44 protein-coding genes (1 of these 44 running past the window's edge) are annotated in these 57,671 nt (G+C 66.4%); 10 read left to right on the plus strand and 34 right to left on the minus strand.

From position 1 onward, the window contains the following. The coding region (locus Q8X39_RS04320; protein WP_305748403.1) for a calcium-binding protein at positions 1-1,465 on the plus strand (1,465 nt) is incomplete at its 5' end. A gap of 54 nt (positions 1,466-1,519) precedes the next feature. Here the strand turns inward: Q8X39_RS04320 and Q8X39_RS04325 are convergent. The 16 genes from Q8X39_RS04325 to Q8X39_RS04400 all read right to left on the minus strand — a co-directional run bounded on the left by Q8X39_RS04325 (position 1,520) and on the right by Q8X39_RS04400 (position 22,767). Next, positions 1,520-2,857, minus strand: a complete 1,338-nt coding sequence (locus tag Q8X39_RS04325) for a hypothetical protein (RefSeq protein ID WP_305748404.1) — start codon at positions 2,855-2,857, stop codon at positions 1,520-1,522. Beyond that, positions 2,835-4,022 (minus strand): glycosyltransferase family 4 protein, encoded by a 1,188-nt coding sequence (locus Q8X39_RS04330; protein WP_305748405.1) that lies wholly within the window; start codon positions 4,020-4,022, stop codon positions 2,835-2,837. Before Q8X39_RS04330 ends, Q8X39_RS04325 begins: the two co-directional genes overlap by 23 nt. 23 nt (positions 4,023-4,045) lie before the next feature. Next, entirely contained in the window at positions 4,046-6,037 is a 1,992-nt protein-coding gene (asnB, locus tag Q8X39_RS04335; protein ID WP_305748406.1) for an asparagine synthase (glutamine-hydrolyzing), read from the minus strand. 19 nt (positions 6,038-6,056) lie between these two features. Beyond that, positions 6,057-7,217, minus strand: coding sequence for a glycosyltransferase family 4 protein (locus Q8X39_RS04340; RefSeq protein WP_305748407.1), 1,161 nt, complete (start codon positions 7,215-7,217; stop codon positions 6,057-6,059). Positions 7,218-7,249: 32 nt separating this feature from the next. Further along, positions 7,250-8,272: a glycosyltransferase family 4 protein gene (locus Q8X39_RS04345; RefSeq protein WP_305748408.1), complete on the minus strand. Its 1,023-nt coding sequence runs from the start codon at positions 8,270-8,272 to the stop codon at positions 7,250-7,252. Between the two features lie 26 nt (positions 8,273-8,298). Continuing rightward, positions 8,299-9,276 carry an EpsG family protein gene (locus tag Q8X39_RS04350; RefSeq protein WP_305748409.1) on the minus strand — a complete coding sequence of 326 codons (978 nt, stop codon included), beginning with the start codon at positions 9,274-9,276 and terminating at the stop codon, positions 8,299-8,301. Next, positions 9,273-10,019: a hypothetical protein gene (locus Q8X39_RS04355; RefSeq protein WP_305748410.1), complete on the minus strand. Its 747-nt coding sequence runs from the start codon at positions 10,017-10,019 to the stop codon at positions 9,273-9,275. Before Q8X39_RS04355 ends, Q8X39_RS04350 begins: the two co-directional genes overlap by 4 nt. Then, positions 10,016-11,914 (minus strand): asparagine synthase (glutamine-hydrolyzing), encoded by a 1,899-nt coding sequence (asnB, locus tag Q8X39_RS04360; protein WP_305748411.1) that lies wholly within the window; start codon positions 11,912-11,914, stop codon positions 10,016-10,018. Before asnB (Q8X39_RS04360) ends, Q8X39_RS04355 begins: the two co-directional genes overlap by 4 nt. 2 nt (positions 11,915-11,916) lie before the next feature. Continuing rightward, complete coding sequence (locus tag Q8X39_RS04365; protein ID WP_305748412.1) at positions 11,917-13,134, minus strand: glycosyltransferase family protein; 1,218 nt, start codon at positions 13,132-13,134, stop codon at positions 11,917-11,919. A gap of 37 nt (positions 13,135-13,171) precedes the next feature. Then, positions 13,172-14,680 (minus strand): lipopolysaccharide biosynthesis protein, encoded by a 1,509-nt coding sequence (locus Q8X39_RS04370; protein ID WP_305748413.1) that lies wholly within the window; start codon positions 14,678-14,680, stop codon positions 13,172-13,174. Positions 14,681-14,789: 109 nt separating this feature from the next. Continuing rightward, positions 14,790-15,359, minus strand: coding sequence for an acyltransferase (locus tag Q8X39_RS04375; protein WP_305748414.1), 570 nt, complete (start codon positions 15,357-15,359; stop codon positions 14,790-14,792). Between the two features lie 20 nt (positions 15,360-15,379). Continuing rightward, positions 15,380-16,504 (minus strand): dTDP-4-amino-4,6-dideoxy-D-glucose aminotransferase VioA, encoded by a 1,125-nt coding sequence (gene vioA, locus Q8X39_RS04380; RefSeq protein WP_305748415.1) that lies wholly within the window; start codon positions 16,502-16,504, stop codon positions 15,380-15,382. Positions 16,505-16,543: 39 nt separating this feature from the next. Further along, complete coding sequence (locus Q8X39_RS04385) at positions 16,544-17,743, minus strand: Wzz/FepE/Etk N-terminal domain-containing protein (protein WP_305748416.1); 1,200 nt, start codon at positions 17,741-17,743, stop codon at positions 16,544-16,546. Between the two features lie 27 nt (positions 17,744-17,770). Next, positions 17,771-20,152 (minus strand): polysaccharide biosynthesis/export family protein, encoded by a 2,382-nt coding sequence (locus Q8X39_RS04390; protein WP_305748417.1) that lies wholly within the window; start codon positions 20,150-20,152, stop codon positions 17,771-17,773. Positions 20,153-20,386: 234 nt separating this feature from the next. After that, entirely contained in the window at positions 20,387-21,454 is a 1,068-nt protein-coding gene (locus tag Q8X39_RS04395) for an NAD-dependent epimerase/dehydratase family protein (RefSeq protein ID WP_305748418.1), read from the minus strand. 11 nt (positions 21,455-21,465) lie between these two features. Beyond that, a complete protein-coding gene (locus tag Q8X39_RS04400) occupies positions 21,466-22,767 on the minus strand; it encodes a nucleotide sugar dehydrogenase (protein ID WP_305748419.1) in 1,302 nt (433 codons plus the stop codon). Between the two features lie 210 nt (positions 22,768-22,977). On the opposite strand from Q8X39_RS04400, the gene Q8X39_RS04405 reads away from it, so the two are divergent. From Q8X39_RS04405 to Q8X39_RS04415, 3 genes are all read left to right on the plus strand, one after another. Continuing rightward, entirely contained in the window at positions 22,978-24,090 is a 1,113-nt protein-coding gene (locus Q8X39_RS04405; protein WP_305748420.1) for an NYN domain-containing protein, read from the plus strand. Positions 24,091-25,201: 1,111 nt separating this feature from the next. Beyond that, on the plus strand, positions 25,202-28,099 hold the full coding sequence (locus tag Q8X39_RS04410; protein ID WP_305748421.1) for a multicopper oxidase domain-containing protein: 2,898 nt from the start codon (positions 25,202-25,204) through the stop codon (positions 28,097-28,099). Positions 28,100-28,295: 196 nt separating this feature from the next. After that, positions 28,296-29,369, plus strand: a complete 1,074-nt coding sequence (locus Q8X39_RS04415) for an SCO family protein (RefSeq protein WP_305748422.1) — start codon at positions 28,296-28,298, stop codon at positions 29,367-29,369. 40 nt (positions 29,370-29,409) lie between these two features. Here Q8X39_RS04415 and mutL read toward each other — a convergent pair whose 3' ends face one another. Continuing rightward, positions 29,410-31,407 (minus strand): DNA mismatch repair endonuclease MutL, encoded by a 1,998-nt coding sequence (mutL, locus tag Q8X39_RS04420; RefSeq protein WP_305748423.1) that lies wholly within the window; start codon positions 31,405-31,407, stop codon positions 29,410-29,412. A 45-nt stretch (positions 31,408-31,452) separates the two neighbouring features. Continuing rightward, on the minus strand, positions 31,453-32,577 hold the full coding sequence (locus tag Q8X39_RS04425) for an ABC transporter substrate-binding protein (RefSeq protein ID WP_305748424.1): 1,125 nt from the start codon (positions 32,575-32,577) through the stop codon (positions 31,453-31,455). A gap of 125 nt (positions 32,578-32,702) precedes the next feature. On the opposite strand from Q8X39_RS04425, the gene Q8X39_RS04430 reads away from it, so the two are divergent. Continuing rightward, complete coding sequence (locus Q8X39_RS04430; RefSeq protein ID WP_305748425.1) at positions 32,703-33,353, plus strand: DedA family protein; 651 nt, start codon at positions 32,703-32,705, stop codon at positions 33,351-33,353. A gap of 606 nt (positions 33,354-33,959) precedes the next feature. Then, the gene (locus tag Q8X39_RS04435) at positions 33,960-36,845 is read left to right on the plus strand and encodes a multicopper oxidase family protein (RefSeq protein WP_305748426.1); all 2,886 of its coding nucleotides are present in this window, start codon (positions 33,960-33,962) and stop codon (positions 36,843-36,845) included. Positions 36,846-36,977: 132 nt separating this feature from the next. Here Q8X39_RS04435 and Q8X39_RS04440 read toward each other — a convergent pair whose 3' ends face one another. Then, the gene (locus tag Q8X39_RS04440) at positions 36,978-38,453 is read right to left on the minus strand and encodes an N-acetylmuramoyl-L-alanine amidase (protein WP_305748427.1); all 1,476 of its coding nucleotides are present in this window, start codon (positions 38,451-38,453) and stop codon (positions 36,978-36,980) included. Beyond that, entirely contained in the window at positions 38,450-38,983 is a 534-nt protein-coding gene (tsaE, locus tag Q8X39_RS04445; RefSeq protein ID WP_305748428.1) for a tRNA (adenosine(37)-N6)-threonylcarbamoyltransferase complex ATPase subunit type 1 TsaE, read from the minus strand. The genes Q8X39_RS04440 and tsaE overlap by 4 nt, the downstream gene beginning before the upstream one ends. A 57-nt stretch (positions 38,984-39,040) precedes the next feature. On the opposite strand from tsaE, the gene queG reads away from it, so the two are divergent. Next, the gene (queG, locus tag Q8X39_RS04450) at positions 39,041-40,183 is read left to right on the plus strand and encodes a tRNA epoxyqueuosine(34) reductase QueG (protein WP_407067964.1); all 1,143 of its coding nucleotides are present in this window, start codon (positions 39,041-39,043) and stop codon (positions 40,181-40,183) included. Positions 40,184-40,224: 41 nt separating this feature from the next. Here the strand turns inward: queG and Q8X39_RS04455 are convergent, their stop codons facing one another. The 9 genes from Q8X39_RS04455 to Q8X39_RS04495 all read right to left on the minus strand — a co-directional run bounded on the left by Q8X39_RS04455 (position 40,225) and on the right by Q8X39_RS04495 (position 51,009). Continuing rightward, complete coding sequence (locus Q8X39_RS04455; protein WP_305748429.1) at positions 40,225-41,529, minus strand: glycerate kinase type-2 family protein; 1,305 nt, start codon at positions 41,527-41,529, stop codon at positions 40,225-40,227. 15 nt (positions 41,530-41,544) lie between these two features. Further along, on the minus strand, positions 41,545-42,459 hold the full coding sequence (locus Q8X39_RS04460) for a 2-hydroxy-3-oxopropionate reductase (protein ID WP_305748430.1): 915 nt from the start codon (positions 42,457-42,459) through the stop codon (positions 41,545-41,547). Positions 42,460-42,512: 53 nt separating this feature from the next. Further along, positions 42,513-43,292 carry a hydroxypyruvate isomerase gene (gene hyi / locus Q8X39_RS04465; protein ID WP_305748431.1) on the minus strand — a complete coding sequence of 260 codons (780 nt, stop codon included), beginning with the start codon at positions 43,290-43,292 and terminating at the stop codon, positions 42,513-42,515. Between the two features lie 69 nt (positions 43,293-43,361). Then, complete coding sequence (gcl, locus tag Q8X39_RS04470) at positions 43,362-45,158, minus strand: glyoxylate carboligase (protein ID WP_305748432.1); 1,797 nt, start codon at positions 45,156-45,158, stop codon at positions 43,362-43,364. Positions 45,159-45,396: 238 nt separating this feature from the next. Continuing rightward, positions 45,397-45,609, minus strand: coding sequence for a 4-oxalocrotonate tautomerase (locus Q8X39_RS04475; RefSeq protein ID WP_305748433.1), 213 nt, complete (start codon positions 45,607-45,609; stop codon positions 45,397-45,399). A 38-nt stretch (positions 45,610-45,647) separates the two neighbouring features. After that, positions 45,648-47,012, minus strand: a complete 1,365-nt coding sequence (locus tag Q8X39_RS04480) for an 8-oxoguanine deaminase (protein ID WP_305748434.1) — start codon at positions 47,010-47,012, stop codon at positions 45,648-45,650. Between the two features lie 16 nt (positions 47,013-47,028). Further along, on the minus strand, positions 47,029-48,510 hold the full coding sequence (locus Q8X39_RS04485; protein ID WP_305748435.1) for a nucleobase:cation symporter-2 family protein: 1,482 nt from the start codon (positions 48,508-48,510) through the stop codon (positions 47,029-47,031). Positions 48,511-48,597: 87 nt separating this feature from the next. Beyond that, positions 48,598-49,803, minus strand: a complete 1,206-nt coding sequence (locus Q8X39_RS04490) for a urate hydroxylase PuuD (protein WP_305748436.1) — start codon at positions 49,801-49,803, stop codon at positions 48,598-48,600. 294 nt (positions 49,804-50,097) lie between these two features. After that, positions 50,098-51,009: an AEC family transporter gene (locus Q8X39_RS04495; protein ID WP_305748437.1), complete on the minus strand. Its 912-nt coding sequence runs from the start codon at positions 51,007-51,009 to the stop codon at positions 50,098-50,100. 104 nt (positions 51,010-51,113) lie between these two features. On the opposite strand from Q8X39_RS04495, the gene Q8X39_RS04500 reads away from it, so the two are divergent. After that, on the plus strand, positions 51,114-52,097 hold the full coding sequence (locus Q8X39_RS04500; protein ID WP_305748438.1) for a tripartite tricarboxylate transporter substrate binding protein BugE: 984 nt from the start codon (positions 51,114-51,116) through the stop codon (positions 52,095-52,097). A gap of 4 nt (positions 52,098-52,101) precedes the next feature. Then, positions 52,102-53,046, plus strand: coding sequence for a site-specific tyrosine recombinase XerD (gene xerD, locus Q8X39_RS04505; RefSeq protein WP_305748439.1), 945 nt, complete (start codon positions 52,102-52,104; stop codon positions 53,044-53,046). Between the two features lie 133 nt (positions 53,047-53,179). Here xerD and Q8X39_RS04510 read toward each other — a convergent pair whose 3' ends face one another. The 4 genes from Q8X39_RS04510 to Q8X39_RS04525 all read right to left on the minus strand — a co-directional run bounded on the left by Q8X39_RS04510 (position 53,180) and on the right by Q8X39_RS04525 (position 56,675). Next, positions 53,180-53,932 carry an amino acid ABC transporter permease gene (locus Q8X39_RS04510; protein WP_305748440.1) on the minus strand — a complete coding sequence of 251 codons (753 nt, stop codon included), beginning with the start codon at positions 53,930-53,932 and terminating at the stop codon, positions 53,180-53,182. 222 nt (positions 53,933-54,154) lie between these two features. After that, positions 54,155-55,006 (minus strand): basic amino acid ABC transporter substrate-binding protein, encoded by an 852-nt coding sequence (locus Q8X39_RS04515; RefSeq protein WP_305748441.1) that lies wholly within the window; start codon positions 55,004-55,006, stop codon positions 54,155-54,157. Between the two features lie 105 nt (positions 55,007-55,111). Beyond that, positions 55,112-56,140, minus strand: coding sequence for an Hsp33 family molecular chaperone HslO (hslO, locus tag Q8X39_RS04520; RefSeq protein WP_305748442.1), 1,029 nt, complete (start codon positions 56,138-56,140; stop codon positions 55,112-55,114). 10 nt (positions 56,141-56,150) lie between these two features. Next, positions 56,151-56,675, minus strand: coding sequence for a gamma carbonic anhydrase family protein (locus Q8X39_RS04525; RefSeq protein ID WP_305748443.1), 525 nt, complete (start codon positions 56,673-56,675; stop codon positions 56,151-56,153). A gap of 65 nt (positions 56,676-56,740) precedes the next feature. On the opposite strand from Q8X39_RS04525, the gene Q8X39_RS04530 reads away from it, so the two are divergent. Then, positions 56,741-57,538: a ferritin-like domain-containing protein gene (locus Q8X39_RS04530; RefSeq protein ID WP_305748444.1), complete on the plus strand. Its 798-nt coding sequence runs from the start codon at positions 56,741-56,743 to the stop codon at positions 57,536-57,538. Positions 57,539-57,558: 20 nt separating this feature from the next. On the opposite strand, the gene Q8X39_RS04535 is transcribed toward Q8X39_RS04530, so the two are convergent. Then, positions 57,559-57,671: the 3' end of a MarC family protein gene (locus Q8X39_RS04535; protein ID WP_305748445.1), read on the minus strand. Its footprint extends 490 nt past the window's final position; only the last 113 of its 603 coding nucleotides appear in the window; its start codon lies off the right edge, out of view — the gene reads right to left on this strand; it ends in the stop codon at positions 57,559-57,561.

A 57,671-nucleotide genomic window follows, 5' to 3' on the forward strand; every position in this document is an offset into this window, starting at 1 on the left:
GGGCGCGCAGATCAACGGCACCGGGAATGATCTGGCCAACCTGATCGTGGGCAGCACCTCTGCCAACCGGATCGACGGCGGCGTGGGCAACGACACGCTGCAAGGTGGCGCAGGCAACGACACGCTGATCGGTGGTGTCGGCATTGACAGCCTGGTGGGCGGCACCGGCGACGACGTGTACGTCGTGGATGGTTCCGATTTTGTCGTCGAGGCAACTGGCAGCGGTCTTGACACCGTACAGAGCGTCGTTACGCACACGCTTGCGCTGAACGTCGAGAACTTGACCCTGACGGGCTTGGCCGCCATCAACGGTACGGGCAACACTTTGGCGAATGTGCTCACCGGCAATGCCGCCAACAACAACCTCGACGGCGGGGAGGGCAATGACACCTTCAGCGCAGGTGATGGCAACGACACCATCCTCGGCGGTGGTGGCAATGACTTCATGATTGGCGGCACCGGGGCAGATTCTCAGATTGGTGGCGCCGGCGATGACACCTACACGATCGACAGCGTTGGTGACTCGGTGAACGAACTGCTCAACGAGGGCACCGATACGGTGATCACTTCATTGAGCTACACGCTGGGCGCGAACGTCGAAAACCTGACGCTGTATGCGGGCGCGCAGATCAACGGCATCGGCAACGATCTGGCCAACTTGATCGTGGGCAGCACGGCCTCCAACCAGATCGACGGCGGCCTCGGCAACGACACGCTGCTAGGTGGTGCGGGTAATGACACCATCAATGGAGGTGATGGCAACGACTCCATCATCGGCGGCGACGGCAACGACTTCATGATCGGTGGTACCGGTGCAGACTCGCAGATCGGTGGCACCGGCGACGACACCTACACGATCGACAACGTCGGCGATTCGGTGAATGAACTGCTCAACGAGGGCAGTGACACGGTCATCACCTCGCTGAGCTACACGCTGGGCGCGAACGTCGAGAACCTGACGTTGTACGCGGGCGCGCAGATCAACGGCACCGGGAATGATCTGGCCAACCTGATCGTGGGCAGCACGGCGGCCAACGCGATCAATGGCGGCCTGGGCAATGACACGCTGCAGGGTGGCGCGGGCAACGACACGCTGCAGGGTGGGCTCGGCCGGGATCTGCTGGTGGGTGGCACAGGCGCCGACGTGTTCCTGTTTGACACCACCCCGAACGCCACGACCAACCTGGACGTGGTCTCGGGGCTGGAGGCGGCCGACCAGTTCGCACTGTCGACCGGCGTCTTCACCGGCATCGGTGGTGCGGGTGCCCTGGCCGCCGCGAACTTCTACAGCGGCGCCGGCCTGACCGGCAGCACCTCGGCGGCGCAGGGTGCCGGCATCTACTTCGACACCACGTCCGGCGGCATCTACTACGACGCCGACGGCCAGGGTGGTGCGGCGTCGGTGCAGGTGGCCACGGTGACCGGTGGCGCGGCGGTGACGTCCAGTCAGTTCCTGCTGGTCTGACGCGCCGACATCCGACCTGTCCGGCCCTGGAAGGGGCCGGTCACGGTCGGGTTGTCAGGTGAGCTGAGGCAAGTTCAGGATGCGGCGCAGCGCCGCATGCATACCCTTCACATGCCCGCGATCCTCCGGCGCATGCGCCGCGATGCCCGGCGAGAAATACGCATAGCCCTCGGACTGGTGCATGCCGTTCTTGACCGCGACGAAGGCCACGTGCGGCAGCAGCGGCACCGTGCGGCCGGCCACCGAGATGGCCGTCTCGGCGGTGATCTCCAGCGGATAGCTCAGCGTCACGAACAGGCTGCTGCCCCGGTTGTCGATCTCGCCGAAGAGCGGCTGGTCGCCGCCCGCCACGCGAATGGCGGACAAATGGTCCTGTCCACGCTGGGCATCGTCCACCGAATCGAACTCGATCAGGAAGTCGCGCGTCATGCGCGGCATCACGCGCGCGTGGCGCAGGCCGATCAGGTTCAGGAACGACGCGTGATCGCGCAGGCGGTAGTAGAACTTGACTCGGTCATAGGGCCGCTGCGACAGCCCGGTCGCAACGATGACCTGGGTGTCCTGCAGTGCGAGGTACTCGCCCAGGATGCGGTCGTAGACCTTCAGCATGTCCAGCACCGGATCGGCGGCCGGATCGACATACCAGTCCGGGTTGCGCAGGCTGCTGTCCTGCCGGATCGGACCGGCATTCAGGAAGTAGTGGTGCTGGATGTGCGCGCCCGAGTTCAGGAAGACGGTTGAGAACTTCACCGGCGTCGATGCCAGCAGCTTCATGTGCAGGTCATGCAGGAAGACGTCCAGCAGCAGGGCCTTGTTCCACGATCGCCGCCGGATGCCCTTGATCAGGTCGGCGTAGAGCGGCAGGTTGCGCGCCCGGCTGAAGGTCAGCAGGCCGGCCAGCAGGTAGAGCTTGCTGGCGGTCGTGACCTTGCCCGAAGCGTTGTCGTTGACCACCTGCGAGACCGCGCTGGACAGCCGCTCGCTCCACCAGGATCCATCGGTGGGGGTCTTGGTCCAGGGGTCGGGGATGAAGTACGCGGGGTGCTTCAGCCGGTTCTCGGCGTTCATCGCCGAGATGCAGCCCACCGCAATGCCGGCGTCTTCGGCTTCCTCGAAGATCTGGCGAGGCTTGCTGCCCACCACGTCGCCCAGCCGGAAGATGCCGTGCTCGGCGGCGCTCAGGCCGTTGTGTAGCGAGGGCCACTGGATCCAGGGCTCGAGGTCCTCGTAGCGCGTTTCGGCCGTCGTGCGAATCAGTTTGCCCTCCAGCATCCGGCGGAAGGCTGGCAGGTCATGGCTGGCCAGGTACCGTCGGACGACCTCGAAGTTCACCTCGTTCAAGGCGATCAGGATCAGGCGCTGGTCGCGCCTACCGTGCGTCTGTGGATTCATGTCGGCAAAGGTCTGAATAGGTTGCGAGTGTCGTGGCGATCACCGACTCGATGCTGAACCGGTCGATGGCCAGCTGGCGTCCGGCCACACCATATCGGTGGCGGCGCGCCGGGTCCCTGATGAGCTGCAACAGCGCGTCGGCCAGCGCGTCGGCGTCGCGGGCCGGCACCAGGTCGCCGGTCTCGCCGGGAATAATGGCCTCACGACAACCAGTGGTGTCGGTCGTGATGACGGCACACCCTGCAGCTGCCGCCTCCAAAAGACTCTTGGGCATGCCTTCCCGGTAGGAGGGCAGGCAGACGATGCTCGTCTGCGCCAGCAGGCCCGGCATGTCGGCGACGTGGCCGGCCCATTCGATGACGCCTTCATCGTGCCAGGCCTGGGCCTGATCACGCGAGATAGCGCTGGGATTCTGGTAGTCCGCCGAGCCGGCCAGCATGAAACGCCAGCCGGGGCAGGCCTCTCGCAGCCGGCGGCAGGCGGCGACGAACTCATGCACGCCCTTGTCGGCCAGCAGCCGCGCGGGCAGCACGACCAGGTCCTGCTTCCGCTCGATCGGCGCCTGGACGAACAGGTCGAGGTCGATGCCGGAGCCGGGAATGCGGATCACCTCATCTGCCCGGGCCCAGCCGACCTCGACGACATAGCGCTCGTCGTCCATGTTCTGTACCACCACTCGCTTGTTGCGGTGGCCGTAGGCCAGCCTGGACAGCACCTTGTAGAGCCCGCCGATCAACTGACGCTTCAGGCTGGTGCGGGCGCCGGGCGTGAACGCGTAGCCCATGCCTGACACTGAGATCACCAGCGCGTGCGGCGGCACGATCCGGCTGGCCAGCCCGCCGTACAGCACGCCCTTGGGGGAGGCGCAGTGGACCAGTTCCGGGCGCAGCTTCCAGAACCAGCGCGCTATCTGCAACACGCCGCGCAGTTCCTTCAGCGGGTTCATGCCGTCGGCCGTGAAGTCGACCCTCATGCGCTCGATGCCGGCCGCGTCGACCCGCCGCTCGCCCTCGGATTCCATCGCCTCGCTGCCGCCATGGCCAGTCAGCAGCCGGACATGATGTCCGCGCGCCTGCGCCGCCGTCGCGATCGGCAGGCGATGCGAGGCGAAGAAGGCCACGTTGTTGATGACGTAGCAGATCGAACGTGGACGGGGCGCGGACATCGGATCCAGGGTAGCTAGGTGCTTCAGTGTTCGACCTGTCGTGTCTGGGTGGCCAGCCAGGCCTGGAACATCAGCACGTCCCAGAGCTGTCCGGCCCAGCTGCGTCGGCCCGAAAGGTGTTCCAGCCAGCAGCGCCGCACGGCCACAGCGTCAAAGTGGCCGCCTTCGCGCAGGCGCTGCTCGGACAGCAGGTCTTCGGCCCAGTCCTTCAGCGGGCCGCGCAGCCAGGCCGCGATCGGCACCGCGAAGCCCTTCTTCGGGCGCTCGATCAGTTCACGCGGCACATGGCGGTAGAGCACTTGCCGCAGCGGCCACTTGGTCACGCCGGCATTGAGCTTGAGGTCCAGCGGCAGCCGCCAGGCGAACTCGACCAGCGCGTGATCGAGCATCGGCACCCGCGTCTCCAGCGACACGCCCATCGAAGCCCGGTCGACCTTCGTCAGCACATCGCCGGGCAGGTAGGTCAGCAGGTCCAGCAGCATCATGCGCTCGACGTCGCCGAGCTCGGTCAAGCCCGGCGGCAGGTCGTTCAGCAGCGTGGTCGGCTCCCGTGCCGACAGCACCACCTGGTCCGGCGTGGCCCAGTGGCTGACCATGCCGCGGTACAGCGCCGAGAGGTCGCGGCTGCCCAGCAGCGCGGCGCCCTTGTGGATCTTGTCGCCCATGTTGTTGGCGCGCCGATCTGCCGGCTTCCAGGTCCACAGCCAACGGAAGACCGTGTTCCATTGCTCAACCGACAGGCTGCGCAGGGCACTGGCTGTCCAGCGCCGCAGCGGCGTGGGCACGACGTGCAGCCAATGCCAGACCGCAGCGGTGATGCGGTAGCGGTCATAGCCGCAGAACAGCTCGTCGCCGCCATCACCGGACAGCGCCACAGTGACATGCTTGCGCGCCATCCGCGAGACCAGGAAGGTCGGAATCTGCGACGAATCCGAGAACGGCTCGCAGTACATCTCCGGCAGCTTCGGGATGACGTCGAGCGCATCCTGCGGCTGCACGTACAGCTCGGTGTGGTCCGTACCCAGGTGCTGCGCGACCGCCTTGGCGAAAGTCGCCTCGTTGTAGCCGGGCTCATGGAAGCCGATCGTGAAGGTGCGCACCGGCCGGCTCGACTGGGCCTGCATCAGCGCCACGACCACCGACGAGTCGATGCCGCCAGACAGGAAAGCGCCCAGCGGCACGTCCGACATCATCTGCCGGCCGACCGATGCCGAGAGCAGCAGCTCGACGTGATCCACCGCCTCGGTCGCGCTGCCCTCGAAGCGGTTGCGCGTGCCGGCCAGGCCCGCTTCCAGGCCGGACCAGTAGGTCCGGATCACCGGGTCCGGCGAGTGGCGCGAAACCTCCAGCCAGGTGCCGGGCTCGAGCTTACGGATGCCCTGGAAGATCGAGTGCGGCGCGCCGATGTAGTTGTGCCGCAGCAGCAGCGCGAGCGCATCACGGTCGATTTCGGCCGCGAAGGCCGGATGGCGCTGCAGCGCCTTGAGTTCGGAGCCGAACAGGAAGACACGCGGCTGACCGGCCTGCCCGCCTTGCCAGCCCCAGTACATCGGCTTCTCGCCCAGCCGGTCGCGGGCCAGCACGAGGCGGCGTTCCTGTCGGTCCCACAGCGCGATCGCGAACATGCCGGTCAGGCGCGTCAGCGTACCCTCGATGCCCCAGGCCTCGAATCCGGCCAGCAGGGTCTCGGTGTCCGAATGGCCGCGCCAGGCAGGCGCGAAGCGCATCGCCGTGAGGATCTCGCGCAGGTCGTCGTGGTTGTAGATCTCGCCATTGAAAGCGATCACGTACCGGCCCGACGCCGAGGTCATCGGCTGGTGACCGGCCTCCGACAGGTCAACGATGGCCAGCCGGCGGTGCGCCAGCGCGATGCCTGCTTCCGGGTCCTGCCACAGGCCCTCGCTGTCAGGGCCGCGCAGGTACAGCGCGTCGTTCATGTGACGCAGGCGTGCGTCCAGCTCCGGACGCGGTTTATCGCTCGGCGTGGCAGCGAGCCACCCTGTTAGTCCGCACATGTCATGCCCTCCCGTGGCATCAGTTTTTGTATGTGTCTGATCCATGGCTGCGCGCCACGGATGCCTGCAGTTCGCTGAATCGCTGGCAGGCTCGCGTCATGCTGTATTCGTCGACGATGCGCTGACGTGCCTTCTTGGCACGCTGGTCATGGAGGTCGGCCGATTCCGTGGCCGCCGCATGCAGGGCGGTGGACAGCGCGACTGGGTCCTCTTTGCGCACGACCCAGCCGGTGTCCCCGACCAGCATCGCCGCGTCGCCCACGTCGGTGACCACGCAGGGCACGCCGCTGGACATGGCCTCGCCGACCACGTTCGGGAAGCCCTCGGTGCGCGACGACAGGCAGAACAGGTCGAAGGCCTGCAGCAGGTCGGGCACGTCGTTGCGTTCGCCAAGCAGCAAGTAGCGGTCACGACAAGCAGTGGCTGCCAAGGCCTCGTCCAACACCGCGTTCTGCCCATCAACACCTCGGCCCACCATCGCGAAGCGCAGGGTGCCTGGACGGTCGGCGGACCAGCCAGCCTGCAACATGTCGGCAGCGCGGACGAAGTTCGGGTGGTCCTTGGCATCATTCCATCGCCCCACATTCCCGATCACGATGTCCGACTCGCCGAGGCCGAGGCTGGCGCGCATGCGCTGCCGCCGTTCGGGATCTGGCTTGAACTGGTCGACGTCAAAGCCATTGGGTATGACCACCATGTGTGAAGCGTCGTAGCCGATCGCGATGTGCGAGCGTCGCGAGGCCTCAGCGGCACAGGCGATCGCGGCAGGCACCCAGCCCGACAGGCGTGCGCAGAGCCAACGAATCTGGCGGGTCCCGCGCGACGTGCCGCCGAATTCGGTGGTGCGGACGCCCCAGATCACCGCCCGGATGCCGGCCATCCGGGCGGCCAGTCCGCCGATCAGGTCGGCGTGGACCATCCAAGTCTGGACGACATCCGGGCGGCGGTCGTCCAGCACCCGCTGCGTGGCGAATAAGACACGCGGCAGGTCCCAGATCCCGCGCAGTCCGAGTTCAATGACCTCGACCCCATCTGCCTGCAGCATGTGGCCGACCGGCCCGATGTCCTTTAGCGACACCACCGTGGTTGGCCGCTGTGCAACCGCCAGACGGCGAAGCATCAGTTCGGCGCCGCCAACGCCGAGGCTGATGATGATGTGGATGACATTCGGGTAATTCACAACGTCCGTTTTCTGTGGATCGGCTGAAGATATCAACTGACTACTATTTTTTTGAGAACTTCATTCCATCGCTGTGTAGCAACTTGGATTGAATACTTCTTCTCTACGAGCGCGCGCCCTGCCTTCCCCATCTGGTGCCTAGCCATGGGGTTGTCGATCAGGAAATCGAGAGCCGCACTCCAGTCATCAGCTGTGCCAGGCCCGAAGCCGATGTGCCCTTCCCGGAGTAAGTCTGCGTTCATTCCGATGTTCGAAACGACCACGGGTATGCCACATGCCATGTACAGCAGCATTTTGTAGCTGCACTTTCCTCGGCTCCACGGGTCGTCAAAGATTGGCATGAGGCCGATATCAAAGCCTGACGACAATTCGGCTTCGTTTTCGGGGCTCCACCTGATGAACTGCATTTTCTCCGAAGGAATTTCTGGGAAGTCTGGGGGTGCGTTTGAGACGATTTGAAACTTCCAGCCGGGATGGCTTGACAGTGCTTTGCCAATCGCGACCTGTAACTCTCTCGTAAAGAACTTATATCCACCGGCAGTTCCACACCATCCTATGATGCCCTTCGACTCTTCCCGCAGTTTGCAGGATGGCCTGAATCGATTGACATCAACCGCGGTTGGGATGATTGTGGTTGGAGTTCCGAATCCTGAAAAGTATTCTGCGATGTGTGCATTACCGGCGACTACATGGTCTGCAAACCGCACCGCATTTCTTGCGGCCAATCCACCCCGATGCAGCCAGATGGCGTCGTCAACATCCAGTATTAAGGGGCGTTTGGCGAGAAATTCAAACGATGGGACTGTTGAAATTAGTTCTCGCTGAAGAATTGATGCATCAAATGATTGCGATTTAATCGCCCTGCTCATGGAGTCTACAATGACACTTGCGGCCCATCGAACTCTGGATGAGAATTTTGCCGGAGGATAAGACTGAGGATCTGCGATCAGTTCAGTGACTTCTAGGTGATATTCATGCAAAGGATTGATTAATTGCCTGATTCGAAATCTTGCGGACGGCACGTGCAGTCCTTGAGTGAGCGCAGCAATTTTCATGCGATGACATCTGATGTGTTGATTCGCTAACTCGTCAATGAAGGATCAATTGCTGATTGCCATGTAAGCCTAGCGAGGTTCAGATAGACAAGAACCAACAAGAGCGTTACGAGTCCCGCATAACGTTTATTCTTGATGGCAATCGGGAGCATGATGCTCCAGGCTATCTCTAGAAACCGAGTTGATGCAGTCGGAATGATCAGAGTTATGCCGAACGAAAGAGAGACCATCAGCAAGCATATTTCCCTACAGGTTTCAGTTAATTTTCTATCGGGAACGTCTTTGTTTGATTGATTGCTCGCAATGTTGGTGTGAAAAATAAGAAAAAAGGGGACCAGGACCAGTATAGGGGTGGCTAGCGAAAATAAAGTGCCTTGGCTTTCTTCGTAGTAAGCCCACTTTGGGAATGCTGATAATATAGCCGGGGTTCCTGTGGCTATTGCTATCGTAATCGCTATATATGATGCTGGAAACCTCTTGAGGAATCTCTGTGCTGTCGGGTGTGTAATGAGAACGGCAGGGGCTAGCGAAGTGTGCGCAAGGATAGCGAGCATGCCGAATAAGGCTTTCTTGAACTTCTCCCCTTCGCTTGCAACTGTGATCATCAAGAAGCCAATAGCTAGGCCTGCTCGCATGGCAGCAAACTCTAGACCTGGAGCAATAAATATGATGTAAAGGATGGCGAAGATTGCGATTCGGCCCGAAAGAATTCTGTGAAATGCATAGTATTTTGAATACAGCGACAAAAGGCAAATGAAAACAAAGCTGAATTTGGGGTCTTGGCTAAAGAAGGCGCAGGCACTCACGATCAACAAGAAAAGGGGATCTTTGGCGAAGAACATTTTTTCGATCAGATCGCTGCCTTCGACGATTCCCCAATACGCCTGAATATAGTTATCGCGGTCTGCCCCCCACTCTCTCCAGCCTGCGGCAATCGAGGTCAGGAAAAGTAAAGTGAGCGCCACAACTTTCATGCTGCTGACGCTAGATTTTCTCTTCGTCATAGCTTGATGACGTTTCTGGCGAGCAGAAGTTCAATGATGGGACGCCAGACCCACCACGTAAAGTTCCTCTTGAATGCATCTCCCTTGTGGCCATCTCTGCACTGGAAGTATTTGTGCGTGAACCTGTGATCTGCGCGCCCTAGCGATGTGATGTTGGTTCCGGCCTTCCAAGCCGAAAAAATAAGCGCAAGTTGATCTCGCTTAATCCCGTTCAGATATTCTTGCCACCATTCGAGCATGAGCCTCTTGCATTCGATTGATGCGGCTTTTCGAATGATGACCCCGCCTTCAAACAGTCCGAGGTTCTTTGGTAGGCCTGCTGCTCTTATTCTTTCCAGGAATCTTCTGGTCTCCTTTAGGTTGCTTTTCATGCTAACAAAGCAGGCTTTCGCTTCGTCGTATACGCAGTCTCGTTGGGGGTGTTCGTAAAGAAAAGTGTGTCCGTCGTTTGAAATGACGTTGTTTACGAGGTCGCTCGTGTCCCCTGTGATGGAAATTGATCCATCGACATAAATCAAGATCTCAGCACTATTCAGACATTCATACTCAAAGTAGCAGATCTTCGCGTGACGATTGAGCAGGGCGCCGGAAAGATCCCCAGTGATGGGTATGTTTATCCAGGGGGGCGGGACGACGATGTTTCCGTCATTTATGCAAATGAATTCAATGCCTTCGAACTCTCCTTGTGGGGGGAGTAGTTCGTCATAACCTTTCGTGATGCACGTGTATATGATCGTCTTCATGTTGTGAACTCAATGAACATGAGAATGGCCCAGATTTTGTCTGCGTGGTTGGCATTTCGGGAACAATGTTCAGTCCAGAGGTTCCTGATTATCGAGTTGTCCAGTAATTCGCTGCCGCGCTTTTCGGAATGAAGTAGGTCTTCGCACCATGGACGTAAGCTTGTCCTTAGCCACTCATCAAGTGGTATCGAGAAACCCATTTTCGGGCGATCAATTAAATGCCTTGGGATGTGTCTTTCTAGTACAGACTTTAGTATAATTTTGCTTTCGCTTGACGTTGCCTTAAACTTGTCCGGCAATCCAAAGGAGAATTCAATAACTCTGTGATCAAGAAGCGGGGCACGTGTTTCTAGGCTGTTTGCCATGGATGCCCTGTCAACTTTCACTAGAATGTCATCAGGGAGGTAATGTGAGGCGTCCCAGAATGCAAAGGCGCCCGGTGTTGCTGATGGTGTGTATTCGCGGTTAGGTGTGATTCGACTATCTCTTTCGTCTATAAGTGGGGTGTGGCGATTCTTGTATTTGTCGGCCCAATATTCTGCGAGATCTGTTGGCGTGGCATTGCTCCAAGCGCCGCTTAGAATATCGATCTTGTTTTTGATCGATCGGAGTAGTTGGTTTTGGTTTCCTGTCTTGCTCTGCAATGGACCGAATCTTGTTGGGTTAATTCTGTTGAGTTCGCGCCAGCGCCATATTTTGTTTAGCTTGCCATAGTGCGAGTAACCCCAAAAAAACTCGTCGCCCCCATCTCCTGATAGTGCGACTTTGACTTTTTGGCGTGTTAGCTTGCTAACTAGAAATGTTGGAATTTGCGAGCTGTCAGCGAAAGGTTCATCCCATGTCTTTGCGATGGTCGGAATTAGATCTAGAGCATCTTGCTCGCTGATGTCGTACGAGTGGTGTCGCGTACCCAGGTGAGTTGCGACTTGCTTTGCATAATGCGATTCGTCGTATCTTGCGTCGGGCATTCCTATTGAGAATGTAAGAATCTCTGAGTTTCCAGATTTCCTCATCATCGCAGCCACGAGACTGGAATCGACTCCTCCTGACAGAAATGCGCCTACTGGAACGTCAGCATATGATTGGCCCGAGACTGCGCGCGACAGTAGATATTCTAGTTGGTCGACTGAGTCGTCATAAGTTCCGGTGAATGGGTTGTCTCGCCCATTCTTGGCTGCTGACGATAGAGACCAATAGGCGGTTTTGCTTGGCTCACATCGTTGTTCAAGAGAATCGTGGTCGAATGTTAAAATCTGTCCTGGTTGTACTTTCTGAAATTCGGTGTAGACGGTCTCTGGTGCGGGAATGTAGTTGAGTCGGAAGTATTTTGATATTGCAGACTTGTTGAGCGAGGGTGAGAATCCTCGAATTCTCTTGACTGCTTTTAGTTCGGATGTGAAAACGAAGCGGTTGTTCGCGAATCCGTAATACAGTGGCTTTTCGCCAATCCTGTCGCGCGCCAGGTGTAGTTTTTTCTCCTTTACATCCCAAAGGGCAATTCCAAACATGCCAACCGAGGCGTTTAGTGCTGCATTCAATCCGAATTCTTCAATGTATTGGAGCAGCGTCTCTGTATCGGAGTGGCCCCGCCATTTTGATTGATTTTGAGGGATGGTTCTTTCAAGATCCCGTCTGAGGTCTAGGTGGTTATATATCTCGCCATTGAAGGCAATGACGTACCTTCCACTGGAACTCATCATCGGCTGTGCCCCTGCGCTGCTCAAGTCGATGATTGACAGCCTTCGGTGACCGATGGCGATGGGATAATCGGTGTCGCACCATATGCCTTGGTCGTCTGGGCCTCTGTGCTCAATGCTTGAAAGCATGGCTTGCATATCTTCCATGCATTGAAGGCCAGGTTCTTTTGACCAAGAAATACCCAGAATTCCACACATGATTAGGTCGAGATGAAATTAAGAAAGGCTTGGTAGGCTATCTCGGCGCTCAAGAACTTCTTTGCGAAGTCATGGCTTTTTACCGACAGTCCTCTGCGGAAATCTGGGTCGTCGCAAGCGATAAGGTGGGAATATATTTGTTCGGCCGTTGTTGCTTGCATGATCGGGACGTCTGATCCCCACTCTTTAGCGAATACTTCGGGCCGCCAGTTCGCGATTAGTGGCGTCCCGCTATAGAGGGCGTAAGCTCCAATCGCACCCATCCAATGACTTCCTACTTGGTCAATGCAGATGTCGCTCGAATAATATTCTTCGAGTAGGTCTGGCAGGGGCATTGGTTTTAGCCAATTCACTCGACTTTCAATGCCTAGTTTTCTGCAGAGTTCCTGCGCGAAGCTCAAGTCTTTGGCTGGTCCTTTGCTTGTGAGGTGAAATGTCGCCTCTGGATTGTGCTTTGAGTACATCGCGAGGGCTTCAATAATTAGGTCGTTTCCTTTGTATTCGAAGCTGCTCCCGGGGCTTGGGTTTATGTTGAGTCGAACTGGGATAATTATTTTTCTGACTCTCTGGAATTTCTTTGCGGAGAATCTGATGCCGGTTGACTCGAAGTCAACGTCAAATCTAGGTATGAATTTAGTGTTCTTGTTCTTGTGCAGGAATTCGGCAACTATGTTGTCTCCGATACTATTTAGACCTTGTGGGAAATAACTTATGCATGTCGCTTGACTTAGTCCCCTACGTTGTTTGTGGGTTCTTATATGGTTAAGGGCGAGCGCCAGTGGTTGTAGCCATTTCCGTCGAATGTCAAAAGAATTAGGCCAAATGGCTGCCTTATTGCAGTGGACGTCTATGTCGCTGCCGCTTGAGAGGGCAATAAGTTTTGCGGATCTGGGTAACTTGTTTGACAGAGCAAGGCCGTAGTGATTGAGGAATATGACGTCCCTGTCTGCCATGTGACGGGCAGCTTCGGTGTATGAGGTTTCTGCAAAGGCATGTGTTGCGAGTCGATAGTCAACGGGCGATTCGATGATCCATGGTGGATATGGATAACTTATTTCCCGGGAGAATTGATGTTCGGGCCTGTTGAGGGTGTCGTTTTTCAGGGCGTCAACAACATATTTGACGTCAAAGCCATCTCGATGAAATCTCAATGCATAGGCCATAGGCATGGCATTGATGCTTCCGAGGAAGCCTATTCTGGTGTTTTTTATACTATTCATGTTTAAGATAAAATCTTGAATAGCCGCTTGATATCGCTTACCGCTTATTGCGAAGAAAGTTTTTCACGAAATCTCTCGCTGTGCTAGACATTAATCCGGACGCGAGGATCGTGGTCGTGCCTATGGCGCAAAGCTGGGCGAAGGTCGCAAGTCTCTCCGCAGGCCATGGAGATAAATCAATTAACAGCCAGCTTACAATTACTGCTGTAGAGCCAATCGGTGCGACGTCTTTCAGCATCCAGGTTCTGTGAAGTCCCGGAGAGAGCTTTCTGTGGACTATTGCAGTCCAAACAATGAGGTAAAACAGGTTTGATCCTGCCCAACTCCAAGCTGCACCGATTCCTCCGCTGTACCTTGATGCTAGTACGATTGTTGGTAGTAGTATCGCTGCGAAGAAGACGTTGCCAATCAGATGCAGTCTAATATTGCCTTTTGCATATTGAAGGTAATAGGGGAAGGCGCTTATGCTCAACAGGCCGTTGCCGATTGCGTATAATGTCGTGATGGGCGCTGCTGACTGCGCAATCGAATGATTACCTGTCCAGCTATATATTAAATGCTGCGATCCAAAGCCAATCGTTGCGGATACGGGCATGGCGATCAACACCATGCCTTGAGTGGCTTGCCGATACAACTTCAAGAGTCGACTTTCGTCTCCTTCGGCATGAATTCTCGAAAGACGAGGCAAAAGCGCCATGCTCAGCGGGTTGCTTAAGATCGTGACGCCACTGGCCACCAACACCGCCAGTGTGAAGTGTCCATACTCTGCCAAAGGCAGGAACTTGGAAAGCACCAGCTTGTCAATCTGGGTCACGCCGACCCACACGGCGCTGGTGAAGGCAATGCTCATTGAAAAGCGAACGACATCGCGCATTGCCACCCAGTGCCAGCCAACCGGCGGGCTATCGGGTGGCTGACGGGGCAACAGCATGTAGGTCTTGCGGCATAGCAGGGTGGTTTCCATCAAGGCGACCATCAATTGCCAGCCAAAGAAGTGGGCCGGGGTGGTGCCCAGCCACTCGAAGATGGCGAGCACGACAACGAAGCGTGCCGTGGCGGTCGAGGCGTTCAGGCGGCCAAGCCACACCTGTTGCTCGAATCCTCCGATTGCACCGCGGTATAGCCCTGCTACCCAGCGCAAGCCGACGATGCATGCCATCAGTTCGACTGATAGCGTTACTTGCTCCAGCGGAAGGGACTGCGCTTGCAGCCAGCGCGTGGCGATCCAGTCTGCTCCCAAGCCGATCGCCACGGTCCCTAGCAAGGCAACACCATAGAAAATCCCCTCGAGAACGCGAAGTAGGCGCCGCAGTTCTAGGGCAGTGATGGCGCCGCCGGACAGTCGCGCTGTCTGGCGTGACAGAGTGGGCGACAGCCCCATGTCCAGCAACTGGAACCATGCCTGCAACATCGCATAGAAACCGACGAGACCGTAGGCCTCGGTTCCCATGTAGCGGATGTAGAACGGCACGATGACGATGCCGACAATCGCGACGTAGATCTGACTGAGGTAGGAAGCAACGAGGTTGCGCTTGAAATCGGCCACGAATCGCTGCTAGGTGAACGGAGTGAATTGACGAGGGCTGCCCTTGCAGGGCTGGGCAAATGGCGGAGGAACTGGTTTACGGATGACGGGAACAACGGTGCTTCGCGCCTCAGGCTCCGTTCGATCCAATCAGTCGGTGCTCCAGTTCCAGCAGATCCCTGCGCCGATCGCTGATCCGGCGCGCCGGGTTGCCCGAATAGATCCCGAAGCTGGCGCAGTTGCGCAGGACCAGGCTCAGGGCGCCGATGGCGACGCCTTCCTCCAGGTGCACGTTCGGCAGCACGACGCTGCCCGCGCCGATGATCACGTGCTTGTCGAGGATGACCGGGCCGGTGGCGCCGCCGGTGTATTCCTTGGGCACGGTCGGGTTGGTCAGGAACTCGCCGCTGTAGTCGTCGCTGCTGCTGTAGATCGACACCCGTGAGGACAGGCCGCTGAAGTCGCGCAGCACGATCGGACCGGCGCCGATCAGGCTGCAGAACACGGCGATGTGCACGTGATTGCCGATCTCGATTCCACCTTCCCCGGCCGACAGCACGCAGAAGTCGTCGATGCGCACATGGTTGCCGATGCGGATTCGCGAGGCACCGTAGATCGAAGCCTTGTCGGAGATCTGGACGTCGTCCCCGACGGCCGCAAACCCCCGGGCTTTCAGTTCCGTGCTGTTCAGCATGGCCATGGCAGTCCGGCTCCTCTTGCTCAGTTGCGGCAGGCGCCGCGAATCGCCTCGATCACCCGCCCCTGCTCCTCATCCGTCAAGGCCGGATAGATCGGCAGGCACAGCACCTTGCGGGCGATCTCGCTGGCCACGGGCAGGCGGCTGGGGTCGGCCGAGGGCATGCCGCGGTACATCGGGAAATCGGAGATCAGCGGATAGAAGTAGCGGCGAGCAAAGATGTTGTGCTCCCTCAGGCGCGCATACAGGGCGTCCCGGCTGATCGGGTATTCCGCATCGACCAGGATCGGGAAATAGGAGTGGTTGGCCACCTTCTCGCCGCTGTCGCGCACGCAGCGGATGCCGGGCAGGTCGGCCAGTTCGGCGCGATACCGGGCGTCGATCTCGGCGCGTCGCTGGAGGGCCGCGTCGATGTGCTGCAACTGGATCAGGCCGAAGGCGGCGTTGAACTCGCTCATCTTGCCGTTGATGCCCGGCGCGACCACCGTGACCTCGTCGACAAAACCGAAGTTCTTCAAATGGTCGATGCGCTGCTTGGTCTTGGCATCCGGGCAGACGATGGCGCCGCCCTCGAAGGTGTTGAACACCTTGGTGGCGTGGAAACTGAGCACCGACAGGTCGCCGTGGTTCAGCACGCTGCCGCAGTGGCACTGCACGCCAAAGGCATGTGCGGCGTCGTAGATGACCTTGAGGTTGTAGTTGTCCGCGATCTTCTGGATCGCCTCGACATCACAGGGGTGGCCATAACAGTGCACCGGCATGATCGCGGTGGTCTGCGGGGTGATGGCCGCCTCGATCTTGCGCGGATCGAGGTTCAGCGTGTCGCGGTCGATGTCGACGAAGACCGGCTTGATGCCGTTCCACAGCAGCGAGTGCGCGGTCGCCACGAAGGAATAGGGCGTGGTGATCACCTCGCCGGTGACGCGCAGCGCCTGCAGCGCGGTGACCAGCGCGATCGTGCCGTTCGTGAACAGGGCGATGTGCTCGACGCCGAGGTGCTCGCACAGCGCCTTCTCGAGCTGCTGGTGGAAGGGCCCGCCATTGGTCAGGATCTGGTTGGCCCAGATCTTCTCCATGTAGGGCATGACTTCCTTCAGATCCGGCAGGAAGGGCTTGGTGACGTAGATCGGCGGGCGAGAGTCGGACATGTGGGCTTCCGGTCGGGGACGGGCGGATGGCGGCGGGTATCAGGCGCTGGCGGTGCGGCGACGCAGGCCGAGGGCGGCTCGCAGCGCGGCGAGCTTCTCGGCGCCTTCGGGCGTCTCGGCCATGCGCGACAGCGCGCGGCTCATCAGGATCCAGAGCACGCAGGCGATGAAGGCCAGCAGCGTGGCGGACATCGCGATCAGGCCGCGCTTGGGCTTGGACTTGTATTCGGGCACCTCGGCCGGGGCCACCACCTGAAGGATGGCGCCGTTGCTGGCCTCGTCCGAGCGGGCCATCTCGTACTGGCGCGCGAACAGCTCCATCAGGGTCTCGAAATACTTGAACTCGCGGTACTTGGCGATGTATTCGCTGTTCTTGCCGTCGGGGTCCTGCACGTCGTCGCGTTCCAGACCCTTGAGCTGTCCGCGCAGTGATTGCAGTTCGGCGAGGGCCTGGCGGTATTCGGGGTTGGCCTCGGTCATGGACCCGCGCATGACCGACAGGCGCACCTCCTGGGCGGCGATCGCCGCCTGGGCCTGCGCGACGCGCCCGACCGCTGCGGCCGGATTGATCTTCAGGACGTCCTTGCCGACGCCGCTGTCCTTCAGGGCGATCTCGGCCTTGACGAGCTTGTCCTTCGCATCGCCGAGCTGGCGCTCGAAGAACAGACGTCGCTGGGAAGCTTCGGTCACGGCCAGCGTCTTGGTCAGTTCCTGCAGACGGCTGATGTAGCTGTTGGCGATCTTCGCGGCGCGTTCGGGCACCTCGTCGTCGACCTCGATGGTGATGAGGCTGTCCTTCCCGGACTGGATGCGGGTGCTGCCGCCGAGTGCCAGGCGAGCCTGGAACTGGTACTCGCTGTCGTAGACCTCGCGCAGCTTGAACTCCGAGATGATCCCGTCGGCGATCGGCCGGCTCTTGAGCAGCGCGATCCACTGGTCGTTCGGGTTCTTCAGGCCCGCCACGCTGCCCAGCGCACCGGCCATGCCGCCGGCCGCACCCAGCAGGGCCGCGACGGCACCCCCTTGCTGCTGCTGTGGCGGCATCATCTGCGCGGTGGCCGTGAAGGTCGGCTTGATCAGGAAGCTGATGCCCAGCGCGACGACACCGACCGCGAGCGGCACCAGCGTCAGCAGTCGCTTGTGATCGAGCAGGACGAGCAGGATGTCGACCAGCGAGACCGACGATTCCTCGTCGCTCGAGTCGCTCGACGGTTGTTCTTGGGGCAGGGGATGGGTCATGGGCCGGTCGCGGGTCGTCGGGTGGGATCAGTTCCGCAGCGTCTTGATTGCCGCCGCACTCAGGCCGAACTGGTACAGGATCTGGCTCCAGTCCTTCAGGCCGCGCGTGAAGCTGGTCCAGAAGGTTTCGCGGTTGCCGCGCTCGGGCACCACCAGGGTGTCGCCGGGCATCAGCTCGACGCGCTCCAGGCCGTCGAACCACCAACCGCGGCGGCTGGCGTGCAGCACGGTGCCGTCGGCCCGGACGATGAAGCTGTTTTCCAGGTCGGCCTCGACGTCCACGCCGGCGGCGTCCAGGTAGTCCTTCATCTTCTTGCCGGAACGCCACAGCAGCGCGTTGTTGTTGGCCACCGCGCCCACCGCGAACACGAAGGCGGGCTTGGGCGGGATGCTGACGCGGTCGCCGTCCTCCAGGCTCAGTGCCGGCAGGTCGCGCAGGGTGCTGGCGGTCGTCGGCAGTTCCAGCGCGATGCGGCCGTTGGACTTGATGCTCTTCAAGCGCTGCAACTGGGCCCTGTTGGCTTCGGCCTGCGCCGCACGCAGGGCCGTTGCCGCCTGCACGTCGGTGGCCGACAGGTTGGCCGTGGCCGTCGCGGTGTCACTGGACAGCTTGCTTTCCAGGCGCAGGATGGCGTCGTCCAGTGCGACCTGCTGCTGGCGGCGGGTTTCCTCGCGGGCGAACTCGGTGCCATAGACATAGGCCTCCGGCGTCAGGCCGCCGGCGCGGTTGATCAGGTCGCCCAGGGTTTCGCCAGCGCCGATCTGGTAGACGCCAGGTGCGCGGACCTCGCCCTGCACGCGCACCAGCCGGTTCTGCCGGGCGACCGGGTTCTTGATGTCGGCTCGGCCGAAGATGGTCACCACGTCGCCGGATTGCAGGACCGGGTCGTTGGCCGGGTCCTTCTCGATCACGGCCTTGGCGAGGTTGAAGGGGATCAGCTCCATCGCGACGCGGTCGGCGTTCAGGCGTTCGATGGCGGCGTATTCCCAGTTCGGTTCGTCCAGCAGGTTGCGCACGTCGCGTTCGAGCTTGGCCTCGCTGACGTCGCGGCCGTCGATGAACTGCACCAGCTTGTTCTTGCGCTGGTAGTAGTCGGGCGTGATCAGCGCCTCGCGGTCGGGGATCAGGTCGCTCACGCGCATGCCGGGCGTGAACGGGAAGCGCAGCGGGTTGGCGACGTTGCCGCGCAGGGTGACGGCATTCGCGAACTTCGGCTGCACCTTGAAGAGCGTGAGGATGTCGCCGTCACGCAAGCTCATGTTGCTGACCGAGCCAGCCAGTTCGACCTTGTTGACGACCCGCGGCGAACGCGGCGTGCTGCGGTCCAGCCGTTCGAGCTGGGCGGTGCTCAGGTCGGTCGAGGCACCGGCACCGCCGCCATAGGCCAGCACATCCGCGAGCGTCTCGCCGCTCTTCTTCATCTCGTAGATCGCGGGGCTCTCGATCGCGCCGACCAGCGCCACCCGGGGCCCGGCTGCGTTGAACACGACGACGTCGCCGGGCAGCAGGCGCACGTCGGTGCCGCTGTTGCCGTTGAGGATGAAGTCGTACAGGTCGATCTCGCCGACCAGCTTGCCGGCGCGCTTGAGCTGCACGTTGCGCAGGCTGCCGTTGCCGTTGGGACCGCCGCTGGCGAAGACGACGTTGATCAGCGTCGACAGGCTGCTGACGGTGTAGCCGCCGGGCCGGCGGGCCTGGCCGACAACGAAGACCTGGATGCTGCGCAGCTGGCCCAGGGTGACGTTGAGGCTGAAGTTGCGGAACACGCGGCCGACCTGGGCGCGCAGGTGCGCGTCGATGTCGGCGGCCTTGATGCCGGCGACGCTGACCGTGCCCACGCGCGGGATGCTGATCTGCCCGTTGCGGTCGACCACCGCGCGGAAGTCGACATCGATGCTGCCCCAGGCGCGCAGCTGCAGCTCGTCGCCCGGGCCGATCACGTAGTCGGATGGCACCGGCACGTCGGCCAGCGGCGCGTAGCTGCTGCCACCGCTCTGGAAATAGCGCTCGCCGAAGATCGGCAGCTTCTGGCCGGTGCTTTGCTCGACAAAGCGCTGGAATTCGTTGCTCAACGGTTCGAGGGGCGGCTGGAATGCGGGTTCGCCGGCGCGTTGGGCGTCCGGACCACCCGCGAACGGCAGCCTTGAGGGGGCGCTGCCGCCACGGATGGTCGGCACCCCACCGACGCTCGGCGAGCCGACCGAGCCGCCTCCCTGTCCTGAGCCCAGGGTCGCACCACCCAGCCCGCTCGACGCGGCATCGCCACCCGCATCGCCTTGCGCACCGGATGAGCCGCCGAGCATCTTCTGGATCGTGGACAGGCTCTGTGCCCACGTGGCCGGTGCGATCGCCAGCCCGGCGATCAGGACCAGGCCGGCCATCTGGTTGAAAGACAGGGTTCGGGACATGCGTCGCATCGGGCGGGAAGGGGTGGGCATCGGTCGGCGTGCGCAGCCCGAAAAGGCTGGACAGTGGGTCAAGAGGGTTCGGCCAGTCTGCTCAAGTCTCTGATTGCAAAGGACTTTCCTGGCGTGAGCTGAAACTTGTCGAGGTCGGGTCCAAGTGTATGACCGAGGTCTCCGGCAGGGCCTCCGAAACCGGCAGATCCGTGAGGCCTCGCGGGCCTCCCGGCGGCGACGGACTCAGCCGGCCGAGGCGTCGACGCTGCGGCGGCCAACGTACCAGCCCATCGCCTGACGCAGGCCATCGGCGATGCGATGGGTCGGGGCGTAACCCAGCAGACCTTGGGCCTTGCCGATGTCGGCCAGCGAATGGCGCACGTCGCCGGCGCGGAAATCCCGATGCTGGGCAACCGTGGCGGCATCGACACCGTGCGGCACCAGCAGGTCGCGCAGGTGGTCGAACAGCTGGTTCAGGCTGGTGCGATCACCAACGGCCACGTTGTAGACCTGGTCGACCGCCTCGGGGTCGGTGGTGCAGGCGGCCAGCAGGTTGGCCTGGACCGCGTTCTCGACGAAGCAGAAGTCGCGGCTGGTCTCGCCGTCGCCGTTGATGTGGACGGTCTCGCCCTTGAGCAGCGAGTCGGTCCACTTCGGGATGACGGCCGCATAGGCGCCGTCCGGGTCCTGGCGCGGGCCGAACACGTTGAAGTAGCGCAGGCCGATGGTCTTGAAGCCGTAGCAGCGCGCGAACACGCTGGCGTACTGCTCGTTGACCAGCTTGGTGACGGCATACGGGCTGAGCGGGTTGCCGATCTTCGGTTCGACCTTGGGCAGGTCCGGGTGGTCGCCGTAGGTGCTGCTGCTGGCGGCATAGGTGTAGCTGCGGACCTTGGCGTCACGCGCGGCCACCAGCATGTTCAGGAAACCGGAAATGTTGACCTCGTTGGTCGTGATCGGGTCGTTCAGGCTGCGTGGCACGCTGCCCAGCGCGGCCTGATGCAGCACGTGGTCGACCGGCTCGCCGGTGGCAGGCCAGGTCATCGCGCGCTGACAGTCGGCCAGCACCCGGATGTCGCCCCGGATGAAGTGGAAGCGTGCCCACTGTTCCGGCTGGACCAGCGACTGCACCTCATCGAGGTTGCGCTGGTAGCCGGTGGCGAAGTTGTCCAGGCCGATGACCTGCTGGTCCAGCCGCAGCAGGTGTTCCAGCAGGTTGCTGCCGATGAAGCCGGCCACGCCGGAAATCAGCCACGTGCGTGGGCGCTGGACGAGTTCCTGCTTGAGCGTGTCGAAGGCGGATGCGGTCATGTCGTGTGGGCTCACAGTCGCCAGGCGTTGAGGCTCGCGCGGTCGATGTCCGCGAGGTCGTAGGCAGACTTGATGTCGATGAAGACGCCGCCCTTCTTGAGCGGGCGCACCAGCTCCGCAAAAGGCTGGGCGAGGTAGGCCTGGTGCGACACGGCCGCGACCATCGCGTCGGCCTCCTGGGGCAGGTCGGCCCATTCGGTCAGCGAGATGCCGTATTCGTGCTCGGCCTCGGCAGACGTCGCCAGCGGGTCATGGACGGACACCGCGCAGCCGAACTCTCGCAGTTCCCGGACCACGTCGGCGACCTTGCTGTTGCGCAGGTCCGGGCAGTTTTCCTTGAAGGTGAGGCCCAGCACGATGACCTTGGCGCCCTTGATGCTGGTGCCCGCGGCGATCATCTTCTTGATGGTCTGCTGGGCGACGTAGGCCGCCATGCCGTCGTTGATGCGTCGGCCGGCCAGGATCACCTGAGGGTGGTAGCCCAGCATCTCGGCCTTGTGCGTCAGGTAATAGGGATCGACGCCGATGCAGTGGCCGCCGACCAGGCCGGGCCGGAAGGGCAGGAAGTTCCACTTGGTGCCGGCGGCCTTGAGCACCTCGAGGGTGTCGATGCCGACGCGGCCGAAGATCATCGCCAGCTCGTTCATCAGCGCGATGTTCAGGTCGCGCTGGGTGTTCTCGATCACCTTGGCGGCCTCGGCCACCTTGATGCTGCTGGCCGGATAGACGCCCGCCGTGATCACGCTGCCGTAGACCTGCGCGACGATCGCGAGCGTCTCGGGCGTGTCGCCCGAGACCACCTTGGTGATCTTGGTGACGGTGCGCTCCTTGTCGCCCGGATTGATGCGTTCCGGGCTGTAGCCGACGAAGAAGTCCTTCTTCCACGTCAGGCCGGAGAGCTTCTCGATGATCGGGATGCAGACCTCCTCGGTCGCGCCGGGGTAGACGGTCGACTCGAACACCACGATGGTGCCGGGCTGGATGTGCCGACCGACCGTCTCGGAGCTCCGGACCAGCGGCGTGAAGTCGGGCTGGTGGGCCTCGTCCACGGGTGTCGGCACCGCGACGATGATGAACTGCGCCTGCGCCAGCACGGCGGGGTCGGCATGGCAGCTCAGCATGTGGGCGGCGCGCAGGTCCTCGGTCGCCACTTCACCCGTCGGATCGCGGAACTCCCGGTAAGCCTGGATCTTGGCTTCGGAAAGGTCGAAGCCCAGCGTCGGCATCTTCTTGCCGAACTCGACGGCCAGGGGCAGACCGACATAGCCGAGTCCGACGACAGCGACGGTCTGGGGAGGGAGAGCTTGCGTCATGGCGGGTGGGGCGATGGGTTCGAGGGAAGGATCGGGCGGCGCAGGCGGCGCCTCGGCCGCCAGAGCGCCAAGAAGTGTATGCCGCTCAACCTGGGGGGCATCCCCGCCCAAGCTGCACAAATCCAGCCCTGCCTGCGGCCCCCGTCACGCTCGACCGAGGTGGTGAGGGCCTCAGAATCCCGCCTGTCACCCGAGCCGAGAGCCCCCACCGTGTCCACCAACCCCGAATCCGTCGCCCTCTACTGGGACTTCGAGAACCTGCACGCCAGCCTGGTCGACCAGAGGTACGGGCAGGGCGCGTACTTCAGCAGCCGTTTCCGGCCGCAGGATGCGCTGATCGACATCGCGGCGATCGTGGAGTTCGCGCTGTCGCTCGGGCCGGTGGCGGTGAACCGGGCGTTTGCGAACTGGGCCTCGTTCAGCCGCTACCGCTACGCGCTGCTGGAACAGGCGGTCGAGCTGATCCAGCTGTTCCAGCCCGGCTCGAACGGCAAGAACGGCGCGGACATCCGGCTCTGTCTGGACGTGGTCGAGGACATGGGCCGCTTCCCGCACATCGGCACCATCGTCGTGGTCGGCGGCGACAGCGACTTCATGCCGCTGTCCTTCAAGGTCAAGGCGGCCGGCCGCACGCTGGTGGGCATCGGCGCGCTCAACAGCACCAACGCGAACTGGGCCCGCAGCTGCCACGAGTTCAAGTACTACGAGGCGCTGCTGCGTCCGCTCAACCTGCGTCTGCCGCATCCTGATGATGAGGCCGGCGCGATCGCCGCCGATCCGCGCGGGGCGGCGGCGGCCGGCGTGATGCTGGCCGAGCGGGCCGCCCGTCAGGCCGACGAGGGTCAGGCCGACGCGGCCTTGCAGCCGGGCCGCGGTGAGGTCGATGCAGCGGGCGTTCCAGGGGGCAATTCAGAGGGCGTTCCAGAAGGTGATGCCCACGTCGACGCCCAGGTCGCCACGCCGGTCGACAGCGTCGAACGGGCCGGGTTGGCCGGGGCATCGGACGCCGACGAGACGCCCGAACTGAGCCCCGTCGACCTGGAACTGCGGGCGCTGCTGGACCGCGCGGCCGAAGCCCAGGACCGTCACCGCGACGCCCGCGAGCTGGTGCGCCGGGCCATCGACCTGCTGTCCCAGCGTCGCGGCGACGCCTGGGTGCAGAAGGCCGGCGTGCGGCCGGTGATCCAGCGCATGGACCCGACCTTCCAGGAGTCCAGCTACGGCTGCAGCAGCTTCTCGGAGTTGCTGCACGCCATGCCGGACCTGGTCGAGATCCGCAAGGGCGAGTACGACCATGAAGTCCGCCTGAAGCCGGTGGGGTGATCGCGCGGACGACCGGGCGCCATGCGCCCGGCCAGATTTAAGCCTGAAGTTTTTCTTAAGCTTAAGAAGTCCCCCCTCCTGGGGTGCGCAACGACGGGATGTCGACGCGCGGACCACCTGGGTGAGGGCGGACCCGCCCGAGAGGCGGGCGCAGGTTGATCCCCGGCCGGGCGGGATCGGCTGTCCATGACAGCGGCCGATTCGGGTGAATGTGCTCAGTTGAAATGGGTGATATGGCCCTGTCGCGGTGATTTCACCCGAAAGCCTGCCGTCGGCCGCCTGTCGGGTGATCGATGGGCCATCAACGGGCCATCCACGGGCGGTGAGCGCGCGCGACCACGGCACCTCTGGTGCAGTCGGGCGACGGCGGCCTTGTCGCACTTGCACTTGCCTGGCATGCGTCAACCCCTGGGGTGCAGGGGGTGGGCCCGACAACATCGTGACGAAGGTCGCGCCGGTTGCCGCCGATCGGCCTCATTCCTTCGACAGGCCACGCGCTTTCGACCTTGCTGTCCTGGGTGCACGCATAAAAAAGGCCTGCTTCCCTCGGTGCGGCCGTCGAGAACTGACAAAAGTCAGTTCATTTGTCATTAGCACAATTCATTAATAGAGACTGAATGAAAGTGGCCGAGGTGCAACGAAGGGCATCGGATGTAGAACGACTTTTGTGACTTTTGCACGGCCGATTTCGCGTTTTGCCGATTTTGGCATCTCTGCGGATTCTGGATAGATGGGTTGATTTCCCATGAATGAACGGTTTCGACCGGGATCACGCGGTGGTGTTTCACGCCCCACCCAGGTGGGTGTCGATTCCGTCACGTTCCGGCAGGTCTGAAGGGTCCCGGTTGATGGGTGCTAAGCCCCAGCAGGTCGTTCCCGCTTGGGGCTGGGTCGGTGATTGAAGTCCAGGCGCCGCACTTGTATTGTTCAGCCCATCGAACTTAAGAAGATTTACTTAACGACGGGCCGCTGGTTGCACGCAGATGCAAGCCGTCGGTGGCGTCGGTAGGTCTCCTGAAGAGAGACGTGACCAGAACGAGGGCGGCCAGGGTTCAGGACCAGAGGAACCAGCCGGGAAGCGAGCACAAGTCATCCAATGAAGGGAACTGCCATGAACGAAACCAAGATGCCGGAGCCGTCCGTCACCGCGACCCCGCGGCGGCGGGGCGCGGCACTGCCGGCGTGGACGCGCCGCGGGGCCTATGTCCTCGGCGCGCTGGGCGCCGCTTCGCTGTCGGTCGCCGTGACCGCCCAGGTCGCGGTGGACTATTGGGGCGATCCGCCCGACACGGACACCTCGGCCTATGTCGAGCCGGCGATCGGCCCGGTGGCCAACGACGCGCTGAAGACGGCCGAGCACACCAACCATTCGTCCTTCGAGGGCACCGCCAACGACGCCAAGGCCGACGTGTTCGTCGAGACCTCGGTGCCGCTGACCGCTCAGACCGGCAATGCGATCCCGACCGGCGGCCGCCCCAGCCCGTTGTTCAGCGCGACGGACTGGAGCTTCCCGCTGCTGATGTTCGAGGAGTTCGCGCCGCAGAAGCTCGATGCGACCGTCGACACCAGCAACTACAAGGGCTTCCCCGCGCCGACCCTCGGCCCGGCCCCGGCCCAGCACCCGACGAAGATCACCCGCAGCGCCCCGTCGGCCTCGGCGATCGAGAGCTTCCTGGGCCAGCCGGGCATCAAGCCCTACCCGGCCAACCACGCGAACACCTTCGACCGCAACCCGTGGAATGCGGTGGCCTCGGAGTTCATCGGCCGCACCATCGACGGCCCGGCCGAAGGTCGCCCGCCCGGTGAAGGCTGGGCCCACCAGCGCTGGAACGAGTTCTTCCCGCAGACCTACTTCCAGACGGTCCAGGGCACCTCGCGCGTGAACCTCGGCGTGCGCGACAAGTGGCAGCGCCACGGCTACCAGGACGGCACCGAGTTCGGTCCGAACGGCCTGTACGCCAAGCCGGCCGGCCCGACCGGCAAGACCGGCACCACCAACGGCATCGACGTCCGTTTCCACCCGGGCCTGCCGGCACAGCATGCCGGATCGGTCTGGACCTTCGACGGCACCATGCCGCCGAAGCTGCTGCAGGTGCGGTATGGCGAGGGCGTGGTCATGCGCCACTACAACGGCCTGCCGGTCGATCCGGCCGCCAACAAGGGCTTCGGCCTGCACACGATCTCGACCCACCAGCACAACGGCCACAACCCGGCCGAGTCCGATGGCGTCGCGCAGGCCTTCTTCTTCCCCGGCCAGTTCTACGACTACCACTGGCCGATCCAGCTGGCCGGCTACGACACCATCAACACCGGTGCGACCGACCCGCGCGCGGGCTACCCCTGCGTGCCTGGCGAGACCCTGTACGTGAACGACGCGGCGGCCGGTGCCAAGACCTGCCCGGCCGACGGCGTGATCCGCATCCGCGGTGACTGGCGCGAGACCGCCAGCACGCTGTGGTTCCACGATCACATGCTCGATTTCACCGCGCAGAACGTCTACAAGGGCAACGCGGCGATGATGAACCTCTACAGCGCCATCGACCGTGGCAACGAGTCGTTCAACTGCCACTACAACGACCCGGTGGCCGCCGACCCGACCAAGGTCCCGAAGAACGTCAACCTGTGCCTGCCCTCGGGCAACAAGCTGTCCTGGGGCAACCGCGACTACGACATCAACCTCGTGATCTCGGACAAGGCCTGGGACCGCCAGGGCCAGCTGTGGTTCAACGTGTTCAACAAGAACGGTTTTCTCGGTGACCGCCTCCTGACGAACTTCGTCTACCACCCCTACCTGGACGTCCGCAACCGCCGCTACCGCTTCCGCATCCTCAACGGCGGCGTGTCGCGCTACCTGTCGGTGGCCCTGGTCAAGCAGATCCCCAAGGGCAGCAAGACGCCCGGCGAGTTTGCCGGCGTCAACGGCGTGACCTACACGGCCATCCCGTTCCACATGATCGGCAACGACGGCAACCTGATGGAACACGCCATCGCGTTCGACGGCAAGGCCGACCTGGACGGCAACGGCAACGCCAGCGAGCACAAGGGCACGCTGCCGCAGCAGGCCATCGCCGAGCGCTACGACATCGTGGTCGACTTCTCGAAGAACGGCGTCGTGCCGGGTGACAAGCTGTACTTCGTCAACCTGCAGGAACATGCCTCGCCCGAGAAGACCAGCCGTCGCGTGGCCCTGGCCGACGTGCTGTCCGGTCGCTACAAGCCGACCACCAAGGACGACAACGGCGACGGCGTGGCCGACCGCTGGGTCAACGGCGACCCGGCCGTGGGCCAGTTCATGGAGCTGCGCGTCAAGCCCATGGCCGCCGGCCAGGTCGACACCAGCATGGACCCGGCGAAGTACGTCGAGGGCAAGCTGAAGATGATTCCGCTCAAGCTCGACCGCACGTCCAAGATCGACTACGCGGAGAAGCTGAAGAACGCCAAGCACCGCACCTTCTCGTTCGGCCACAGCGGTGGCACCGATGACCAGCCCTGGACGGTGAAGACCGACGGCGGCGACGGCTACAACGCCGACATGCGCCGGATCTCGGCCGCGCCCAAGCTGTCGGTCAACCCGACCGCCGGTGGCTCGGTGCAGAGCGACTCGCCCTACGAGATCTGGTACCTGGAACTCGGCGGTGGCTGGGACCACCCGGTCCACATCCACTTCGAGGAAGGGATCATCCTGCGCCGCAACGGCAAGCTGCCGCCGGCCTGGGAGAAGTACGCCCGCAAGGACGTCTACCGCATCGGTGGTGACCTGCATGCCGGGTCGTCGGTCGAGATCGCGCTGCAATTCCGCGAGTTCGCCGGCACCTTCGTCGAGCACTGCCATGCGACCCAGCACGAGGACAACGCGATGCTGCTGCGCTGGGACATCGAGCGCGCCGGCCAGACCCTGGCGATGCCCACGCCGATGCCGACCTGGGACGGCGTTCACTACACCGGCTCGGCTGCGCTGACCACGTTCCGCTCGGGTCTGGGAACCGGCCCGACCTACACCCTGCCGTGATCGAAGTCCCGCAAGGGGCCTGATCGAAGCCTGTCCTGCTGGCCGTCCCGACGGTTTGCAGGGCAGGATGCTCGAGGCGGCGCCACGGCGTCGCCTCGTTTCCATTGGGGGCCCTCGCACGCCAGGCCCCCAACGGAAACGAGCGGCAGCATCGACTGCCCGGACCCTCTGACGCAGACACAGGCCGTACCGCAACATGAATCCCTGGATCCGACGCATCTCCCTCATCGGCGGCATCGCGGTGGTGGCCAGCATCGCCACGACGGTGGTGCTGGCGCAGCGCACGCCGCCGGCTTCTGCGTCACCGGCATCCGTGTCACCCGCTTCCGCGTCACCGGCATCCGCACGGGCCGTCGTCAAGCTCGACGACGACGGCGGCCAGGTCTGGGGCGCCAGCTACTTTCCCAACACCGTGCTGACCGACCAGTTCGGCCGCAAGCACCGCTTCTTCGAGGACCTGGTCAAGAACAAGGTCGTCGCGATCAACACCTTCTTCACCAGCTGCTCGGCCTCCTGCGGCCTGGAGACCGCGCGCATGCGCGAGGTCCAGTTGCTGCTGGGCGACCGGGTCGGCAAGGACGTCTTCTTTTACTCGATCACGATCGACCCGCTGACCGACACGCCCGAGGAAATGAAGAAGTACGCCGACCGCTACCAGGCCGGGCCGGGTTGGCTGTTCCTGACGGGCAACGTCAAGGAGATCGAGCAGATCCGCCGCAAGATCGGCCTGTTCGACGACGAGGACCTGAAGAACCCGAACCCGAACGACCACCGGCTGCACTCGGTCATCGGCAACCAGAAGACCGGCCGCTGGATGCGCGCCTCGCCGTTCGAGAACCCGACGATCACCGCGACGCAGATCGGCTCCTGGCTGCACAACTACAAGGCCGCGCCGTCGGCCGAGACCCGGTTCGAGCTGGCCCCGCAGATCCTGCGCAACCCGTCGGCCGGCGAGAAGCTGTTCCGCACCCGTTGTGCCTCCTGCCACTCGGTCAACGCGGCCGACCAGTCGATGGCCGCACAGCAGAAGATCGGCCCCAACCTCGACGGCATCGGCAAGCGCCGCCCGCGCGACTGGCTGGAGAAGTGGGTCAAGGCCCCGGACCGCATGATTGCCGACAAGGATCCGATCGCGCTGGCCGTCTACAACCAGTACAACAAGATCACCATGCCCAACATGCGGCTGGAGATGAAGGAAGTGCGGGAGGTGCTCGACTTCATCGACGAGGAGAGCGCCCTTCCTCAGAACGACCGCCGGATCAAGCAATGATCCGAGCCCGGACCTCGCGGAGACGCGAGGTCCGGGTGTCTCAGCGGCCCCTGAGGAAGAGCGCGTCCAGCTCCTTCATCGTCACCTGACGCCAGGTCGGGCGGCCGTGGTTGCAGAGGTCGGCGCGGTCGGTGGTTTCCATGTCGCGCAGCAGCGCGTTCATCTCGTCGAGCGTGAGCCTGCGGTTGGCGCGCACGGCGCCGTGGCAGGCCATGGTGGCGAGGATCTCGTCGTGGGCGCGCTGGACCAGGGTGCTGGCTTCGCCGGTGTCGGACTGGCCCAGCTCGGCCAGCACCGAACGGGCCAGCGCGACCGGATCGGCATCGCGCAGCGCGGCCGGGCGCGAGCGCAGGGCCAGCACGCCCGGCGACAGCGGGCTCAGGTCCAGGCCGAGCTGGGCCAGCGTCGCGGCATGGACCTCGGCGGTGGCGACCTCGGTGGGCGTGGCCGCGAAGGTCGCCGGGATCAGCAGCGGCTGGGCCTGGATGCCCGCTGGCGCGTCGCGTTCACCCGGTTCGACGGCACCGCGCCGCTCGGCGAAGTCGCGCTTGAGGCGCTCGTAGACGATGCGCTCGTGGGCCGCATGCATGTCGACGATGACCAGTCCGCGGCGGTTCTCGGCCAGGATGTAGGCCCCGCCCAGCTGCGCCAGCGCACGACCCAGCGGCCAGGCCTCGTCGGGATCGACCGGGGCCGATGCGATCCCGGTCGGCAGGCCGCCGGGTGCGTAGCCGGCAGCTGGCTCAGCGACTGAGCCACCGGGCGAAGGGCCCGTTCCGGTCGGGCCTGTCGGCGATCGACCTTCCGCAACCGGGTGGCCCCAGGCCCGCGGCGGCACCGGCTGGCCGTAGAGCGCACCGGCCTCCTGCAAGGCCAGCGCGCCCTGCACGCGCGGCATCGCCGTGGGCTGCCATGCCGGGTAGGACCGCGCGGCGGCCGGCATGCCCGCCGCTGGCACGCCCAGGCTGGCCGCGACGCCGGCATCGGCCGGCTGCGCAGACCCTTCGTCCGCGCTGCGCGAGACCGCGATCGCGGCCTCGACCGCGCGGCGCAGGGCCTGGTGGACCTCGCGCGAGTCGCGGAAGCGCACCTCGGCCTTGGTCGGGTGGACGTTGACGTCGACCCGCTCGGGCGGCATCTCCAGGAACAGCACGTAGCTGGGCTGGCGCTGGCCGTGCAGCACGTCCTCGTAGGCCGAGCGCACGCCGTGCGCGACCAGGCGATCGCGCACGTGGCGACCGTTGACGTAGGCGTACTGCAGGTCGGCGCGGGCCCGGGCGGCCTCGGGCAGGCCGACGCGGCCGACCAGACGCAGCGGCCCGGCCTGCGACCCGACCGGCCGGCTCGCGGCGATGAAGTCCGCACCGAGCACGTCGGCGATGCGCTGTTCGGACGTGGCCGCGCGCCACTGCTCGACCAGCCGGCCCTCGTGCCAGACCGCGAAGCCGACCTCGGGCCGCACCAGCGCATGGCGGCGCACGGCGTCCAGGCAATGCGCCAGCTCGGTGGCGTCGGTCTTGAGGAACTTGCGCCGTGCCGGGGTGGCGTAGAACAGCTCGCGGACCTCGACGGTGGTGCCGACCGCGCGCGCCGCCGGGCTCAGCTCGCCGGTCCGGGCGTCGATGCGCATGGCATGCGGCTGGCCGGCATGGCGGCTGGTGATGCTCAGTTCGGCGACCGAGGCGACCGCCGCCAGCGCCTCGCCGCGAAAGCCCATCGTGCCGACCTGTTCGAGGTCGAGCAGGCTGTGGATCTTGCTGGTGGCATGGCGGCGCAGCGCCAGCGGCAGCTCGTCGGCGGGGATGCCGGCGCCGTCGTCCTCGACGCTGATGCCGCGCACGCCGCCGGCGGCCAGGCGCAGCGTGATCTGGCACGCGCCGGCGTCCAGCGCGTTGTCCAGCAGCTCGCGCACGACCGAGCCGGGACGCTCGATCACCTCGCCGGCGGCGATCTGGCTGATCAGCTCGTCGGGCAGCTCGCGGATCGGTCGGCGGGCAGGGAGGGCGGCGCGGGCGGCCGGTCCGTCGGGCAGGTTCATCGACCGGATTCTAGGGAGCGGCCTCCGCCGGCCTGCCGCTTGGGGTCAGCGCAGGTAGCGTCCGCCCGGCCCGATCTGGACCAGCTCGACCAGGCGCGATCCGGCCGGTTCGCCGCGCTGGAAGTCGATGTCCATGCCGGCCAGCGAGAACTTCAGCCCGGCCAGCTGATCGCGCAGCGCGCGGCGCTGGACGCGCGGGCCGACCCGCCGCATCGCCTCGATCAGCACCTGGGCGGTCAGGTAGCCCTCCAGGCTGGCGTAGCCGACGCGCACCTGGGCCGGCTCGCAGGCGCGGCGGTAGTCGCTCAGCGCGGGCTGGGCGTCGCTCCAGGGGTAGGGCACCACCTGGGTCACGACCAGTCCTGCGGCGCGCTGGAGGCCGCCCTCGATCAGGGCCTCGCCGCCGCCCATCGACATCGCGTACAGGGCCGGGTGACGGCGCAGCGCGCGGACCTGGTCGATCAGGCCGAGCACCTGGTGCGCCGGCAGGGCCAGCAGCAGCGCCTGCGGGTCCAGCGCGATCAGCTTGCGGGCGGCTTCCTGCAGCGTCGCGGGGTCGTCGGTGACGCTGGCCTGCGCCAGCGGCCGCATGCCACGGTCGACCAGCGTGGCGGACAGCACGCCGGCCGCCGCATTGCCGTCCGGGCCGCTGCGGCTGACCAGCGCGACGCGGCTCAGGCGCAGCGTGCCCAGGTGGCGCACCAGCGCATCGGCCTCGCGGGCCTGGGTGGCGCGGACATGGAACTGCCAGCCCGGCAGCTGCTCGCGCTGGCGGTCCTGCAGCGACAGCGCGCCCACGCAGGGCGCCCGGCCGTCGGCGGGAATTTGGGCCAGCGCCGCCTGGCAGGCCGCGCCGACCGGTCCGAGCCAGGCCGCGAAGGCGGGCTCCGAGCCCAGCCGCTGGGTCTTCACCGCGAGCATCTCCGGCGCCAGGCCGCTGCTGTCGATGCGGGCCCAGCGCAGCTTGCGGCCGCCGATGCCGCCGCGCGCGTTGGCGCCGTCGATCGCGAGCTTCATCCCGGCGAGCTGCTCATGGCAGGCCGAATCGAGCAGCGCGCCCTGCGGGCCGATCTGCCCGATCACCAGCTCGCCGGCGTCGGCCGCCTGCCCTGGGCGGTGGGCCAGGGCGGGCAGGACGACGGCGGACCGGAGCAGCGAGCGGCGTTGCATGAGCGAAGGCGGGAGGACGGACCGCCAGTGTGCGTGCCCGATGTGGAAGGCCGATGGCCCGAATCGGCAAATTGTCGCAATCTGTGACGGGATGTACGGAAATGTCGCCCCGGATAATCCCGGCCATGGAAATCCTCGCCGTCCTCTTCGACTTCGTGCTGCACGTGGACCAGCACCTGGCCCAGTTCGTGGGTGACCACGGCGCGTGGATCTACGCCTTGCTGTTCTTGATCATCTTTGTCGAGACCGGCGTGGTCGTGATGCCTTTCCTGCCGGGCGACTCGCTGCTGTTCGTGGTCGGCGCGCTGTGCGGCGTCGGTCTGATGAGCCTGCCGCTGGCCATGGCGCTGCTGCTGCTGGCGGCGGTGCTGGGCGACCAGCTGAACTACACGATCGGCCGCTCGATCGGGCCGCGCGTGTTCCAGTGGGAGAAGTCGCGGTTCTTCAACCGCGATGCCTTCCTGCAGGCCCACGCCTTCTACGAGCGTTACGGCGGCATCACCATCGTGATCGCCCGCTTCATGCCCTTCGTGCGCACCTTCGCGCCCTTCGTGGCCGGGGTGGCCGACATGACGCGCAGCAAGTTCGTCGCCTACAACGTCGCCGGCGCGGCGCTCTGGGTGGTCGGCCTGACCGGTGCGGGCTACCTGTTCGGCAACGTGCCCTGGGTGCAGACCCACCTGAGCAAGATCATCTGGGGCTTCATCCTGATCCCCGGCCTGATCGCGCTGTTCGGCGCCTGGAAGGCCCGCCGCCAGGCGACCGCCCAGGCCTGAGCGGCGGCGCCGCGCCGCACGGCCCTGGAACCGACGCGGGAGCGTCGGCGGGGCGGGCTCCCCTGCTTGCGTTCAGACAGTTTTCATCAGCGCAGTTTCTTAATGCTGACTGAATCGTGGTGGATGTCTTGCAACGAAAAACGTCTGGTGTAGCCGTTCTTCTGTGATTTCCACACGTCCGGGGGTCGACTTTGCCGGTTCTGAAGAATTCTTCAGTTCCGGCATTCTGGGTTTATTTCCCACGAGTTGGACAGAAGTGGGACAAATGCGCGGTCAAGTTCCGCACGTGACCCGTTTGGTGTGACTTTCTTGGCGTCGGGAGACGCCTGGCTCCCCTCTGTTGCTGGGTTATTTGGCCCATGCAACGGCGCCCGGCTGGGCGCTTTTGGGCGATTGCTGAGGGGCGGCCGCACTTGTATGGTTCGGTCCACGGACCTTAAGACTTCTTTCATCGACGCCTCTTTCTGTTGCATCCAGATGCGGCATGCCGCGCGTACGAAGAAGCAACGCTGAAGTGAATTCCGACCCACTCCCAGGGTTGAAGTCGTTTCAGTTCAGAACGAGACGGTCGAAGACGACCTGAGCCATCCATCGGAGGGAACTGCCATGAAGAACTCGAACAAGACTGCACCCGTCGACGCTGCGACCTCGACGCGTGGCGACGCCGTGCCAACCTGGACCCGCCGCGGCGCCTATGTGCTGGGCGCCCTGGGCGCTGCCTCCCTGTCGGTCGCCGTGACCGCCCAGGTGGTGGTGGACTACTGGGGCGAGCCGCCGACGACGGACGAATCGGCCTACGTGGAGCCGGCCGTCGGCACGGTGGCCAACGACGCGCTGAAGACGCTGGAGCACAGCAACCACGGCTCCTATGAAGGCACCGCCAACGATGCCAAGGCCGACGTGTTCGTCGAGACCTCGGTGCCGCTGACGGCACAGACCACCAACAAGATCCCGACCGGCGGCAAGCCCAGCCCGCTGTTCAACGCGACCTCGTTCAGCGCGCCGCTGCTGATCTTCGAGGAGTTCGGACCGCAGAAGCTCGACCCGACGCTCGACACGTCCGCCAACAAGGGCTTCCCCGCGCCGACGCTGGGCGCCGCACCGGCCCAGCATCCCAGCCAGCTGACCCGCAGCGCGCCGTCGGCCGAGGCGATCGAGGGCTTCCTCGGCCAGAAGGGCATCAAGCCCTTCCCGGCAGCGCATGCCAACACCTTCGACCAGAACCCCTGGAACGCGGTGGCTTCGGAGTTCATCGGTCGCGACATCAAGGGCCCGGCCGAAGGCCGTCCGCCCGGCGAGGGCTGGGCGCACCAGCGCTGGAACGAGATGTACCCGCAGACCTTCTTCCAGACCGTGCAGGGCACGTCGCGGATGAACCTGGGCCTGCGCGACAAGGTCCAGCTGCACGGCTACGCCAAGGGCGAGTTCGCGCCGGGCGGCCTGTACCACAACACCGCCGGCGTGCCGGCCACCGCCGGCACGACCAAGGGCATCGACATCCGCTTCCACCCGGGCCTGCCGGTGCAGCAGGCCGCCTCGGTCTGGACCTTCGACGGCACGATGCCGCCGAAGCTGCTGATGGTGCGCTACGGCGAAGGCGTGCTCATGCGCCACTACAACGGCCTGCCGGTCGATCCGGCCGCCAACAAGGGCTTCGGCCTGCACACGATCTCGACCCACCAGCACAACGGCCACAACCCGGCCGAGTCCGATGGCGTCGCGCAGGCCTTCTTCTTCCCCGGCCAGTTCTACGACTACCGCTGGCCGGTCCAGCTGGCCGGCTACGACACCATCAACACCGGCGCGACCGACCCGCGTGCCGGCTACCCCTGCGTGCCTGGCGAGACCCTGTGGGTCAACGACGCCACGCCGGGCAAGAAGACCTGCCCGGCCGACGGCGTGATCCGCATCCGCGGCGACTGGCGCGAGACCGCCAGCACGCTGTGGTTCCACGATCACATGCTCGATTTCACGGCGCAGAACGTCTACAAGGGCAACGCCGCGATGATGAACGTCTACAGCGCCATCGACCGTGGCAACGAGTCGTTCAACTGCCACTACAAGGACCCGAACGCGGGCAAGGCCGGCGTGATCCCGAAGAACGTCAACCTGTGCCTGCCCTCGGGCAGCGCCATGCCCTGGGGCAACCGCGACTACGACATCAACCTCGTGATCGGCGACAAGGCCTGGGACAAGGACGGCCAGCTGTGGTTCAACGTGTTCAACAAGGACGGTTTCCTCGGTGACCGCATCCTGACGAACTTCGTCTACCACCCCTACCTGGACGTGCGTGCGCGCCGCTACCGCTTCCGCATCCTCAACGGTTCGGTCGCGCGCTACCTGTCGGTCGCGCTGGTCAAGGAGTTCCCGGGTGCCGGCGGCACGATCAAGGGCACCGGCGGCAAGACCTACACGCCGATCCCCTTCCACATGATCGGCAACGACGGCAACCTGATGGAGCATGCCGTCGCCTTCGACGGCAAGGCCGACCTGGACGCCAACGGCAACAAGGCCGAACACGCCGGCACGCTGCCGCAGCAGGCCATCGGCGAGCGCTACGACATCGTGGTCGACTTCGCCAAGAACGGCATCAAGCCCGGCGACAAGCTGTACTTCGTGAACCTGCAGGAGCACACCGATCCGGTCAAGACCAACAAGCGCCTGCCGCTGGCCGACGTGCTGTCGGGCAAGTACAAGCCGGCCGTGGCGGTTGACGACGACGGCGACAAGGTCCTGGACCGCTGGCGTGACGGTGACCCCGGCATCGGCAAGTTCATGGAACTGCGCGTCAAGGCCCTGGCCGCCGGCCAGGTCGACACCAGCATGGACCCGGCGAACTACGTCGAGGGCAAGCTGAAGATGGTGCCGCTCAAGCTCAACCGCGACAGCGCGACCGACCACGCCAAGCTGCAGAACGCCGTCCATCGTTCCTTCACCTTCGGCCACAGCGGTGGCACCGACGATCAGCCGTGGACCGTGAAGGTCGACAACGACGCCGGCTACACCGCCGACATGCGCCGCATCTCGGCCGCGCCCAAGCTGTCGGTCAACCCGACCGCCGGTGGTTCGGTGCAGAACGATGCGCCGTACGAGGTCTGGTACCTGGAACTCGGCGGTGGCTGGGACCACCCGGTCCACGTCCACTTCGAGGAAGGCATCATCCTGCGCCGCAACGGCAAACAGCCGCCGGCCTGGGAGAAGTACGCCCGCAAGGACATCTTCCGTGTCGGTCCGGACAACCAGGCGGGCTCGTCGGTCGAGGTGGCCTTCCAGTTCCGCGAGTTCGCCGGCACCTTCGTCGAGCACTGCCATTCGACCCAGCACGAGGACAACGCGATGCTGCTGCGCTTCGACATCGAACGCGCCGGCCAGACCCTGGCCATGCCCACGCCGATGCCGACCTGGGACGGCGTGCACTACACCGGATCGGCGGCCCTGACGACCTTCCGCTCCGGCGTGGGCAAGGGCACGACCTACCAGCTGGGCCAGTGAGCTGAGGCGGATGGGGCACCGCGCCGCTGCGGCGGCCGGTGCCGGTTCCAGCAGCCTGAGATGCGAGCGGGGCGATGCACAGGCATCGCCCCGCTTGTCTTTTGGGCGCGGCAAGCGGCCCTTGGCCGAGGCTCAGAGCATCCGGTTGCGGGCCATGCGCGGGTTGCGCGCGAAGTAGCGCGTCACGCCGGTCAGCAGCGCCTGCACCAGCCGGGACTGGTAGGCCGGGTCGCGCAACCGGGCCTCTTCCTCCGGGTTGGAGATGAAGGCGGTCTCGACCAGGATGGACGGGATGTCCGGCGCCTTCAGCACCGCGAAGCCCGCTTGCTCGACCTCGTCCTTGTGCAGCCGCCCGATGCGGCCGATGTGGCCCAGCACCTCGCGGCCGATCTTCAGGCTGTCGCGGATCTGCGCGGTCGTGCTCATGTCCAGCAGCGTGTTGATGACGTGCCGGTCGTTGGCCTTGATGTTGATGCCGCCGATCGCGTCCGAGCGGTTCTCCTGCTGCGCCATCCAGCGCGCGGCCGCGCTGCTGGCGCCACGCTCGGACAGCGCGAAGACCGAGGCGCCGCGCGCGGTCGGCCGGATGAAGGCGTCGGCATGCACCGAGATGAACAGGTCGGCCTGGACCCGCTGGGCCTTGCGCACGCGCTCGTTGAGCGGCACGAAGTAGTCGTCGTCGCGCGTGAGCATGGCGCGCATGCCGGGTCGGCGGTTGATCTCGTCGTGCAGCTGGCGGGCGATGCGCAGCACCACGTCCTTCTCGCGCAGCCCGCTCGGCCCGATCGCGCCCGGGTCCTCGCCGCCGTGGCCGGGATCGATCGCGACGATCACCAGCCGGTTGATGCCGGCCCGGCCGGGCTGGACCGGCGGCAGGCTGGCGGGCGGTGGCACGGTGGCCGTCGGCGGTGCCGAGGCGACCGGCGGTGACGCCGGAGGGCGTGCGGCGACCGGTGGCGAGGAGGGCACGGATGGCGTCGGCAGCGATGGCGTCACCACCGATGGCAAGGGCGGCGCGGCCGGGCGGGTCTCGATCTGGCCGATCAGCTCGCCCAGCGCGTCGTCGACCGACGAGGCGGCATCGGCCGAGGCCTCCGCCGCCGTCGGGTCCGAGGCCGCGCCGCTGGCCGACAGCGCCTGCTCGCGCGCCTGCACCACCTGCAGCAGCGGATCGGGCCGCTGCGCCGGGTAGAGGTCGAACACCAGCCGGTGCCGGTAGGGCGGGATGGGCTGCAGCGAGAACACCTGCGGCCGGCTCGCACGCTTGAGGTCGAAGACCATGCGGACCTTGCGCGGCTCGCTCTGGCCGACCCGCACGCGGGCGATGTTCGGGTCGTTCTGGCCGACCTTGGTGACCAGCTCGCGCAGCTGCGGGCTCAGCTCCAGGTCGTCGATGTCGATGGCCAGGCGCGGCGGGTCCTCGACGGCGAAGTGGCGCGTGGTCAGCGCCAAGTCCGACTCGATGGTCACGCGGGTGTAGTCGGCCGCCGGCCAGACCCGCACCGCGACCAGGTTGGCCGCGCGCGTCGGGCCGCTCCAGGCGCTGAAGCTCAGCAGCACGGTGCCGGAGCGGGCCAGCCACTGTCGACGGTCGATGGGGTACGTCATGGCGAAAACCACGGTTGCGTCGGGGAAGGCTGCACGGCGTCGGCCAGCGCCGCGAGCAGCGCCTCGCCGAGCGGCGTGCCGGCGTCGACCTGCACGGCGCGGCTGCCGTCCAGGCGGGCCTCGATCGTCAGCGCCAGGTCGGCCGGACCGGTCAGGCCGGCGATGCGCTCGGGCCACTCGACCAGCTTGAGTCCGGGTGCGGCGAAGAGTTCGCGGAAGCCGGCGTCCTCCCATTCCTGCGGGTCGCCGAAACGGTAGAAGTCGAAGTGCCAGGCGTCGCCGGCCGGTGGCTCGCCCGACGGGCCTGCGGGCAGCGCGTAGGGCTCGACGATGGCGTAGCTCGGGCTCTTGATGCGGCCGGTGATGCACAGCGCACGCAGCAGGTGCCGCACCCAGGTCGTCTTGCCGGCACCCAGGCCACCGTGCAGCGCGATGCAGGCCCCGCGCAGCGCGGGCAGGGCGGCCAGCCGGCGAGCCATCGCGTCGCAGGCGGCTTCATCGGACCAGGTCAGGGCGAGGTGTCGGTTCAAGTCGGGTCAGGCGCCAGGGGGACTGGCGGGGGGCGTTCCTAGAATCGTCGGATGACCATGAGCCCATCCGATCGGCAAGACACCGATGCCACCTTGCTGGCTCGCGTGTCGCAACAGCTGCGCGGGTGGGCCGGGGCTCTCGGATTCTCCCAGATCGGTGTGGCCGATGTGGACCTGGCCAGCGCCGAACCGGGCCTGATGGCCTGGTTGCAGGCCGGCTTTCACGGCCAGATGAACTACATGGCCGCGCACGGCCTGAAGCGCGCCCGTCCGGCCGAGCTGGTGCCCGGCACCGTGCGGGTGCTCAGCGTGCGGGCCGACTACCTGCCGCGCGACACGCCGCCCGACTGGCGCGAGCAGGAACGCGCGCGCCTGACCCGTCCCGGCGAGGCCGTCGTGTCGGTCTATGCACGTGGCCGGGACTATCACAAGGTCGTGCGCCAGCGCCTGCAGCAGCTGGCCGAGCGCATCGCCGCCGAGATCGGCCCGCACGGTCACCGCGTCTTCTGCGACTCGGCCCCGGTGCTGGAGGTCGAACTGGCCAGCCGTGCCGCGATCGGCTGGCGCGGCAAGCACACGCTGCTGCTCGACCGCGCGCGCGGCTCGATGTTCTTCCTCGGCGAGATCTACGTCGACCTGGCCTTGCCGGTCAGCACGGACATGCCCGGCAAGGCCGATGAACACGGGCCTGTCGACGTTCAGGGCGCCTGTGGCAGCTGCACCGCCTGCCTGTCCGCCTGCCCGACCCAGGCCATCGTCGCACCGTACCGGCTCGACGCCCGGCGCTGCATCAGCTACCTGACGATCGAGCAGGACGGCCCCATCCCGATCGCGCTGCGCACCGCGATGGGCAACCGCATCTACGGCTGCGACGACTGCCAGCTGGCCTGCCCGTGGAACCGCTACGCCAAGGTCAGCGCGCTGCCCGACTTCGACGTCCGCGAGCCCTTCCGCGCCCCGACCCTGCTGGCGCTGTGGGCCTGGGACGAGCCGACCTTCCTGCGCCAGACCGAAGGCAGCGCCATCCGCCGCATCGGCCATGCGCGCTGGCGCCGCAACCTGGCGGTGGCACTGGGCAACGCCTGGCGCGAGACCGGCGACGCGGCCATCGGTGCCGCGCTGCAGGCCGCCGTCGATGCGGCCCCGGCCGATGCCGTGCTGGCCGAGCACCTGGCCTGGGCCCTGTCGCAACGGGGGTGACGGCGCGGGCGCGCGGCGTCGACCAGCATCCCGACGGTCACTCAGCCGCGATCGATCAGGATCGCGCGGAAGTCGTTCACGTTGGTCAGCGTCGGGCCGGTCACGACCGCGTCGCCCAGGGCCTCGAAGAAGCCGTGGCCGTTGTTGTCGGCCAGCTGGTCCAGCGGCTTCAGGCCCTGTGACCAGGCGCGGCCGAGCGTGTCGGGGTCGATCAGCGCACCGGCGGTCTCCTCCTGGCCGTCGACGCCGTCGGTGTCGCCCATCAGCGCGTGCACGCCGCGCTGGCCGTTCAGCGCGATGGCGCAGGACAGCAGGCATTCGACGTTGCGGCCGCCGCGGCCCTTGCCACGCACGGTCACCGTCGTCTCGCCGCCGGACAGCAGCACGCAGGGCGGCGCGAAGGGCTGGCTGCGGCGGGCGATCTGCAGGGCCATGCCGGCGAGGACCTTGCCGACGTCGCGCGCCTCGCCCTCGATCGCGTCGCCCAGGATCAGCGGCGTGTAGCCGCTGTCGCGGGCCACGGCGGCGGCCGCTTCCAGCGCCATCTGCGGCGTGGCGACCATGCGGGTCTCGCAGCCCGCCAGGCACGGGTCGTCGGGCTTGACCGACTCGCCGCGGCCACTGTCCAGCAGCTCGCGCACCGCCTCGGGCAGGTCGATGCCGTAGCGCCGCACGATGCCCCGCGCGTCCTCGCAGGTGCTGGCATCGCCGACGGTCGGACCGGAGGCGATGTCGGCCGGCTGGTCACCCGGCACGTCCGAGATCAGCAGCGTCAGCACCCGGGCCGGGTGGCAGGCGGCGGCCAGCCGGCCGCCCTTGATGGCCGACAGGTGGCGACGCACCACGTTCATCTCGCCGATGGTCGCGCCCGAGGCCAGCAGCGCCCGGTTGACCGCCTGCTTGTCGGCCAGCGTCAGGCCTGGCAGCGGCAGTGGCAGCAGCGACGAGCCGCCGCCCGAGATCAGGCACAGCACGGTGTCTTCCGGACCCAGGCTGCGGGCCAGCGCGAGCAGCCGTCCGGCCGCCGCCAGCCCGGCGTCGTCGGGCACCGGATGGGCCGCCTCGACGATCTCGATGCGCTGGCACGGCACCGCGTAGCCGTAGCGCGTGACGACCAGGCCGCTGAGCTGCGACAGCTCGCCCGGCCAGGCCCGCTCGACCGCCTGCGCCATCGCCGCCGACGCCTTGCCCGCGCCGATCACCACCAGCCGCCCGTTGGGCAGCGAGGCGGGATCCGGCAGGTGCGGCGCGATGCAGACCTCGGGTTGCGCCGAGGCGATCGCGGCCTCGAACATCCGGCGCAGCAGCGTGCGCGCGGGCAGGTGGTTGGTGATGTCGCCGTGCATGGGAAACATCCTAGGTCAGCGGCCCGACCCGATCTCGAAGTTCGCCATCTTTTCCAGCGCCCGCACCATCGCCGAGTGGTCCCAGCCCTTGCCGCCGTGCGCGGCGCAGGCGTTGAACAGCTCCTGCGCGGTCGCGGTGTTGGGCAGGCTGACGCCCAGGGCGCGGGCGCTGCTCAGCGCGAGGTTCAGGTCCTTCTGGTGCAGCTCGATGCGGAAGCCCGGCTCGAAGGTGCGCTTGACCATGCGCTCGCCGTGCACCTCCAGGATGCGGCTGGCCGCGAAGCCGCCCATCAGCGCCTGGCGCACCTTGGCCGGATCGGCACCGGCCTTGGCCGCGAACAGCAGGGCCTCGCCGACCGCCTCGATGTTGAGCGCGACGATGATCTGGTTGGCGACCTTGGCGGTCTGGCCGTCGCCGTGGCCGCCGACCCGGGTGATGTTCTTGCCCACCGTCTCGAACAGCGGCCGGATGCGCTCGAACACCGCCTCGCCGCCGCCGACCATGATGGACAGCGTGGCGTTGCGCGCGCCGACCTCGCCGCCCGAGACCGGCGCGTCCAGGTGGTCCGCGCCGAGTGCCTCGATGCGCGCGGCCATGTCCTTCGTGGCAATCGGCGAGATCGAGCTCATGTCGACCACCGTGGCGCGCGCCGCGCCGGCCGGTCGCTGCCTCAGGCCCTCGGCGATGCCGCCGCCGCCGAACAGCACGGCCTCGACGTCGGGCGTGTCGGGCAGCATGGTGACGATCACGTCGGCGCGCTGCGCCACCTCGGCCGCGCTGGCGCAGCGCGTCGCCGGGCTGTCGACGATGGCCGGCGGCAGCTTGCTGCGGGCGAACACGAAGACCTGGTGGCCGGCGGCGATCAGGTGGCCGCACATCGGCGCGCCCATGATGCCCAGGCCGATGAAGCCGATGCGTTGCTGAGTCATGTGGGGTCTCCTCTCGATGATTTGTCGTGTCGTGTCGTGGCGCGTTCAGTGGCTCACCTTGTGAGCCTGTCGAGCCATCCCAGGCCGGCGACGGTGGTGGTCGCGGGCTTGTACTCGCAGCCGACCCAGCCGCGGTAGCCGATCGCATCGAGGTGCCGGAACAGGAAGTCGTGCGCGATCTCGCCGGTGCCGGGCTCGTGGCGGCCGGGGTTGTCGGCGATCTGGACATGGCCGATGCGCGCGAGGTGGCGGCTCAGCGTGCCGCACAGCTCGCCCTCCATGCGCTGGGCGTGGTAGCAGTCGAACTGGACCTTGGCGTTGGCCGCGCCGACCTCGTCGAGGATGTCCAGCGCCTGCGCGGTGCGGCTGACATGGAAGCCTGGGATGTCGAAGGTGTTGATCGGCTCGATCAGCAGGCCCAGCCCGGCCTTGGCGAGTTCGCTGGCCGCGAAGCGCAGGTTGCCGACCAGCGTGGCGCGCAGCACCCGCTCGTCCGCACCCAGCGGCGCGATGCCGGCCAGGCAGTTCAGCTGCGGCACGCCCAGCGTGCGGGCGTAGCCGATGGCGCGGGCCACGCCGTCGCGGAACTCGTCGACGCGGTCGGGCAGGCAGGCGATGCCGCGCTCGCCGCCGGCCCAGTCGCCGGCCGGCAGGTTGTGCAGCACCATCGTCAGGTCATGGGCTTCGAGCTGGGCCCGCACGACCTCGGCCGGATGCTCGTAGGGGAACTGGACCTCGACGGCGCGGAAGCCGGCCGCAGCGGCGGCGGCGTAGCGCTCGATCATCGGCACCTCGGTGAACAGCATCGAGAGGTTGGCGCTGAAGCGGGGCATGGGACGTCCTGTGTTCGGGTGGGGTCGGGGGAATGTTCTGTCGGCGCCGGATTCTCTGGCCCGGCGCGTTCAGTCGAGCATCGACGCCGACACGGCGGTCGGCGCATCGGCGCGCTCGGCCGCCAGCGGCTCGAACTCGACGATGTGGTCGATCTCGGTGCCCATGGCGATGTTGGTGACGCGTTCGAGCAGCACCTCGATCACCACCGGCACGCGGTGTTCGGCCATCCACGCATCGGCCTGGGCGATCGCCGGCGCCAGTTCCTCCTGGCGGTGCACCCGGATCGCCTTGCAGCCCAGGCCCTCGACCACCTTGATGTGGTCGACGCCGTAGCCCATCGCCGGCTCGTCGGCGGGCGTGTTGATGTTGTCGAAGCCGAGCTGCACGCAGTAGTCCATGCTGAAGCCGCGCTGGCTCTGGCGGATCAGGCCGAGGTAGCTGTTGTTCACGACCATGTGGATGTAGGGCAGCTTGAACTGGGCGCCGACCGCCAGTTCCTCCAGCATGAACTGGAAGTCGTAGTCGCCCGACAGCGCGACGATGCGCCGTGTCGGGTCGGCCGCGCGCACGCCCAGCGCGGCCGGCACGGTCCAGCCCAGCGGACCGGCCTGGCCGCAGTTGATCCAGTGGCGCGGCTGGTAGACGTGCAGGAACTGCGCGCCGGCGATCTGGCTCAGGCCGATCGTGGACACGTAGGTGGTGTCGCGGCCGAAGGCGCGGTTCATGCACTGGTAGACCCGCTGCGGCTTCATCGGCACGGTGTCGAAATGGGTCTTGCGCAGGTACTCGACCGAGCCCTTGCGGGCCAGGCATTCGCTCGCCCAGCCGCGGCGATCGGGCAGCGTGCCGGCGGCGGCGCGTTCGCGGGCGACCTCGACGAACAGGGCCAGCGCGGCGCGGGCGTCCGAGACGATGCCGAAGTCCGGCGCGAAGACGCGGCCGATCTGGGTCGGCTCGATGTCGACGTGGATGAAGCGGCGACCCTTGCAGTAGACCTCCGGCGAGCCGGTGTGGCGGTTGGCCCAGCGGTTGCCGATGCCGATGACGAAGTCGCTCGCCAGCATCGTCGCGTTGCCGTAGCGGTGGCTGGTCTGCAGGCCGACCATGCCGGCCATCAGCGGGTGGTCGTCGGGGATGCTGCCCCAGCCCATCAGCGTCGGGATCACCGGGATGCCGGTCAGCTCGGCGAACTCGACCAGCAGCGCCGAGGCATCGGCGTTGATGATGCCGCCGCCGGCCACGATCAGCGGCCGCTCGGCGCTCGCCAGCAGGTCCAGCGCGCGCTCGACCTGCTTGCGCGTCGCTGCCGGCTTGTAGACCGGCAGCGGCTCGTAGGTCTCGATGTCGAACTCGATCTCGGCCTGCTGCACGTCGAAGGGCAGGTCGATCAGCACGGGGCCGGGTCGGCCCGAGCGCATCAGGTGGAAGGCCTGCTGGAAGGCCCTCGGCACCTGCGCCGGCTCCATCACCGTGGTCGCCCACTTGGTGACCGGCTTGGCGATGCTGGCGATGTCGATGGCCTGGAAGTCCTCCTTGTGCAGCCGGGCGCGCGGCGCCTGGCCGGTCACGCACAGGATGGGAATGGAGTCGGCGCTGGCCGAGTACAGCCCGGTGATCATGTCGGTGCCGGCCGGCCCGGAGGTGCCGATGCACACGCCGATGTTGCCGGCCCGGGCGCGGGTGTAGCCCTCGGCCATGTGCGAGGCGCCCTCGACGTGGCGGGCCAGGATGTGGCCGATCCCGCCGTGTTCACGCATCGCCGCGTACAGCGGATTGATCGCGGCCCCCGGCACCCCGAAGGCCTGCGTCACGCCTTCCTTCTCCATCACCAGCACGGCGGCCATCGCGGCCTTCATCTTCGCCATCGCGTTGCTCCAGTTGTGGTTGACACCGACTGGGACGGATGGTGGCGAAGACCCCGCCTGCACAGAAGCGCAGGCTGGGCATTCCGGCCATTCCGGGGAGGAATGGGGCGGGGCAGGAAAGGTGGGCTTCCGGCTGCCTCCGAATCGAACCACCGCTGCGGCGCGCGCACGCCCGGCGCACAAGGAAAAGCCCGCTGTGTGCGGGCTTTTCCTTGTGTCCAGGGGCCGGGCTTCCGGGTCAACCCGCCGAGGCCGGCGGTGCCGCCATCTTGTCCAGCCACAGCTCGCCGCCGGTGGCCCAGTCGTGGCGTTCGATGTCGAAGAACACGACGTCGACGCTCGATGCGTTGCCGCCGAGGGTGCGGACGGTGGCTTCGGTCAGGGCGGCGGCCAGGGCGCGCTTCTGCTCGACGGTGCGGCCGGTCATCAGTTCGACGCGGATGGTGGGCATGGGTCAGGACTCCTGAGGGTCGTGGTTGGGAGCCGGGATCATGCCTCGACCAGCGCGGTCGCGAGGCGGTTGTGGCGCTCGATCAGGCGCGGCAGGTCGACCGTGGCCAGCACGCCGTCACGCACCACCACGCGGCCGTGCACGATGCTGTGCTGCACGCGCGGCACGTGGCAGAAGAACAGCGCGGCCAGCGGGTCGTGGTGGGCACCGGCCAGGCCGATGGTGTCGAGCGGGAAGGTCACCAGGTCGGCGCTCATGCCCGGCGCCAGCGCGCCGATGTCGTCGCGGTTGAGCACCTGGGCGCCGCCGAGCGTGGCGATCTCCAGCACCTCGCGGGCGGTCATCGCGGTCGGTCCCTTGAGCGGGCCGTGCGAGACGCGTTGCAGCAGCAGCGCCAGGCGGGCCTCGTCGAGCATGTGGCCGCTGTCGTTGCTGGCCGAGCCGTCGACCGCGAGCGAGACCTTCACGCCGGCGTCGCGCATCGCCCGGATCGGCGCGGCGCCCGAGGCGAGCCGCATGTTCGAGCCCGGGCAGTGCGAGATGCCGGTGCCCGTGCGCGCGAACAGCGCGATGCCGGCCTCGTCGAGCTTGACGCAGTGGGCATGCCAGACGTCCGGGCCGACCCAGCCGAGCTGCTCGGCGTATTCGGCCGGCGTGCAGCCGAAGGTCTCGCGCGTGTAGGCGATGTCGTTGTCGTTCTCGGCCAGGTGGGTGTGCAGCGACACACCGTGCTGGCGCGCCAGCAGCGCCGCATCGCGCATCAGCTCGCGGCTGACCGAGAAGGGCGAGCAGGGTGCGACCACCACGCGCTGCATCGCGTGGCGGGCCGGGTCGTGCCAGCGCTCGATCACGCGCTGGGTGTCGGCGAGGATGTCGGCTTCGCGCTCGACCACCCGGTCCGGCGGCAGGCCACCCTGGCTCTGGCCGACGCTCATCGAACCGCGCGAGGCATGGAAGCGCATGCCGATCTCGCGCGCCGCCTCCAGCGTGTCGTCCAGCCGCACGCCGTTGGGGTAGATGTAGAGGTGGTCGGCGCTGGTGGTGCAGCCCGACAGCAGCAGCTCGGCCATGGCCGTCTGGGTCGACACGTGCGCGTGCTCGGGCGTCAGGCCCGCCCAGATCGGGTAGAGCGTGCGCAGCCACTGGAACAGCTCGCAGTCCTGCGCCGGGCGCACCACGCGCGTCAGCGACTGGTACATGTGGTGGTGCGTGTTGACCAGGCCGGGGATGACGACCTGGCCGCGCGCATCGATCACCTCGTCGGCCTGCGCGGGCAGCTGATCGCTCGGGCCGACCTGCTCGATCACGTGGTCGCGGATGAAGACGGCGCCGTCGGGTATCTCGCGGCGCTGCGCGTCCATCGTGACGAGCAGGGTGGCATGGCGGATCAGGAGCGTGGTCATGTGGGTTCCGTCGACGTCAGTGACCGCCTTCGGCCTGCATCGCGGCGATGCGGGCCTCGCGTTCGCCGGCCTCGGCCGAGCCGCCACCGTTGAAGAACAGGTTGAGCACGACCGCCGAGATCGTCGTCAGCAGGATGCCCGACTCCAGCAGCGGGTGCAGCCCGTGCGGCATGTGCTGCGTCCACGCTGGCGCGACCAGCGGGATCATGCCCGCACTGATCGACACCGCGACGATGTAGAGGTTGTTCTTGTTGGCCTTGTAGTCGACGCCCGCGAGGATGCGCACGCCGGTCGCCGCGACCATGCCGAACATCACCAGGCCGGCGCCGCCGAGCACGAACTGCGGCAGCGACTCGACCAGCGCGGCCATCTTCGGGATCAGGCCCAGCACGATCAGGATGATGCCGCCGGCGACGCAGACGAAGCGGCTGCGCACGCCGGTCACGCCGACCAGGCCGACGTTCTGCGAGAAGCTGGTGTACGGGAAGGTGTTGAAGATGCCGCCGATCAGCGTGCCCAGGCCGTCGGTGCGCAGGCCGGCGGCCAGGCTCTGCGAGGTCAGCTTGCGACCGGTCAGGTCGCTCAGCGCGAGGAACATGCCGGTCGACTCGATGAAGGTCACGATCATCACCAGCACCATCGTGGCGATCAGCACCGGGTCGAAGATCGGCATGCCGAAGGAGAAGGGCAGCACGAGGTCGAACCAGTGCGCGCTCGCGACCTTGCCGAAGGTCATCTTGCCGGCCAGCGTGGCGACCACGCCGCCGATCACGATGCCCAGCAGCACGGAGATGTTGGCGATGAAGCCACGGCCGTACTTGGCGATCAGCAGGATGCAGGCGAGCACGAACAGCGCGATGGCCATGTTGTCCAGCGCCGCGTAGTTCGGGTTCGGGATCATCGGCGCGGCGCCCACCGGCAGCGCGGTGCCGGCGGCCTTGGCGTTGGCCACCGCCTGGAGGTGCGCCGGGTCGGGGATCTTGGCCAGGAAGGCCGGTCCGCCCATGGCCCAGCCGATGCCCACGCGCATCAGGCTGATGCCGATGATCGCGATGATGGTGCCGGTCACCACCGGCGGGAAGAAGCGCAGCATGCGGCTGGCCAGCGGCGCGATCACCATGCCGATCACGCCCGCCGCGATGATGGCGCCGAAGATCGTGCGTGCGCCGTCCAGGCCCGGCATGGACTCGGCCATGGCCACCATCGGGCCGACGGCGGCGAAGGTCACGCCCATCATCACCGGCAGGCGGATGCCGAACCACTGCGTCACGCCCAGCGACTGGATCAGCGTGACGATGCCGCAGCAGAACAGGTCGGCCGAGATCAGCAGCGCGACCTGCTCGGGGCTGAGCTTGAGCGCACGCCCGACGATCAGCGGCACCGCGATGGCGCCGGCATACATCACCAGCACGTGCTGGAAGCCCAGCGCGACCAGGCGCGGCGTGGGCAGCTTCTCGTCGACCGGGTGCACGCCCGTGTCCTTCGTGGTGTCGGTCATCTTCGTGTCTCCTCGTGCCCGTCAAGGCGGGTCATCTGTGGATCGTCGGTGGGACTGCGGGGGGTGGGCGTGAGGCGGTGCGACCGGTCAGGGCGCCGGTGCGCCGGCCTCGAACCAGCGCTGGATGAGCGCCCGTTCGTCGTCGGTGATCTGGGTGGCGTTGTTCATCGGCATGAGCTTGAGCACGACCGCCTGCTGGTACACGGCCTGCGCATGCTGCTTGACGAGATCGGGCGTGTGCAGCGCGATGCCCTTGTTCTGGAGCTGTTCGTTGTGGCACATCACGCAGCGTTGCTGCATCACCGGGGCGATCAGGTCATAGCTCACCGGCTGAGCCTGCGCGGCCTTCTGGGCGGCGGTCTGCGGCGCGGGTGCCAGCCAGATCACCAGGCCCAGCAGCACCAGCACGCCGGCACCGGCCTGTTCCCAGGGCACGCGCTTGCCCAGCACCAGGGCCTTGTGGCGGGCCACGAAGCTGTGGCGGATCAGTGCGCCGGCCAGCATCAGGAGCACCAGCACCAGCCAGTTGTGCGTGCCCTGGTAGAGCCAGCCGTAGTGGTTGGACAGCATCGCGATCAGCACCGGCAGCGTGAAGTAGGTGTTGTGCACGCTGCGCTGCTTGGCACGCTGGCCGTGGATCGGGTCGACCGGCTGGCCGGCCTTCATCTGCGCGATCACGGTGCGCTGGCCGGGGATGATCCAGAAGAACACGTTGGCGCTCATGGCCGTGGCGATCATCGCGCCCATCAGCAGGAAGGCCGCCCGGCCGGCGAACAGCTGGCAGGCCAGCCAGCTCGCCGCGACGATGAACACGGTCACGCCCAGGCCGACCAGCAGGTCGCCGTTCTTCTTGCGGCCGAGGCTGCGGCAGATCAGGTCGTAGACGATCCAGAACGCCGCCAGGAAGCCCAGCGCCGCGCCGATGGCCAGGCCCGGCGACCAGTCGTGCACGCGCTTGTCGACCAGGAAGGTGCCGGCATTGAACAGGTAGAGCACCGTGAACAGCCCGAAGCCGCTCAGCCAGGTGCTGTAGCTTTCCCAGAAGAACCAGTGCAGGTTCTGCGGCAGCGACTTCGGCGCGACGAGGTACTTCTGCGGGTTGTAGAAGCCACCGCCGTGGACCGCCCACAGCTCGCCGTCGACGCCCTTGCCGACCAGGTCCGGCGCGGTCGGCCGGGTCAGGCTGTTGTCGAGAAAGACGAAGTAGAACGACGAGCCGATCCAGGCGATAGCCGTGATGACGTGGACCCAGCGCAGCAGCAGGTTGGCCCAGTCGAGAAGGTAGGTTTCCATCGCGTCCTCACGCTGTGCGTCCCCCTGAACCGATCAGGGGCACGCGGATGTGGGTGGGAAGGCGCCGCGCACGAGGCTGGGCACCTTCCCCTCACCACAGCGGGCTCTGTGAGGAGCGAACGTCGCGACCGGGGCATCGGGGCGGTCCGGCTGGACTGCGTCGATGGCCGGGCTCCGCGGCGACATGGTGAAAAGTGTATACACATCCGTGCACGATGCAAGATCCGGATCGACCCTGATCCGTGGCCTGCGCGGCGATGGGCGGACGGCGACCGGCGTCGCGGCCTGCCGGCTTCAGGTGCCTTGCAGCGCCGCGAACGCGACCATCGCCAGCGGCACGCTGAACATGCCCAGCAGGGTCGATGCGGTGACCAGGCCCGCCACGTACGGGCCGTCGCCGCCCATCCGGGCGGCCAGCACGTAGCAGCTCGAAGCCGTGGGCAGCGCGGCGTAGGCGAGCAGGATCTGTGCCTGTCCTGGCGGCAAGGCCAGCAGCAGGCCCAGGCCCAGGCCAGCGGCCGGCAGCACCAGGTGGCGGATCGCCAGCAGCGCGGCGGCCAGGCCGGGCGCCTTCTGCAGGCCGCCGAACTGCAGGCCCGCGCCGACCGCCATCAGGCCCAGCGGCAAGGCGGCCGCGCCGATGCGCGTGAGCGTGGTCTGCACCGGACCGGGCAGCACCAGACCGGCCTGGTTGGCGACCAGGCCGGTCACGGTGGCGATGATCAGCGGGTTGCGCAGGACCTCGCGCAGCGTGTCGTGGCCGCCATGCCGGGCCAGCGACCAGACCGCGCCAAGGTTGCACAGCGGCACGCCCAGCGCGATCAGCAGCGCGACCCAGGCGACGCCTTGCGCGCCGCCGAGCCGTTCGGCCAGCGCCAGCGCGACATAGGAATTGAAGCGGAAGGCGACCTGCGCGCCCGAGGCCAGCCGCATCTCGTCGATGCCCGGCCAGCGCCGCATCAGCACGGTCAACGCGAAGCCGATGCCGAAGACCGCCACGCCGCCGAAGGCCAGGTTGAGCGTCTCGCCCGGCGCCAGCGGGCTGCGCACGATGGACACGAACAGCAGCACCGGGAACAGCAGCCAGTAGACCAGCCGTTCGGCCGCGTTCCAGACGCTGCGGTCCAGCGCGGTATGGCGGCAGACCAGGAAGCCCAGCACGATGAGCAGGAAGTCGGGCAGCAGCAGCAGGGCGTGGGTCAGCATGGGCGGAAGCTTAGCGGCGGCTCGTGGTTTGCCCTTGTGCGCAGGAACCACAATGCGCGGCGATGCTTGCAGGTTGCAGCATCGGCCATCGCCGGGAGAACCCCATGCACACCACTCGTCGCTCCATCCTTCGCCACGGCCTGCTGGCCGCCGGTCTCGCGGCCTCGCCGCTGCTCGTGCAGGCCCAGGCCTGGCCGGCCCGGCCGGTCCGCCTGATCGTGCCGTTCGCGCCTGGCGGCACCACCGACATCATTGCCCGCACGCTGGCCGAGAAGCTCGGCCCGGCGCTGGGCCAGACGGTGGTGGTCGAGAACAAGGCCGGCGGCGGCGGCATCATCGGCGCCGACCTGGTCGCCAAGGCCGCGCCGGACGGCTACACGCTGGCGATCGCCACGGTCTCGACCACGGCGGCCAACCCGGCCATCAACCCGCGCACGCCCTACAACCCGCTCACCGACTTCACGCCCATCATCAACGTGGCGGCCACGCCCAACGTGATCGCGGTGCATCCGACCTTCATCGCGCGGGACTACAAGACCTTCGTGCAGGTGCTCAAGAAGAGCCCCGGCCGCTACAGCTACTCCAGCTCGGGCACCGGCGGCATCGGCCATCTGCAGATGGAGCTGTACAAGAGCCTGGCCGGCGTCTTCGTGACCCACATCCCCTACCGCGGCGCCGGGCCGGCGCTCAACGACACGGTGGCCGGCCAGGTGCCGATGATCTTCGACAACCTGCCCTCGGCCCTGCCCTTCATCAAGGACGGCCGGCTGGTGCCCATCGTCGTGGCCGCACCGCAGCGGCTGGCCCAGCTGCCTGATGTGCCGACCTTCAAGGAGATCGGCCTGGAGCCGGTCAACCGCATGGCCTTCTACGGCATCCACGGTCCCAAGGGCATGAGCAAGGACGTGGTCGACAAGATCCACGCGGCCGTCAAGCAGGTGGCCGAGGACCCGGCCGTGCGCCAGCGCATCGAGGCCACCGGCTCGGTGCTGGTGCTCAACACGCCCGAGCAGTTCGCGGCCCAGATCAAGGCCGAGTTCGAGGTCTACAAGAAGGTCGTCGACCAGCAGAAGCTCAAGCTCGATTGAACCGATGGCGGCGAGCTTGAAGCGGGCGGCGGCCCCGGTCGCCGCGGCGGTGCGTGCCGACGATCAGGCGGTGATCGACCGCTTCCTCGACGCACTCTGGCTCGAGGACGGCCTGTCGCGCAACACCCTGGCCGCCTATCGCCGCGACCTGCAGGGCCTGGCCTCGGGCCTGCAGGCGCAGGACGGCCGGCCGCTGCTGCTCGGTGCGCGCGAGCTGGACCTGATGGGCGTGATGGCCGCTCGCCATGCCCAGACCCGCGCCACCACCGCCAACCGCCGCCTGACGGTCTACCGGCGCTTCTACCGCTGGGCGCTGCGCGAGTCGCTCTGCAGCGCCGACCCGACCCTCAAGCTGACGGCGGCGCGCCAGCCGCAGCGCCTGCCGCGCAGCCTGTCAGAAGGCCAGGTGGAGGCCTTGCTGGCCGCGCCCGAGGTCGACACCCCGCTGGGCCTGCGCGACCGCGCGATGTTCGAGCTGATGTACGGCGCCGGCCTGCGCGTGAGCGAGCTGGTGGGCGTGCGCCTGCTGCTGATCAACCTCGACGACCAGGTGCTGAAGGTGCTGGGCAAGGGCAGCAAGGAACGCCTCGTGCCCTTCGGCGAGGAGGCCCGCCACTGGCTGGTCCGCTACCTCGCCGAATCGCGCCCGGCGCTGCTGCAGGGCCGCCTGTGCGACGACCTGTTCGTGACCGTGCGCGGTGCCGGCATGACCCGCCAGATGGCCTGGAACCTCGTCAAGAAGCACGCCCGCACGGCCGGCATCACCGCGCCGCTGTCGCCCCACACGCTGCGCCATGCCTTCGCCACCCACCTGCTCAACCACGGCGCCGACCTGCGCGCCGTCCAGCTGCTGCTGGGCCATGCGGACATCTCGACGACCCAGATCTACACGCATGTGGCGCGTGAACGCCTGAAGGTGCTCCACGCCAAACATCACCCCAGAGGATGACTGGGCGCCCTGATTCGCGTCGTTGCGCGACCGGGGATCAACGCGCGCCCGGGCCGAGCGCCGGGCCGCCCCAAGCTGGCCCGGACCCCCTTGGGGGGTGGTCGCGCGTACACGCGTGACCGGGGGCCGACATTCACCGCCCGCGCAGATGCGCCGGGGCCTCCAGCCGCTTCGCGAAGGCCGACAGGGCCAGGGTCAGGATCAGGTAGATCAGCGAGATCGCCAGGTAGGGCTCCCAGTAGCGGGAGTAGGCACCGGCCACGGTGCGGGCGGCCAGGGCCAGCTCGGCCAGGCCGATGGCCGAGACCAGCGACGAGTCCTTGATCAGCGTGACGCCCTCGTTGACCAGCGCCGGCACCATGCGGCGGAAGGCCTGCGGCAGGATCACGAAGCGCATCGCCTGCGCATGCGTCAGGCCGAGGCTGTAGCCGGCCTGGGTCTGGCCGCGGTGGATGCTCTGGATGCCGGCGCGGAAGATCTCGCTGATGTAGGCGCCCGCGTTCAGGCTCAGCGCCAGGCAGCCCGAGAAGAAGGCACCGTGCTCCTGACGGAAGGTGCGGGCCGCCTCACCGGCCAGCAGCAGGCCGTGGTCCGGGTGGATCAGCGCGGGCATCAGCGCGAAGTGGACCAGCAGGATCTGCACGAACAGCGGCGTGCCGCGGAAGAAGGTGACGTAGCCGACGGTCAGTCCGCGCAGCAGCCGCATGCCCCAGCGCGCGGCCACGCCGCGCGGCGGCGGTGCGTCGCCCGAGCTGCTGACCAGGCCGAACACGACACCGAGTGCCAGGCCGGCACCGATCGCCACCAGCGTGAGCTTGATGGTCATCAGCACGCCTTCGACGAACAACGGGCCATAGCCGGCCAGGATTTCCCAACGCAGATCCACTTGCAGTCTCCAGTTCGAGTGCGCCTGGCGCCACCTGGGCGCGGTGCGGCGCACCTTGATCGGGCGCCAGTTTAGGCGGGCACACCTGCTGCAAAAGCCGGGCCGACCCGGGTAGACGCTGCCGGCGCGGACATGAAAAAGGCGGACCCGAAGGTCCGCCTGCTGGCTTCGTTCACGTGGACGGCTGGCGACCGGCTGGCGGCCCCAGGCGTCCGTCGGGACTTACTTCGAGGCCGCTGCGGCCGCCGCAGCCGGAGCCGCGCCGAAGTAGGTCGCGAAGATCTTGTCGTAGCTGCCGTCGGCCTTGATGTCGGCCAGGCCCTTGTTGATCTTCTCGAGCAGCTCGGTGTTGCCCTTCTTCACGGCGATGCCGTACTGCTCGGGCGCGAAGCTGGTCTTGTCGGCGACGGTCTTGAACTTGTCGGCCGGGTTGTTGGCGACGTAGTGGATGACCACGCCGTTGTCGGCCACGACGGCGTCGACGCCGCCCGACTGCAGTTCCTTGAGCGCCAGCGGGGTCGACTCGAAGCGCTTGACGTTGGTGCTGGTCTTGCCCAGCAGCTTGGTCACGACCTCGTCGCCGGTGGTGCCGGTCTGCACGCCGACCTTGAGCTTCTTCAGGTCACCGAACTTGGCGACCTTGGAGGTCTCCTTGACGGCGATCAGCTGCTCGGCGTCGAAGTAGGGCGCGCTGAAGTCCATCGTCTGCTTGCGCTCGTCGGTGATCGTGATCGACGAGATCAGCGCATCACGGTCGCCTTGCTGCAGGCTGTTGAAGATGCCTTCCCACGGCGTGTTGACGAACTTGATCTCGAAGCCGCCCTTGGCCGCCACGGCGGTCAGGATGTCCATCGAGAAGCCGACGATCTCGCCCTTCTCGTTCTGCGACTCGAAGGGCGCGTAGGCCGCGTCGGTGCCGATCACGTAGACCTTGGCCGGCGGCGGGGGCGGCGGTGCCGAGGCGGCGGCGGCGGCCGGTGCGGCCTCTTCCTTCTTGCCGCAGGCGACGAGCACCAGGGCAGCGGCGGCGAAGCCGGCGGTCTTCAGGAAACGACGGGTGGTCCAGCGAGTCATGGGTGTCCTTGGATGGATGGGATCAAGGTTGCCGGGGCGTACACGACGCGGCCGGCGACTGGATCGGGAAGTGTATCGGCCTGTTCCGAACGGCCTGGTCGGCGCTCACTGCACCGTGCCGGTCCCGCCGGCCTGCGACACGACCGGGCTGAACAGCGCGGCCGCGTCGATCGGGTCGAAGGTGTACTGGATGCCGCAGAACTCGCAGCCGACCTCGACGTGGCCACGCTCGGCCAGCACGCTCTCGACCTCGTCGCGGCCCAGGCCGTTGAGCATGCGCGCGACCCGCTCGCGCGAGCAGGTGCAGGCAAAGCGCGGATGCTGCGGCTCGAAGCGGCGCAGGTCCTCTTCCCAGAACAGACGGCGAAGGATGGTGTCGACGTCCAGCGTCAGCAGCTCCTCGCGCTTGAGCGTGGCCGCCAGCATCGCGATGCGGTTGTAGTGCTCGTTCAGGCCAATCTCCTCCTCGTTGCTGCGCCCGCCGCTGGCGGTGCCGCCTTCGAGGTTCTTCTCGCCCTGCACCGGCAGGCGCTGGATCAGCAGCCCGGCGGCGACGCGGTCGTCGGCGGCCAGCACCAGGCGGGTGTCGAGCTGCTCGGACTGCAGCATGTAGTGCTCCAGCACCTCCGACAGCTGCTGCAGCGGCTCGCGCTGGTCACCGTGCAGCGGCACCACGCCCTGGTACGGCGTCTGGCCGGGCTTGCGGTCCTTCGGGTCCAGCGTGATGGCGCAGCGGCCCTGGCCGTTGACGTTGAGCAGCGCCTCCACGCCGGCACCCTCGGCGACCTCGCCGATGACCGTCGCGGTGGCGCGCAGGCCCAGCTCGGGCTGGACCTCGGCGACCGCCATGCGCACCGGGCCGTCGCCCTGCATCTGCAGGATCAGCGCACCGTTGAACTTGATGTTGGCCTGCATCAGCGTGGCCGCCACGCTCATCTCGCCGAGCAGCCGGCGCACCGGCTCGGGGTAGCCGCCGGCAGCCTCGCGGCGCGCCAGCATCTCGGTCCAGGCGCCGGTCAGGCGCACCAGGATGCCGCGCACCGGCAGGCCCTCGAACAGGAACTTGTGCAGCTCGCCGCCGTCGACCGGCTCGGTCTCCAGCGTGACGTGTTCTGGGTGATTCGCTCGTGCCATGTCGGGGCCCTCAGCCGATGTTCTTGAGTTGCGTCGCGTAGCGCTGCGCGTTGGCGACGTAGTTGGCGGCGCTGCGCGCCAGGCCGGCCCGTTGCTCGGGCGTCAGCTCGCGTACCACCCGGGCCGGGCTGCCGACGATCAGGCTGCCGTCCGGAAAGGTCTTGCCCTCGGTCACCAGCGCGCCTGCGCCAACGATGCAGTCGCGCCCGATCACCGCGCCGTTGAGCACCACCGCGCCGATGCCGATCAGGCTGCCGTCGCCGATGGTGCAGCCGTGCAGCATGACCTGGTGGCCGACGGTCACGCCCTCGCCGATGGTCAGCGGCTTGCCCTCGTCGGTGTGCAGCACGCTGTTGTCCTGGATGTTGCTGTGCCGGCCGATGCGGATCGGCTCGTTGTCGCCACGCACGACCGCGCCGAACCAGACGCTGCTGCCCTCGGCCATCTCGACCCGGCCGATCACCGTGGCGTTCGGGGCGACGAAGGCGTCGGGAGCGATCTGCGGCGTGACGTCGCCGAGCTGGTAGAGGGGCATGGGGGGTTCCTGTTCGGGCCTCGCGCACGCCGGGTGGCGTCGGGCCAAAAGGCAAAATTGTAGGGATGACGCTGAGACAGCTGGCCCTGGAGGCCTTGGTGATGCCCGATCCTGCGGCCAAGGTGCGCGCGGTGCACGCGCTCTGGCAGGCCGCCGAGGGGCTGCCGCTGGACGTCGACGCCGTGCTCGCCGAACCGGCCGGCCTGCCCGGTCGTCCGAACCGCCCGCGGCTGGTCGCGCCCAAGGACGTGCCGACCCGCTCGCCCCACACCCCCGAGGGCCGCGCCGCGCTGCTGCACGCGATCGCGCACATCGAGTTCAACGCGATCAACCTGGCGCTGGATGCCGTCTGGCGCTTCCCCGGCCTGCCGCGGGCCTACTACCTCGACTGGCTGCGGGTGGCCGACGAGGAGGCCACCCACCACATGCTGCTGGCCGGGCACCTGGCCACGCTGGGCCATGCCTACGGCGACTTCCCCGGCCATGACGGCCTGTGGACGATGACCTGGCGCACCCGCGACGACTTCATCGCCCGCATGGCGCTGGTGCCGCGCACGCTGGAGGCGCGCGGCCTGGACGCGACGCCGCCGATCCAGGCCAAGCTGCGGCGGGCCGGCGACCTGCGCGCGGTGGCGATCCTCGACGTCATCCTGCGCGACGAGGTCGGCCACGTCGCCATCGGCAACCGCTGGTACCGCTGGGCCTGCGAACGCGCCGGCGAGGACCCGCTGACGCTCTACCCGACGCTGGTCGCGCGGCACCGGGCGCCGCCGCTGCGACCGCCGCTGAACCGCGAGGCCCGCTTGCGCGCGGGCTTCAGCGAGGCCGAGCTGGCCTGGCTCGAATCGCCTGACGGGCTCTGAACGGCTCGGCTCTGATCGGCTCAGAGCGGTTGCAGGAAGTAGCGCTTGAGGCCGGCCAGGATCATCTCGACGGCGACGGCGGTCAGCACCAGGCCCATCAGCTTCTCGATCGCCGACACCATCGACGCGCCGA

The sequence above is a fragment of the Leptothrix discophora genome (assembly GCF_030705305.1).
Taxonomy (GTDB): domain Bacteria; phylum Pseudomonadota; class Gammaproteobacteria; order Burkholderiales; family Burkholderiaceae_C; genus Sphaerotilus; species Sphaerotilus discophorus.

Coding starts and splice junctions, on each gene's coding strand:
- vioA (WP_305748415.1), bottom strand. CDS start 16,504: ATGTCCGACTCTCGCCCGCCGATCTACGTCACCAAGCCCTTCCTGCCG.
- Q8X39_RS04475 (WP_305748433.1), bottom strand. CDS start 45,609: ATGCCCACCATCCGCGTCGAACTGATGACCGGCCGCACCGTCGAGCAG.
- Q8X39_RS04425 (WP_305748424.1), bottom strand. CDS start 32,577: ATGCAACGCCGCTCGCTGCTCCGGTCCGCCGTCGTCCTGCCCGCCCTG.
- Q8X39_RS04350 (WP_305748409.1), bottom strand. CDS start 9,276: ATGACGAAGAGAAAATCTAGCGTCAGCAGCATGAAAGTTGTGGCGCTC.
- Q8X39_RS04415 (WP_305748422.1), top strand. CDS start 28,296: ATGAATCCCTGGATCCGACGCATCTCCCTCATCGGCGGCATCGCGGTG.
- asnB (WP_305748406.1), bottom strand. CDS start 6,037: ATGTGCGGACTAACAGGGTGGCTCGCTGCCACGCCGAGCGATAAACCG.
- Q8X39_RS04355 (WP_305748410.1), bottom strand. CDS start 10,019: ATGAAGACGATCATATACACGTGCATCACGAAAGGTTATGACGAACTA.
- Q8X39_RS04345 (WP_305748408.1), bottom strand. CDS start 8,272: ATGAAAATTGCTGCGCTCACTCAAGGACTGCACGTGCCGTCCGCAAGA.
- Q8X39_RS04500 (WP_305748438.1), top strand. CDS start 51,114: ATGCACACCACTCGTCGCTCCATCCTTCGCCACGGCCTGCTGGCCGCC.
- Q8X39_RS04330 (WP_305748405.1), bottom strand. CDS start 4,022: ATGTCCGCGCCCCGTCCACGTTCGATCTGCTACGTCATCAACAACGTG.
- queG (WP_407067964.1), top strand. CDS start 39,041: ATGAGCCCATCCGATCGGCAAGACACCGATGCCACCTTGCTGGCTCGC.
- Q8X39_RS04530 (WP_305748444.1), top strand. CDS start 56,741: ATGACGCTGAGACAGCTGGCCCTGGAGGCCTTGGTGATGCCCGATCCT.
- Q8X39_RS04390 (WP_305748417.1), bottom strand. CDS start 20,152: ATGTCCCGAACCCTGTCTTTCAACCAGATGGCCGGCCTGGTCCTGATC.
- Q8X39_RS04485 (WP_305748435.1), bottom strand. CDS start 48,510: ATGACCGACACCACGAAGGACACGGGCGTGCACCCGGTCGACGAGAAG.
- gcl (WP_305748432.1), bottom strand. CDS start 45,158: ATGGCGAAGATGAAGGCCGCGATGGCCGCCGTGCTGGTGATGGAGAAG.
- Q8X39_RS04395 (WP_305748418.1), bottom strand. CDS start 21,454: ATGACCGCATCCGCCTTCGACACGCTCAAGCAGGAACTCGTCCAGCGC.
- Q8X39_RS04525 (WP_305748443.1), bottom strand. CDS start 56,675: ATGCCCCTCTACCAGCTCGGCGACGTCACGCCGCAGATCGCTCCCGAC.
- Q8X39_RS04440 (WP_305748427.1), bottom strand. CDS start 38,453: ATGACGTACCCCATCGACCGTCGACAGTGGCTGGCCCGCTCCGGCACC.
- Q8X39_RS04385 (WP_305748416.1), bottom strand. CDS start 17,743: ATGACCCATCCCCTGCCCCAAGAACAACCGTCGAGCGACTCGAGCGAC.
- Q8X39_RS04435 (WP_305748426.1), top strand. CDS start 33,960: ATGAAGAACTCGAACAAGACTGCACCCGTCGACGCTGCGACCTCGACG.
- mutL (WP_305748423.1), bottom strand. CDS start 31,407: ATGAACCTGCCCGACGGACCGGCCGCCCGCGCCGCCCTCCCTGCCCGC.
- hyi (WP_305748431.1), bottom strand. CDS start 43,292: ATGCCCCGCTTCAGCGCCAACCTCTCGATGCTGTTCACCGAGGTGCCG.
- Q8X39_RS04455 (WP_305748429.1), bottom strand. CDS start 41,529: ATGCACGGCGACATCACCAACCACCTGCCCGCGCGCACGCTGCTGCGC.
- hslO (WP_305748442.1), bottom strand. CDS start 56,140: ATGGCACGAGCGAATCACCCAGAACACGTCACGCTGGAGACCGAGCCG.
- Q8X39_RS04495 (WP_305748437.1), bottom strand. CDS start 51,009: ATGCTGACCCACGCCCTGCTGCTGCTGCCCGACTTCCTGCTCATCGTG.
- Q8X39_RS04410 (WP_305748421.1), top strand. CDS start 25,202: ATGAACGAAACCAAGATGCCGGAGCCGTCCGTCACCGCGACCCCGCGG.
- xerD (WP_305748439.1), top strand. CDS start 52,102: ATGGCGGCGAGCTTGAAGCGGGCGGCGGCCCCGGTCGCCGCGGCGGTG.
- asnB (WP_305748411.1), bottom strand. CDS start 11,914: ATGTGTGGAATTCTGGGTATTTCTTGGTCAAAAGAACCTGGCCTTCAA.
- Q8X39_RS04400 (WP_305748419.1), bottom strand. CDS start 22,767: ATGACGCAAGCTCTCCCTCCCCAGACCGTCGCTGTCGTCGGACTCGGC.
- Q8X39_RS04490 (WP_305748436.1), bottom strand. CDS start 49,803: ATGGAAACCTACCTTCTCGACTGGGCCAACCTGCTGCTGCGCTGGGTC.
- Q8X39_RS04375 (WP_305748414.1), bottom strand. CDS start 15,359: ATGGCCATGCTGAACAGCACGGAACTGAAAGCCCGGGGGTTTGCGGCC.
- Q8X39_RS04325 (WP_305748404.1), bottom strand. CDS start 2,857: ATGAATCCACAGACGCACGGTAGGCGCGACCAGCGCCTGATCCTGATC.
- Q8X39_RS04460 (WP_305748430.1), bottom strand. CDS start 42,459: ATGACTCAGCAACGCATCGGCTTCATCGGCCTGGGCATCATGGGCGCG.
- Q8X39_RS04480 (WP_305748434.1), bottom strand. CDS start 47,012: ATGACCACGCTCCTGATCCGCCATGCCACCCTGCTCGTCACGATGGAC.
- Q8X39_RS04365 (WP_305748412.1), bottom strand. CDS start 13,134: ATGAATAGTATAAAAAACACCAGAATAGGCTTCCTCGGAAGCATCAAT.
- Q8X39_RS04515 (WP_305748441.1), bottom strand. CDS start 55,006: ATGACTCGCTGGACCACCCGTCGTTTCCTGAAGACCGCCGGCTTCGCC.
- Q8X39_RS04430 (WP_305748425.1), top strand. CDS start 32,703: ATGGAAATCCTCGCCGTCCTCTTCGACTTCGTGCTGCACGTGGACCAG.